Annotated in this window: 50 protein-coding genes (2 of these 50 running past the window's edge); 23 read left to right on the top strand and 27 right to left on the bottom strand. The window is 65.8% G+C overall.

Translation table 11 applies throughout. From position 1 onward, the window contains the following. Nucleotides 1-864, top strand: the 3' portion of a protein-coding gene (gene sucD, locus HOP59_RS13375; protein ID WP_010627759.1) for a succinate--CoA ligase subunit alpha. The gene continues 9 nt to the left of window position 1, outside the view; 864 of the gene's 873 nt are visible here — the last part of the coding sequence; the start codon falls outside the window, past its left edge; the stop codon is at nt 862-864. Nucleotides 865-948: 84 nt separating this feature from the next. On the opposite strand, the gene HOP59_RS13370 is transcribed toward sucD, so the two are convergent. After that, on the bottom strand, nt 949-2,793 hold the full coding sequence (locus tag HOP59_RS13370) for a calcium-binding protein (RefSeq protein WP_234254257.1): 1,845 nt from the start codon (nt 2,791-2,793) through the stop codon (nt 949-951). Nucleotides 2,794-3,190: 397 nt separating this feature from the next. Here HOP59_RS13370 and HOP59_RS13365 point away from each other — a divergent pair, with 397 nt between their 5' ends. The 3 genes from HOP59_RS13365 to HOP59_RS13355 all read left to right on the top strand — a co-directional run bounded on the left by HOP59_RS13365 (nt 3,191) and on the right by HOP59_RS13355 (nt 7,232). Further along, nucleotides 3,191-4,957: a type I secretion system permease/ATPase gene (locus HOP59_RS13365; RefSeq protein ID WP_234254256.1), complete on the top strand. Its 1,767-nt coding sequence runs from the start codon at nt 3,191-3,193 to the stop codon at nt 4,955-4,957. Continuing rightward, on the top strand, nt 4,954-6,276 hold the full coding sequence (locus HOP59_RS13360) for an HlyD family type I secretion periplasmic adaptor subunit (protein WP_234254255.1): 1,323 nt from the start codon (nt 4,954-4,956) through the stop codon (nt 6,274-6,276). The genes HOP59_RS13365 and HOP59_RS13360 overlap by 4 nt, the downstream gene beginning before the upstream one ends. Nucleotides 6,277-6,347: 71 nt before the next feature. Next, nucleotides 6,348-7,232: an urea carboxylase-associated family protein gene (locus tag HOP59_RS13355; protein WP_234254254.1), complete on the top strand. Its 885-nt coding sequence runs from the start codon at nt 6,348-6,350 to the stop codon at nt 7,230-7,232. Between the two features lie 47 nt (nt 7,233-7,279). Here the strand turns inward: HOP59_RS13355 and siaD are convergent, their stop codons facing one another. The 6 genes from siaD to HOP59_RS13325 form a co-directional block, all read right to left on the bottom strand. After that, a complete protein-coding gene (gene siaD, locus HOP59_RS13350) occupies nt 7,280-8,056 on the bottom strand; it encodes a biofilm regulation diguanylate cyclase SiaD (RefSeq protein ID WP_010627764.1) in 777 nt (258 codons plus the stop codon). Beyond that, nucleotides 8,053-8,442, bottom strand: a complete 390-nt coding sequence (gene siaC / locus HOP59_RS13345) for a biofilm regulation phosphoprotein SiaC (RefSeq protein WP_010627765.1) — start codon at nt 8,440-8,442, stop codon at nt 8,053-8,055. The genes siaD and siaC overlap by 4 nt, the downstream gene beginning before the upstream one ends. A gap of 17 nt (nt 8,443-8,459) precedes the next feature. Next, nucleotides 8,460-8,990, bottom strand: coding sequence for a biofilm regulation protein kinase SiaB (gene siaB, locus HOP59_RS13340; RefSeq protein ID WP_234254253.1), 531 nt, complete (start codon nt 8,988-8,990; stop codon nt 8,460-8,462). Beyond that, nucleotides 8,990-10,906 (bottom strand): biofilm regulation protein phosphatase SiaA, encoded by a 1,917-nt coding sequence (gene siaA / locus HOP59_RS13335; RefSeq protein ID WP_234254252.1) that lies wholly within the window; start codon nt 10,904-10,906, stop codon nt 8,990-8,992. Before siaA ends, siaB begins: the two co-directional genes overlap by 1 nt. Nucleotides 10,907-10,917: 11 nt before the next feature. After that, the gene (locus HOP59_RS13330) at nt 10,918-11,064 is read right to left on the bottom strand and encodes a hypothetical protein (RefSeq protein WP_234254251.1); all 147 of its coding nucleotides are present in this window, start codon (nt 11,062-11,064) and stop codon (nt 10,918-10,920) included. Nucleotides 11,065-11,233: 169 nt separating this feature from the next. After that, nucleotides 11,234-13,174: an exoribonuclease II gene (locus HOP59_RS13325; RefSeq protein WP_234254299.1), complete on the bottom strand. Its 1,941-nt coding sequence runs from the start codon at nt 13,172-13,174 to the stop codon at nt 11,234-11,236. A 182-nt stretch (nt 13,175-13,356) separates the two neighbouring features. Here HOP59_RS13325 and HOP59_RS13320 point away from each other — a divergent pair, with 182 nt between their 5' ends. From HOP59_RS13320 to HOP59_RS13290, 7 genes are all read left to right on the top strand, one after another. After that, on the top strand, nt 13,357-14,154 hold the full coding sequence (locus tag HOP59_RS13320) for a Cof-type HAD-IIB family hydrolase (protein ID WP_234254250.1): 798 nt from the start codon (nt 13,357-13,359) through the stop codon (nt 14,152-14,154). Nucleotides 14,155-14,292: 138 nt separating this feature from the next. Further along, on the top strand, nt 14,293-15,015 hold the full coding sequence (locus HOP59_RS13315; protein ID WP_234254249.1) for a response regulator: 723 nt from the start codon (nt 14,293-14,295) through the stop codon (nt 15,013-15,015). Beyond that, nucleotides 15,012-16,499, top strand: a complete 1,488-nt coding sequence (locus HOP59_RS13310) for an ATP-binding protein (protein ID WP_422676479.1) — start codon at nt 15,012-15,014, stop codon at nt 16,497-16,499. Before HOP59_RS13315 ends, HOP59_RS13310 begins: the two co-directional genes overlap by 4 nt. Nucleotides 16,500-16,634: 135 nt before the next feature. After that, nucleotides 16,635-17,903 (top strand): ABC transporter substrate-binding protein, encoded by a 1,269-nt coding sequence (locus HOP59_RS13305; RefSeq protein ID WP_234254248.1) that lies wholly within the window; start codon nt 16,635-16,637, stop codon nt 17,901-17,903. Between the two features lie 78 nt (nt 17,904-17,981). Then, a complete protein-coding gene (locus HOP59_RS13300) occupies nt 17,982-18,914 on the top strand; it encodes a carbohydrate ABC transporter permease (RefSeq protein ID WP_086510782.1) in 933 nt (310 codons plus the stop codon). Next, nucleotides 18,907-19,785 carry a carbohydrate ABC transporter permease gene (locus HOP59_RS13295; RefSeq protein WP_234254247.1) on the top strand — a complete coding sequence of 293 codons (879 nt, stop codon included), beginning with the start codon at nt 18,907-18,909 and terminating at the stop codon, nt 19,783-19,785. Before HOP59_RS13300 ends, HOP59_RS13295 begins: the two co-directional genes overlap by 8 nt. Before the next feature lie 37 nt (nt 19,786-19,822). Then, nucleotides 19,823-20,944, top strand: a complete 1,122-nt coding sequence (locus tag HOP59_RS13290; RefSeq protein ID WP_234254246.1) for an ABC transporter ATP-binding protein — start codon at nt 19,823-19,825, stop codon at nt 20,942-20,944. Nucleotides 20,945-21,007: 63 nt separating this feature from the next. Here HOP59_RS13290 and HOP59_RS13285 read toward each other — a convergent pair whose 3' ends face one another. The 6 genes from HOP59_RS13285 to HOP59_RS13260 form a co-directional block, all read right to left on the bottom strand. Beyond that, complete coding sequence (locus HOP59_RS13285) at nt 21,008-21,448, bottom strand: universal stress protein (protein WP_234254245.1); 441 nt, start codon at nt 21,446-21,448, stop codon at nt 21,008-21,010. A gap of 98 nt (nt 21,449-21,546) precedes the next feature. Continuing rightward, entirely contained in the window at nt 21,547-22,593 is a 1,047-nt protein-coding gene (locus tag HOP59_RS13280; RefSeq protein ID WP_234254244.1) for a YcjF family protein, read from the bottom strand. Continuing rightward, complete coding sequence (locus HOP59_RS13275; RefSeq protein WP_234254243.1) at nt 22,590-23,981, bottom strand: YcjX family GTP-binding protein; 1,392 nt, start codon at nt 23,979-23,981, stop codon at nt 22,590-22,592. The genes HOP59_RS13280 and HOP59_RS13275 overlap by 4 nt, the downstream gene beginning before the upstream one ends. A gap of 26 nt (nt 23,982-24,007) precedes the next feature. After that, nucleotides 24,008-25,186, bottom strand: coding sequence for an MFS transporter (locus HOP59_RS13270; RefSeq protein WP_234254242.1), 1,179 nt, complete (start codon nt 25,184-25,186; stop codon nt 24,008-24,010). An 18-nt stretch (nt 25,187-25,204) separates the two neighbouring features. Further along, nucleotides 25,205-26,242: a GlxA family transcriptional regulator gene (locus tag HOP59_RS13265; RefSeq protein ID WP_234254241.1), complete on the bottom strand. Its 1,038-nt coding sequence runs from the start codon at nt 26,240-26,242 to the stop codon at nt 25,205-25,207. Nucleotides 26,243-26,339: 97 nt separating this feature from the next. Beyond that, the gene (locus HOP59_RS13260) at nt 26,340-26,531 is read right to left on the bottom strand and encodes a hypothetical protein (RefSeq protein ID WP_010627781.1); all 192 of its coding nucleotides are present in this window, start codon (nt 26,529-26,531) and stop codon (nt 26,340-26,342) included. 82 nt (nt 26,532-26,613) lie between these two features. On the opposite strand from HOP59_RS13260, the gene HOP59_RS13255 reads away from it, so the two are divergent. Both HOP59_RS13255 and HOP59_RS13250 read left to right on the top strand, forming a co-directional pair. After that, entirely contained in the window at nt 26,614-27,168 is a 555-nt protein-coding gene (locus HOP59_RS13255; RefSeq protein WP_010627782.1) for a DUF924 family protein, read from the top strand. A gap of 85 nt (nt 27,169-27,253) precedes the next feature. Beyond that, a complete protein-coding gene (locus HOP59_RS13250; RefSeq protein WP_010627783.1) occupies nt 27,254-27,496 on the top strand; it encodes a GlsB/YeaQ/YmgE family stress response membrane protein in 243 nt (80 codons plus the stop codon). A gap of 85 nt (nt 27,497-27,581) precedes the next feature. Here the strand turns inward: HOP59_RS13250 and HOP59_RS13245 are convergent, their stop codons facing one another. After that, on the bottom strand, nt 27,582-28,256 hold the full coding sequence (locus tag HOP59_RS13245; protein ID WP_234254240.1) for a hypothetical protein: 675 nt from the start codon (nt 28,254-28,256) through the stop codon (nt 27,582-27,584). Between the two features lie 253 nt (nt 28,257-28,509). On the opposite strand from HOP59_RS13245, the gene katE reads away from it, so the two are divergent. Further along, the gene (gene katE, locus HOP59_RS13240) at nt 28,510-30,660 is read left to right on the top strand and encodes a catalase HPII (RefSeq protein ID WP_234254239.1); all 2,151 of its coding nucleotides are present in this window, start codon (nt 28,510-28,512) and stop codon (nt 30,658-30,660) included. A gap of 82 nt (nt 30,661-30,742) precedes the next feature. Here katE and gabT read toward each other — a convergent pair whose 3' ends face one another. Both gabT and HOP59_RS13230 read right to left on the bottom strand, forming a co-directional pair. After that, on the bottom strand, nt 30,743-32,035 hold the full coding sequence (gabT, locus tag HOP59_RS13235) for a 4-aminobutyrate--2-oxoglutarate transaminase (protein WP_234254238.1): 1,293 nt from the start codon (nt 32,033-32,035) through the stop codon (nt 30,743-30,745). A gap of 34 nt (nt 32,036-32,069) precedes the next feature. Next, on the bottom strand, nt 32,070-33,515 hold the full coding sequence (locus HOP59_RS13230; RefSeq protein ID WP_234254237.1) for an NAD-dependent succinate-semialdehyde dehydrogenase: 1,446 nt from the start codon (nt 33,513-33,515) through the stop codon (nt 32,070-32,072). 200 nt (nt 33,516-33,715) lie between these two features. Between HOP59_RS13230 and HOP59_RS13225 the strand changes: the two genes are divergently transcribed. Further along, complete coding sequence (locus HOP59_RS13225; RefSeq protein ID WP_234254236.1) at nt 33,716-36,181, top strand: DUF1266 domain-containing protein; 2,466 nt, start codon at nt 33,716-33,718, stop codon at nt 36,179-36,181. 320 nt (nt 36,182-36,501) lie between these two features. After that, nucleotides 36,502-37,038, top strand: coding sequence for a C40 family peptidase (locus HOP59_RS13220; RefSeq protein ID WP_010627790.1), 537 nt, complete (start codon nt 36,502-36,504; stop codon nt 37,036-37,038). A 52-nt stretch (nt 37,039-37,090) separates the two neighbouring features. Here the strand turns inward: HOP59_RS13220 and HOP59_RS13215 are convergent, their stop codons facing one another. Then, entirely contained in the window at nt 37,091-37,978 is an 888-nt protein-coding gene (locus tag HOP59_RS13215; RefSeq protein ID WP_010627791.1) for a LysR family transcriptional regulator, read from the bottom strand. A 133-nt stretch (nt 37,979-38,111) separates the two neighbouring features. Here HOP59_RS13215 and HOP59_RS13210 point away from each other — a divergent pair, with 133 nt between their 5' ends. Then, a complete protein-coding gene (locus tag HOP59_RS13210; RefSeq protein ID WP_234254235.1) occupies nt 38,112-39,314 on the top strand; it encodes an MFS transporter in 1,203 nt (400 codons plus the stop codon). On the opposite strand, the gene msrA is transcribed toward HOP59_RS13210, so the two are convergent. Continuing rightward, nucleotides 39,300-39,917 (bottom strand): peptide-methionine (S)-S-oxide reductase MsrA, encoded by a 618-nt coding sequence (gene msrA / locus HOP59_RS13205; RefSeq protein WP_234254234.1) that lies wholly within the window; start codon nt 39,915-39,917, stop codon nt 39,300-39,302. The two genes, HOP59_RS13210 and msrA, sit on opposite strands and share 15 nt — an antisense overlap. 106 nt (nt 39,918-40,023) lie before the next feature. Here msrA and HOP59_RS13200 point away from each other — a divergent pair, with 106 nt between their 5' ends. Then, complete coding sequence (locus tag HOP59_RS13200) at nt 40,024-42,261, top strand: FAD-dependent oxidoreductase (protein WP_234254233.1); 2,238 nt, start codon at nt 40,024-40,026, stop codon at nt 42,259-42,261. Then, on the top strand, nt 42,254-42,880 hold the full coding sequence (locus tag HOP59_RS13195) for a CDP-alcohol phosphatidyltransferase family protein (RefSeq protein WP_234254232.1): 627 nt from the start codon (nt 42,254-42,256) through the stop codon (nt 42,878-42,880). Before HOP59_RS13200 ends, HOP59_RS13195 begins: the two co-directional genes overlap by 8 nt. An 81-nt stretch (nt 42,881-42,961) precedes the next feature. Here HOP59_RS13195 and HOP59_RS13190 read toward each other — a convergent pair whose 3' ends face one another. Next, nucleotides 42,962-43,444, bottom strand: coding sequence for an FKBP-type peptidyl-prolyl cis-trans isomerase (locus tag HOP59_RS13190; protein ID WP_010627796.1), 483 nt, complete (start codon nt 43,442-43,444; stop codon nt 42,962-42,964). Nucleotides 43,445-43,655: 211 nt separating this feature from the next. Between HOP59_RS13190 and HOP59_RS13185 the strand changes: the two genes are divergently transcribed. After that, on the top strand, nt 43,656-43,940 hold the full coding sequence (locus tag HOP59_RS13185; protein WP_234254231.1) for a hypothetical protein: 285 nt from the start codon (nt 43,656-43,658) through the stop codon (nt 43,938-43,940). Nucleotides 43,941-44,044: 104 nt separating this feature from the next. Here the strand turns inward: HOP59_RS13185 and HOP59_RS13180 are convergent, their stop codons facing one another. The 8 genes from HOP59_RS13180 to mnmA all read right to left on the bottom strand — a co-directional run bounded on the left by HOP59_RS13180 (nt 44,045) and on the right by mnmA (nt 52,226). Continuing rightward, the gene (locus tag HOP59_RS13180) at nt 44,045-44,512 is read right to left on the bottom strand and encodes an outer membrane lipoprotein (RefSeq protein ID WP_010627798.1); all 468 of its coding nucleotides are present in this window, start codon (nt 44,510-44,512) and stop codon (nt 44,045-44,047) included. 256 nt (nt 44,513-44,768) lie between these two features. After that, complete coding sequence (locus tag HOP59_RS13175) at nt 44,769-46,364, bottom strand: isocitrate lyase (protein WP_010627799.1); 1,596 nt, start codon at nt 46,362-46,364, stop codon at nt 44,769-44,771. 388 nt (nt 46,365-46,752) lie between these two features. Then, nucleotides 46,753-47,184: a GNAT family N-acetyltransferase gene (locus HOP59_RS13170; RefSeq protein ID WP_234254230.1), complete on the bottom strand. Its 432-nt coding sequence runs from the start codon at nt 47,182-47,184 to the stop codon at nt 46,753-46,755. 25 nt (nt 47,185-47,209) lie between these two features. Continuing rightward, nucleotides 47,210-48,379 (bottom strand): cupin domain-containing protein, encoded by a 1,170-nt coding sequence (locus tag HOP59_RS13165; RefSeq protein ID WP_234254229.1) that lies wholly within the window; start codon nt 48,377-48,379, stop codon nt 47,210-47,212. Nucleotides 48,380-48,475: 96 nt separating this feature from the next. After that, nucleotides 48,476-49,039, bottom strand: coding sequence for a cob(I)yrinic acid a,c-diamide adenosyltransferase (locus HOP59_RS13160; protein ID WP_234254228.1), 564 nt, complete (start codon nt 49,037-49,039; stop codon nt 48,476-48,478). A gap of 28 nt (nt 49,040-49,067) precedes the next feature. Continuing rightward, entirely contained in the window at nt 49,068-50,432 is a 1,365-nt protein-coding gene (gene purB, locus HOP59_RS13155; RefSeq protein WP_026038045.1) for an adenylosuccinate lyase, read from the bottom strand. A 46-nt stretch (nt 50,433-50,478) separates the two neighbouring features. After that, nucleotides 50,479-51,117, bottom strand: coding sequence for a high frequency lysogenization protein HflD (gene hflD, locus HOP59_RS13150; RefSeq protein WP_010627805.1), 639 nt, complete (start codon nt 51,115-51,117; stop codon nt 50,479-50,481). Then, nucleotides 51,114-52,226: a tRNA 2-thiouridine(34) synthase MnmA gene (mnmA, locus tag HOP59_RS13145; protein WP_234254227.1), complete on the bottom strand. Its 1,113-nt coding sequence runs from the start codon at nt 52,224-52,226 to the stop codon at nt 51,114-51,116. The genes hflD and mnmA overlap by 4 nt, the downstream gene beginning before the upstream one ends. 150 nt (nt 52,227-52,376) lie before the next feature. Here mnmA and HOP59_RS13140 point away from each other — a divergent pair, with 150 nt between their 5' ends. The 3 genes from HOP59_RS13140 to HOP59_RS13130 all read left to right on the top strand — a co-directional run. Continuing rightward, nucleotides 52,377-52,982, top strand: a complete 606-nt coding sequence (locus HOP59_RS13140) for a TetR/AcrR family transcriptional regulator (RefSeq protein WP_234254226.1) — start codon at nt 52,377-52,379, stop codon at nt 52,980-52,982. Nucleotides 52,983-53,106: 124 nt separating this feature from the next. Then, a complete protein-coding gene (locus tag HOP59_RS13135) occupies nt 53,107-54,171 on the top strand; it encodes an efflux RND transporter periplasmic adaptor subunit (protein WP_234254225.1) in 1,065 nt (354 codons plus the stop codon). Beyond that, on the top strand, nt 54,168-56,336 hold the 5' portion of the coding sequence (locus HOP59_RS13130) for an efflux RND transporter permease subunit (RefSeq protein WP_234254224.1). The gene runs 834 nt beyond the window's last position; 2,169 of the gene's 3,003 nt are visible here — the first part of the coding sequence; its start codon is at nt 54,168-54,170; its stop codon lies off the right edge, out of view. The genes HOP59_RS13135 and HOP59_RS13130 overlap by 4 nt, the downstream gene beginning before the upstream one ends.

Raw genomic sequence — 56,336 nt, 5'->3', positions numbered from 1 at the left:
CTGATCGACAAGAACACCAAGGTCATCTGCCAGGGCTTCACCGGCGGGCAGGGGACCTTCCATTCCGAGCAGGCGATTGCCTACGGTACCAAGATGGTCGGCGGCGTCACCCCGGGCAAGGGCGGCCAGGAGCACCTGGGCCTGCCGGTGTTCAACACCGTCAAGGAAGCGGTCGAGAAGACCGGCGCCGAGGCCAGCGTGATCTACGTACCGGCCGCCTTCTGCAAGGACTCGATCCTCGAAGCCGCCAATGCCGGCATCAAGCTGATCGTGTGCATCACCGAAGGCATCCCCACACTCGACATGCTCGACGTCAAGGTCAAGTGCGACGAGCTGGGCGTGCGCCTGATCGGCCCGAACTGCCCGGGTGTGATCACTCCCGGCGAGAGCAAGATCGGCATCATGCCGGGCCACATCCACAAGCCGGGCAAGGTCGGCATCGTGTCGCGTTCCGGCACCCTGACCTACGAAGCGGTCAAGCAGACCACCGACCACGGCTTCGGTCAGTCCACCTGTGTGGGCATCGGCGGCGACCCGATCCCGGGCTCCAACTTCATCGACATCCTGGCGATGTTCGAGAAGGACCCGAAGACCGAGGCCATCGTCATGATCGGCGAGATCGGCGGTACCGCCGAGGAAGAGGCCGCTGCCTACATCAAGGCCAACGTGACCAAGCCGGTGGTGTCCTACATCGCCGGTGTCACCGCGCCTCCGGGCAAGCGTATGGGCCACGCCGGTGCGATCATCTCCGGTGGCAAGGGTACCGCTGACGAGAAGTTCGCCGCGCTGGAAGATGCCGGCGTGCGTACCGTTCGCTCCCTGGCCCAGATCGGTGACGCGCTGAAGGACGTCACTGGCTGGTAAGCCTGGCTTCATCGCAGCTGACCAAACGGGGCGCCTCATCGAGGCGCCCCGTTTCATTTCATCGTCTACTGTCCGGTGTTCGCTTCAGGCCAGTGCCTCGTCGAAGCGCGGGGCGTCCATGCCCAGCAGCTGAAGTTCGAGATCGTCGGCTTCAATGGCCTGCGGCAGCTGCTTGTCGTCGCCCTGGGCCCGGTAGGCGAAGCGCCAGGCCTCGCCCGGCGCCAGCTCGCGCGAGTCGCCGACCCGGTAGGTCTCGCCCTCACGGCTGAACTCGCCATTCCATAGCGTATCCAGCTCGTCGTCCAGGTCGAAGCGGAGATCGGGCAGCGCCAGCGTCTCCTGGGTCACGTTCTCGACGAAGATTTCGGCGCTATGGCCGTCACTCCACTCGTCGAGCGTATTGCCGGTCACGACCAGCTCGGCCGTATCGTCGATCAGCGGCGGCAGCAAGCCACCATCACTCGCCAGCACTTCCCGTTCGCCGGGGACGGGCATCGGCTCGGCTTCGAACAGGCTGCGTGAGACCACGTGCAGCGTGGTGCCGTCACCGAACACGGCGTACTGCATGTCGAGGAGGGTGTCGTCGGTGCCCTTGTCGTCGCGGATGCGTACCTCGTCGTCGACAAAGTCGATGCGGTAAGCGTCGAAGTCGCTCGTATAGCGGGCGGTGTTGGTACCGCCACCACCAATCAGAACGTCCTCACCGTCGTTCCAGTCGTCGCCGGGGCCGCTTTGCAGGATGTCGTTGCCGGCGCCGCCGATCAGGGTATCGTCACCCAGGCCGCCGTTGAGGTAGACGCCATCGTCGCTGCCGCGAATCACGTCGTCGCGGCGGGAGCCGACGACATAGTCGAAACGGACCTGATTGGCGTCCGGGTCGGTGGGGGCGCCGAACGCTTCTCCCCCCTCGTTCACCCAAAGGGTCGGTGACAGGCCGTCGTTCTCCGGGTCGCGCAGCGAGCGCTCGACCCGCACCTGATTGCCGTGGTCGCGTCCACCGTGGAAGTTGACGTCGCGATCGGTCCGAGCGACCTCGACGTCGTTATCGACGGAGGAGCGCCAGGAGGCGAATACCAGGCCATGTCGCATGCCGCTGTCCTCCAGGCCGGTGAAGCTGCCGTCGTAGCTTTCGCGCAGCTCGAAAGCATAGCCGTTGCCACCGCCGCCTTTATTGAAAGCGCCTTCGGCAGAGACATCGGCAACGTCGGCATCCACTGAGCGCGAAACATGAAAGGCGGTGGAGGGGCCATTCGTGACGTCGATATCGTGGAGCTGCGAACCGTTGGTGCCGTCGAGATACACGCCTTTGAAGCCCGTCAGCTCGCTCTCGGTATTCTGGAAGCTTGCAGCGTCGGGAGTGCCGAGCTCGAAATCGATGCCGAAACCCGACAGGGTAACGTCATCGACGCTGGCCACTCTTTCCACCTGGGTCTTGCCCGCTTCGAAATCGAAATGTATCCCACGATCCAGGCTGACCTGCCCATCTTCCACTGCCGTGACCTTAGCCATGCTGGTGCGCAGCTCCGCATGCTCCTGCTTGCGCCACGCGCTGTCGCCTATTTCATCGAGAAAGGCGCTGTCGTTGTCCTGCCACAGGCGCAGGGTATCGCCCACTTCCAGTTCGGCATCGATGGCGATACCCGTGTCACCCCGCCGTACGGCGGCATCGAGGGTGCCGAGGTCGAGACTGTCGGCGGTGCCGTCCAGCTTGATGGCATGCCCCTGATCCAGGGCGTTGCGGGTGAAGGTCAGGCGGGTAGCGTCGGAGCCGGCTCCGGTGAGGGTGAGGTCGGAACGGTCGATGGTCAGGGGGGCGTCGAGCGTATATTCACCCGCCGAGAGTTCGATGGTGGCACCACTCGGTGCGTCATCGATCAGGGTCTGAAGGGCCGCTGCCGTCGTCGATGGGCCAGCCTTTAACACGGACATGTCGTCTCTCCTCGTGCACCTTGTTGGACTCGTTTTCAAGACTCATTTGCGAGGTTTGCGATGTGACGGGCGGCGAGATGCTAAACGCTTGGCGGCGAGAAAAACAGGCGGTCTAGGCGCCAAAAGGGTGGCAATCGGACAGGCTTTCCGGCTTTGTAACACTTAATTCAACCTAGAAAAATTGTCCGGGGAGTGATGCTAAGCGGCGAAGCTCATGGCAAATGAAGAGAGAGGTAGTCTGGGGAAGAAACATAACAAGACCCGTCGTTACGAAAACCATCATTCCGTAGTCATGGCTTCGCTGCGGCTCTGTTAGGCTGCCCCGCTTCAAGCCTTCATACCGCCGCTCTCGTGCCACGAGTGCGAGCAGAGTATCTCTGCGGGAGGGATACAAGCCATGGCCGCCGAGACCGTCGACGATCTCGCAAGAGCGCTGCGTCAGTGCCGGCCGACCCTGATGTGGGTGCTCGGCTTCAGTCTTTTCGTCAATGCCCTGATGCTGGTGCCGGCGCTCTACATGCTCCAGGTGTACGATCGTGTCATTACCACCGGCAGCCGTGAGACGCTGCTGCTGCTTACCCTGGTCGTCCTGTTCCTGATGGCGGTCATGGGCTTTCTCGATGTGGTGCGCTCACGCCTGCTGGTGCGTATCGGCAACCGCCTCGATGCTCGGCTGGGGGCGCGCTTGCACCAAGCCGTATTCGCCCGGCAACTTGCCGGCGAGGGGCGTACCTCGGTGCAGCCGCTTGATGACTTGCGCACGCTGCGCCAGTTCGTTTCCGGCAATGCGCTCTTCGCCTTCTTCGATGCCCCCTGGGTTCCGCTCTATCTGACCCTGCTGTTTCTCTTCGACCCCTGGCTCGGCGTTTTCGCCAGCCTGGCAGGGCTGGTGCTGCTCGGCCTGACGCTGACCAATGAAAAGCTGACCCGGGGGCTCATGCAGGATGCGGGAGAGCGCTATCGCGAGGCGCGCGAGCAGGTCGCGGAGAGCCTGAACGGCGCCGAAGTCGCCCGCTCGCTGGGCATGCTGCCGACGCTGCGGCAGCGCTGGCTGGCCAGACATCGGGCCGCCCTCGTCCTGCAGTCTCGCGCGAGCGACCGGGCCAGCGGCCTGATCCAGCTCGCCAGGACCCTGCGCCTGACATTCCAGTCGTTGATCCTCGGTCTGGGGGCGCTGCTGGTGCTCGAGGGGCGTATCACGCCGGGCGTCATGATCGCCGCTTCCATCGTTCTGGCCCGCGCCCTGGCGCCCATCGACGGCATGATCGGCGGCATGATCGGCGGCTGGCGGGGGTTGGTGAGCGCCCGCGACGCTTATCGGCGGTTGGCGACGCTGCTCAGGGAAATGCCCGCCGAACGGCAGCGCCTGGCACTGCCCGCCCCCCGCGGAGAGGTGACGGTAGAGTCGGCCACGCTGCTGGTGCCGGGGTCCGACCGGGCCGTACTCGACGACATCGCCTTTCGCGTCGAACCCGGCGAACACGTCGGCATCGTCGGGCCGAGCGCGGCCGGCAAGAGCAGCCTGGCCCGTCTGCTGGCCGGCGCCCAGGCGCCGGCGAGGGGGGCGATACGCCTCGATGGGGCCAGCTTCGAGCAGTGGGACCGCGCCGCCTTGGGGCCTTTCCTGGGCTATCTACCCCAGGAGATCGAGCTTTTCGACGGCACGGTGAGTGACAACATCGCCCGCTTCGATGAGCCATGCCCCGAGCGGGTGGTCGAGGCAGCGCGCAAGGCCGGCGTGCACGACATGATCCTGCGTCTGCCGGCGGGCTATGAGACCCGACTCGGCCGTTCCGGCGTGGTGCTGTCGCGCGGTCAGCGTCAACGGGTGGCCCTGGCCCGGGCCCTGTATGGCGACCCGGTGCTGGTGGTGCTCGACGAGCCCAACGCCAATCTCGACGATACCGGTGAGCGCGCGCTGATGGCGGCGCTGGAACGCCTCAAGCGGGATGGCGTCACCCTGTTCGTGATCACCCATCGGCGCAGCGTACTGGCAAGCGTCGATACGCTGCTGGTGCTCGACGAGGGGCATCTGCGTCTGCAGGGAGCCCGTGAAGAGGTGCTGGCCCGGCTGGAGGCCTCCGCGAGCAGGCGCGAAGCCTCGGCACGACCGTCGAGCCGGCCCGCGCCGCCCCGGCGTACAACGCACGAGGCGGGCACATGATCTATCCGCAGCAACCGGCGCCACCTGCCGCGGCCACGCCGGCCCCGCCCGTCGATCCGCGCCCCTGGCAGCGCATCGGCCTGCTGGTGTTGATGATTGCCTTCGGCGGCTTCGGTGGCTGGGCGGTGGCAGCCAATCTGGCGGTGGGGGTCGTGGCGTCGGGCAAGGTAACGGCGGCTTCATTCACGCGCTCGGTGCAGCACTACGAAGGCGGTATCGTCAGCGAGATCCGGGTAGCCGATGGCGACCGAGTCGAGGCGGGCGAGGTTCTGGTGGTGCTCGACGATACCCGGGCGCGTTCGCAGCTTCAGCTGGCACGCAACCAGTATCTGCTCAACCGGGCCAGTGAAGTGCGGCTGTCGGCCGAGCTGGCCGAGCGCGAGACGCTGACGTTTCCTGCCGAGCTGCGCAACAGTCAGTCGCGTCGTGTCCGCGAAGCGCTGGCGGTGCAGCAGGGGCTGTTCTTCGCCCGCCGGCAGACGCTCGACGGCACCCTGGCCACCCTCGAGCAGCAGGCCCATCAGTATCGCGAGCAGCGCGATGGTCTGGAAGCGCTGATCAAGGTCAGCCGGCAGCGAAGCGCCTCGTTGGACGAGGAGGCGGAGGACCTGCGCAGCCTGTTCGAGCGTGGCCACGGCGATCGGCAGCGTCTGCGTGAGCTGGAGCGTGATCTTCTCGAGCTGCAAGGGGAGACGGCTCAGCAGGAGTCGAATGCCGCGAGCATCGACGCGCAGATCAGCGAGAACCGTCTGCAGCGGCAGATACTGCGCCAGGAGTTCCTGCAGGAGACCGGCGAGCAACTGCGGGACGTGCAGGCGCAGATTGCCGACGCCGAGGAGCGCATCACCGCGCTCGAGGACGAAGTGCGGCGCACTGCCGTGCGAGCGCCGGTAGCGGGCAGCGTCGTCGACCTGCGCCTACGCAGCAGCGGCGCGGTGATCGATCCGGGCGATGCGGTACTGGACATCGTGCCGGTGGACGAAGGGTTCGTGGTCGAGGCGCGCGTGCCGGTCCACGAGATCGACAGCCTGCATCCCGGGCAGGCGGCGCGCATCCGCTTCACTGCCTTCGACCAGCGCTCGAGCCGTGCCGTCGAAGGCGAGCTCGTCCATCTCTCCGCCGACAGCCTGGTGGACGAGACCACGGGCAGCGACTATTACCTGGCGCGCATCGCCGTGGACGAGACGCGGCTGCACGAGGAGATGCGGCTGGTGGCGGGCATGCCGGCCGAGGTGATGATCCATACCGGCGAGCGTACCTTCGCCAGCTACCTGCTAGAGCCGTTCAGCGACGTCCTGGCCCGGGCCATGCGCGGCTAGCCGTTCGGCTGCGTTGACGTGAGGTGGCGCGCTATCGGCTAGGCTGAGGCAAACGAGCTTGGAGAACCACGATGAACAAGGTACCCGCCGCCTATCAGGCGACCCGAGGCTCCGTCCTCGACGTCGACAGAACGTTCTATTCGCGGCTGACCGACCCAACGGCCCGGGAGCGCGTCGACTCGCTGGTGGTGCCGATTCGCGAGGGGCGGGCGTGGCAGGTGCCTGCAGGGCACGTGATGCGGCTCACGACCCTGGAGGGGCCGCAGGTCGGTGACCTCAACCTGTGGAACCGGCACAACCCGCGAGAACGTTTCTGGGCCTCGCGCACCCGTCAGCTACAGCGTGCCCACGTTTCCACCTTCGATCGGCTATGGTCGACGCTGCCCTATCTGCGCCCCATGGCCACGATCATCGATGACAGCCTGGCGGGCTATGGCGTCGACGGTAGCGGCATGGACGAACAGGGCGGACGTATTCACGATCTGCTGGGAACTCGCTGTGACCCCTACGTCAATCGCCTGCTCACCGGCGATGACTTCGATCATCACTGCCACTCCAACCTGGTACGCGCCGTGCTGCCGCATGGCCTCACCGAGTTCGACGTGCACGACGTGCTCAACGTGTTCCAGTGCACCGGCCTCAACGAAGACGACCAGTATTTCATGAAGGCCTGTCCGGCGCGGCAGGGCGATTACCTGGAGCTGTTTGCCGAGATCGACCTGCTGTGCGCGCTGTCCTGCTGCCCGGGTGGCGATCTCTCGGTGGAACTGTGGGGGCCGAATGCCGGCGATCCGCTGCTGACCTGTCACCCCATCGGGGTCGAGGTGTTCTCTCTCGCGCCTGAACTGCTGACCGGTTGGCAGCCACCGGTGCCCTCGCCCTATGCCGGTGGGCATGGCCTCACGGGCCCCGCCGTCGACTGGGGAGAGGAGAAACGGCGGCGTGCCGATCGCTGAGGCTCGTGCGCAAGGCGCTGAGGGCTTTTTTACCGCGAGCTAAGGGCTCACTCGGCGACGCAGCTGCGATCCCGTCCGCTGCGCTTGGCCTGGAGCAGGGCCTGGTCGGCGCGTAGCAGGGTATGGTTGAGCAGATCCTCGCCGTCGCGGTATTCGCTCAGCCCCGCGCTGGCGGTGATCGAGAGCCGGCTGTCACCCACCTGGACCGCCTGCTCGGCCAAGCGCTGGCGCAAGCGATCGACGATGGTACTGGCCTCGGAGAGGCCGGTATCGGCCAGCAGCAGCAGGAACTCCTCACCGCCCCAGCGTACACACAGGTCGTAATCGCGCAGCTCCTGACGGATGGTCTGGGCGATGGACACCAGTACCAGGTCGCCGGCTTCGTGTCCGTGCCGGTCGTTGATCTGCTTGAAGTGGTCGATATCGAGCATCACCAGGGTGTAACGCTTGCGCTCGTCCAGCTTGGGTAGCCGCTCGTCGATCAAGCGCCGATTGGGTAGACCGGTCAGAAGATCGTGAGTCGAGGCCTCACGCAGGGCGCTGTTGCGTTCGTGCATGAGCCGCTGGTAGCCGTCGGAAATGCGCGATAGCTTTTCCTGTCGGTGCAGCGACTTCTGGTAGCGGCGCTGGGCCTTGCGTTCGTCCTCGCGCACGTAACGCTGGTATCCATCGGCGATCGTCACCAGTCGTTCCAACCGCTGTTTCTCGGCGCGGTGAAATGCATGCAGGCGCGCCAGGGCCGGGCGCAGCGGGCTATCGGCATGCGCGGGGTCGTTCAGTAGCGCCTCGACCTGCGCCATCAGCTCGGTTTCCTCGCGGGTCATTCCGGGGCCTGCGCAGGAGTGATGGCGAATGCGAAGGTGCAGTCCTCGCGGAACTCCTCGGCGAGTTCGGCAATGCGCTCGTTGCGTGGATCGTAGAGCCAGGTGACCTGGATGCCGCGTCCTTCCTGGTGTGCTTCTTCCAGCAGATCGAAGATATCCATCATGGCCTTGACCGAACTGGTGTTGAGATAGACCAACGCCAGCTCCAGCGTCAGTGGGCGTGACTCCTCCTCGAGGAAGCGCTTGACCCAGTCGATCACCTGATCGAACAGTTCGAAGGAGTTCTCCGGGTAGGAGTCGCCTTGCATGGTGAGTAGGCCGGCCTGCCAGTCGCTGATGATGGTAGGCGTGGACTGGCTGCCGGGGATGTTGAGGTCGTTGGTCATTACTAGCACTCGGCTGATCAGATCACGGCGGTGAGGCTGAAGAAGCCTCTTCCGTCGGGCAGTGGCTCGAGAGAGGCCCGCATTGGCTCGCTCGACTTGCGTGCGATGTCCAGGAGTCCCAGGCCAGCGCCGGAGCTTACGTTGCCACGCGGCATGCGCAGCTGCTTCTTGTAGGCCTGTTTCAGCTCCAGCTTGTCGAGCTTGGCAAGCGACTCGATGGTGCGGAGCAGTGCTTCGCCGTCGATGTATTCCACCAGATTGCCGGCGGAAACCAGGTAATGGCCCTGGGCATCCTTGGCTACCGCCACCGTGGCCGAAGCGGCCTCCTCATCGTAGCCAAGGCGCATGGCATAGTGCCGGATGTTCTGGGTCATTTCGATGTAAGCGGCGAAGACGTCCATGGCATCCGTCGGAGTGGCCTGCTGGGAGTTCAGGTAGTTGCGCAAAGCGTTACCGATCTCCTCGATCAGGCTACGTGAGATCGGGCCATTGAAGCACAGCATGATGCGCTGCTCGAGATAGCTTTCGCGCATGCTCAACAGGTTCATCACACATTCTCCTGTGATGTGGCGCCTGCCATGGCAGGGAGCGGAGTGGTTGGGTCGCTGCCGGGCGGACGGTCCTGCTCGGTGAAGCGGAAGCTCAACAAGGTGATGTCGTCGCGCTGTGGCAGATTACCCTGGTAGTCGCGCAGCGCCTGTTCGAAGGCCTTCATCTGTTCCGGCAGGGAGCGCTGGGCGTGCTGCCTGAGCAGTGCCTCGAAGCGCGAGTTGCCGAAGCCGAAGCCTTCGCTGCCGCCGGCCTGGTCGAAGAAGCCATCGGTGCACAGCGAATAGGTCCAGCCAGGGCGAAGGTCGACGGTCTGGTTGCGATATTCGATCCGGCGCTTGTGGCCCAGCGGTCGCCGGTCGCCCTGAAGGTGCGTCAGTGCCGTGCCGTCGCTAGTGTAAAGGCCGATCTTGGCCCCGGCGAAGGTGACCTTGCGTGAATCCAGATCCACCCAGGCCAGGCCGATATCCATGTTGGTGGCAACGGAGGCGGGGAGCTCCTCGGCACGCAGCACTTCGCGGCTCTGACGATCGGTTTCGTTGAGGATCGCCGCTGGATCCTCGTGCCCGAGCTTGAGGATGGCATGGTCGAGAATGGCTCTGGCCAGCATGGTCATGAGCGAGCCGGGAACGCCATGGCCGGCGCAGTCCACGACACCGAACAGGTAGCCGCCCTGGCCGGGGCGGAACAGGTAGAAGTCACCGCCCACCGTGTCTCGTGGCTTCCACAACACGCCATGATGATGCTCGAGATGCAGCTCGAGCTGTTGGTCGGGCAGGATGGCGCGCTGAATGAAGCTGGCGTAGTCGATGGAGTCGTTGAGCTTCTTCTGGGTGGCGGCCATCTCGGCGTTGGCCAGTTCGAGCTCCCGGGTACGCTCCTGAACCTTCTCTTCCAGCTCGCGGGTATGACGCTGCACCTGGTTGGCCATGTGCGAGAAGGCCTGTGACAGCTCACCGATTTCGTCGCGACGCGAGGTCGGCAGCGGTGAGTCGTAGTGACCGGCGGCGATCGCCTGGGCCGACTGCTTGAAACGACTCAGAGGCGCCAGTATCAGTCGCTCGGTGGCCAGGGCGATGACCGTGAGCAGAACCCCCAGGATCAGCGCGGCGGCAATCAACAGCGGCCAAAGCCAGCGCTGATCGAGAATGTTGGCCACGCTCATGTCCAGCGCGGTGATCAGGTACCAGTCCAGTTCGGGAATGTAGCCCACCGAGAGCAGGCGCTCGCGTCCTTCGAGGGTGGCCCATAGGGTCTGGATCACCTCAGGGGAGCCGTTGGCCGCCAACATGGCTGCGGTCAGCGTGGCCCGCTGCTCGTCGCTGCCGAGCAGGACATGGATGGTACGCTCACCGTCGACGTCTCCCGCTCCCGAGCCGAGGGCGATTCGCTCAAGTGACGGGTGGGCCTGCAGCGCGCCCTGGCGGTCGACGATCATTGGCGTCACCCCTTCCGCCTCATCGCGAATGAAGGCATTGAGGAAGTCGCCGAGTTCGAAACCGGTACCGGCCAGGCCCAGCAAGGCACCGTCCTCGCGAACCTGAACGTTGAGCCAGACTTTGGTCACGTCGAGCTCATGGTCGACGTTGACGTTGAGGTTATAAGGCTCTTGGCTCCGAGTGATCTGGAAGTACCAGGCATCGTTGGCTTGGGCGCCATCCAGACGGTAACGCGGGGTCGGCATGGCGTTTCCGGCATCGGTGGCGTCGATGTAGTAGTAGTCACCGCTGGCGTCGACGATCACGAAGTAGGAGCGGTCGGCAAAGTCCTGGCGAAACCCCTCGGCCTCTTCGAAGAAACGCGCCTGAAGCCGCGGATCTCTTTCATCGTTCAGCCACTGCCGCAGCGCCAGGTTGTCGGCGAAGCGCTGGGCCAGGGCCAGCTCTCGCGATATCGGCGCATGAATCTTCTGCATATGCAGCAGGGTTAATTCTCGGCATAAGCGTTGGCGAAATGACGGCGTACGTCGTCGACCGCCTTCCAGCCCAGCAGAACGGCGGGAATCAAGGCAAGAAGACAGGCAAGAAGCAGGGTCGCGATCGACTTGCCACGTAGCCCCCATCGTGCGGCCATGGTATTGGGAATCCCTGCGCTGGCGAGACTGATGGGCGTCAGCCTCGAGGTGTGATGTTTTTCAGCTAAAAATGCCACAAGCCCGGGCGCAAAGCGAGAGGATGACAAAGATAAAAAATGCCCGGCTCTGCGGGCCGGGCATTGCAGTCACTCAGCGACGCATAGTTGTCTAGGAGGCCGGACGTGCCACCAGCGAACGGGTCTCCTCGCGTGCTTCGATCAGCGCCACGCGGATCACGTCGCCGAGCTTGTAGCGCTCTTCGCCCTCGACCTGGATGCGACCTTCCTTGTCGTCGATGACCACCTTGTCGCGATCGCTGTGCAGCATCGGAGCGGGTACGAAGGCGGTGGCACCGTTGGCAGTGAGACGCACGCGCATCCCGCCGCGGGTGATGCCGAAGATCTCCGCTTCGAAGTCTTGCTGCTCCTTGGCCGCAGGCGTCAGATAGCGCACGTAGAGCCAGTCCTTGACGTCGCGCTCGGCCATGCGGTTGAGCTTGCGGCGTTCGGTGAGCTGCTCGGTCAGCGCCTGGGTCGCCTCGGCCGGGGCCTGCTCGCCCTTGAGCACGCGCTTGATCAACCGGTGATTGACCATGTCGCCGTACTTGCGAATCGGCGAGGTCCAGGTGGCGTAGGCGTTCAGCCCCAGGCCGAAATGCGGGCCGGGGCGGGCCGACATGCTGGTGAAGCCCTGGAAGCGGCGCAGGCGGGCGTCGAGCCAGGCGTCGTCGCGGCTCTCCAGTGCGCGCTTGAGCTCCTTGTAGCGCGGCAGCTCGGAGAGCGCCTCGAGCTCGACCTCGATCTGCTGCGCGGTGAGGAACTCATGGGCGGCCTGGGCCTTCTCGGGGTCGAAAGCGCGATGCACGTTGAAGATACCGTGACCGATGTGCTCGGCGAGAAAGTGGGCGCAGCAGGCGTTGGCCGCGATCATCGACTCCTCGATCATGCGGTTGGCGATGCGCCGTTGCTCGATGCGCACGTCGAGCACGTTGCCGGCCGGATCCAGGTCGAACACGTAGTCGGGGCGATCCTTGAACACCAGCGCATGTTCGGTGCGCCAGGCACTGCGCGCCTCGGTCAGCTCGCGCAGCGCTTGCAGCTGGCCGGCGATCTCCTCGGCCGGCGTCCATTCGCCCTGGCCTTCGAGCCAGTCGGAGATGCGGTCGTAGACCAACTTGGCCCGGGAGCGTACGCGGGCAGCAAAGAAGCGGTAGTCGCCGAGGCTGCCGTCGGCTTCCACATTCAGCGTGCACGCCAGCACCGGCCGCTCTTCGCCTTCGCGCAGCGAGAAGAGGTCGTCGGCCAACTGCTCGGGCAGCATGGTGACGTTCTGGCCCGGCAGGTAGACGGTGAAGGCGCGCGTGCGGGCCTCCAGGTCGGCGGCATGCCCCTCCTCCACGTAGGCGGTGGGGTCGGCGATAGCCACCGTCAGACGCCAGCCGCCTTCATCCCGCGGTTCGATGCGCAGGGCATCGTCCATGTCGCGGGTCTTCTCGCTATCAATGGTGAAGAAAGGCTCGGCGGTAAGATCCTCGCGCTCGAGTCCCTCGTCACGCAGCGGCCAGTCGTTGCCGGCTTCGGGGCACTCCTGCTCCAGCGCGTGACGCGCCAGGGTCACCCGCCACGGCACGGCAGGGTCGTCGGCCTTGGCCACCAGCTCGTCGATTTGCGTAAAGAACACGCGATCGTCGGGCTTGAGCGGATGGCGCACCAGCCGCGCCACGACCCAGTCGGCATCGCCGATGCTGGCCTCGTCGAGGCTGTTCTTGATGCGCGCCTTGAGCACGTTGTTGATCGAAGGGTGGTCGGGCACCACGGCCAGGCGGCCCTCACGCTTCTGCACGCGAGCGATGAAGCGGCTCAGGCCCGCTTCGAGGAGCGTGTCGGGCTCGACGGAGGTCTTGTCGCCATTCTCGTGAATCACGGCCTGGACGCGGTCGCCATGCAGCACCTGCTTCATGGCAGGCGGCGGCACGAAGTAGGACTGGCCGTCGTCGGTTTCGAGAAAGCCGAAGCCCTTGTCGGTGGCCTTGATGACCCCCTCGGCGCGCGGCGTGGTCTCACGAATCTGTTGCTTGAGCTGGGCGAGCAGCGGGTTGTTCTGCAGCATGATCACGAACGTGTGGCGGGATAGGAGGGCCACTATACGGATTCCCGCAGCCGGCGCCAAACGTTGCTGGGCCGGTCACGACAAAACAATCGCTTGGCGCGGCAGGGCAGAAATGCCTCGTATGCTGGGCAAGCCTCGTCGGCTGCGTTAGCCTCTAGCGGGTATTCGAAGGAATGGACGCCATGACACCTCACCTGATCGTCTCCGACCTCGATGGCACCCTGCTCGACGCCAACCACGACCTGCATCCCGAAACCGTCGAGACCCTGCGCCTGCTGTCCGGGCAGGGGCATCATCTGGCCTTCGCCTCAGGGCGCCATTTCCGCGACATGCTGGCCTTCCGCGAACGGTTGGGCGTGCCGCTCCACGTGATCAGCACCAATGGGGCCTACCTGCATGGGCCGGAAGGCGACCTGCTGGCTTCGCGCCATCTCGAGGCGGAGCTGGCCCGTGAGCTGATCGCCTTGGAGCGCCACGACAGCGTGCGCCTCAACCTCTATCTGGAACACGAATGGCTGATCGACGCCCCTGAGCCGCGCCTGCTGGCCTACCACGCTCATACCGGCTTCGGTTACCGGGTAGTGGAGCCATCGAGCCTGGATGGTGAAGGGGTGGGCAAGGTGCTCTACATCGGCGATCCCGAGCGGCTGGCCGGGCTCGAGGCCCAGGTTCGCTCGAGTCACGGGGAGCGCTTGCACGTCACCTATTCCACGGTCAATTCGCTGGAGATCATGGCCGGTGGCGTCAACAAGGGCACGGCGCTCAAGGCGTTGCTGGCTACCCTCGACATCGATAGCGAGCGCTGTCTGGCCTTCGGCGACAACCTCAACGATACCGAGATGCTCCGTCTTGCCGGCGAAGCCCACGTGATGGCCAACGCGCATCCCACGCTGTTCGAACGGGTGCCCGTGGCTCGCCGGATCGGCCATCACGCCGAAAGCGCCGTGGCCCGGCATCTGCGGGAGCGCTTTTCGCTCTAGGATCAAGCGGGAGCGAGCGTTGCGACGTTGGTCTAGGCCCCCTTGCCGTGCCACGAGTGCATGCCCATCATCGATGCCATAACGACAACGATTCACGGCTTTGCCTACCCCAGGCATCGCCCCTGCCATCGGAAGACGATGACCACAACGCCCGCCACTCTGATCGTGGTCGACGACGACCCCGAAATACGCGAACTGCTGGTCGACTATCTCGGACGTCACGGCTATCGCGCCCTGGCTGCCGAGGATGCCAAGGCGCTGCACGGCCTGTTGACGAGCGAAACCCCCGATCTGCTGATCGTCGACATCATGCTGCCCGGCGACGACGGTTTCACCATCTGCCGCGACATTCGCCGCGACAGCGACGTGCCGATCATCATGCTCACTGCCAGCGCCGACGAGACCGACCGCATTCTCGGCCTGGAGCTGGGCGCCGACGACTATCTGGGCAAGCCGTTCAACCCGCGCGAACTGCTGGCGCGTATCAAGGCGGTGCTGCGGCGTGCCCGCGGCGGTTCGCCAGCCGATCCGGCCCGTGCCCGGCTGGTAGCCTTCGGGGCCTGGCGGCTCGACCGCATGACTCGCGAACTGATCGACGAGCGCGACGAGCGCACGCCGCTCTCGGGGGCCGATTTCCAGCTGCTGCAGGTGTTTCTCGAGCGTCCCGAGCAGGTCCTCTCGCGGGAGGCGCTGTATGAGCTGACCCGCGGGCGTCCGGCACCGCCGCTGGATCGCTCCATCGACGTGCACGTCTGCCGGCTGCGTCAGCGCCTCGGCGAGGATGCCCACTATCATCAGATGATTCGTACCGTGCGCGGTGCGGGCTACGTCTTCACCGCCCGGGTCGAAGCGCTGACGTGAACGAGGAACTGCGCCGCCATTGGCAGCGTCGCCTGGCGCGCCTGCTGCCGCGAACCCTGCGCGGACGCTTCGTGCTGATCATGCTGGTCGGCGTGCTCAGCGCTCAGTTGGCCAGCTACGCCGTGTGGACCTCTCAGGTGCGCTCCAGCCAGCTCGAGCAGCTCGACGAGCTGTCGCGCAACGTCGCCTTCAGCGTGGCCTCGACCATGCGCTTCTTCCGTTCGCTGCCCTTCGAGTATCGTCATATCGTGCTCGATCAGCTGCGCAACATGGGCGGCACGCGCTTCTTCGTCAGCGTCAACGAGCGGCGCATCCCGGTCGAGGACATCGGCTCAGGGCCGGAAAAACGCCTGGTCGTGGACAACTTTCGTGAGATCCTCACCGCCGAGCTGAACATCGACGATGTACTGGTGGAGTTCTCCCGGGCCGAGACCCTGCGCGTCTACAACAACGAGGTGCTACTGCACGACCTGCCGCCGCGCTGGGGCCAGCACAGTCTGCTGATGGAACCGCTGTCGCCGCCAATCCTGGTGGTGCAGATGGAGCTCGGCCCCGACACCTGGCTCTACGTGGCCACGCTGCTGCCAGTGCCCGACCTGTTCAATGAACACGGCTGGCTGTCGGGCGAACGACTGCTGGCGAGCCTGATGGTCCTACTCACGGTGATCGGCCTGGCCCTGCTCGGGATTCGCAGCGTGACCCGACCGCTGGCACGGCTGTCGCGAGCGGCGCGCCAGCTTGGCGACGACCTCGATGCGCCGCCGCTGCGCGAGAGCGGGCCGCGTGAGGTGGCGGCCACAGCGGCGGCGTTCAATCGCATGCAGGAGCGCATTCGCGATCAGGTCGACGAGCGCGAGCGGCTGTTCTCGGCCATCTCCCATGATCTCAAGACACCCATCACCCGGCTGCGCCTGCGGGCCGAGATGCTCGACGATCCGGTACAGCGCGAGCGTTTCTGCGCCTCGCTCGACGAGCTCGATCTGCTGGTGAAGGGGGCGCTGGCCTCGGTGAAGGGCTTCGACCTGCACGAGGAGGTGACCGAGGTGGAGCCCGGTGAACTGCTGGCCGAGCTGGCCGACGAGCTGACGCTGCAGGGTGGGGTGGTGACGCTGCACGGTCATGCCGCTCCGCTGCCGGTGAAGCCGCTGGCCTTCAAGCGCTGCCTGGCGAATCTGCTGGAGAATGCGGTGTTCTACGGTCGGCGTGCCGAGGTGACGCTGGTCGACTCGCCGCAGCGTCTGACCATCGTCATCCGCGACCACGGTCCGGGCATTCCCGAGGCGCAGCACGAGCGGGTATTCGCTCCCTTCGTGCGTCTCGAACCCTCACGCAGCCGCAACACCGGCGGTAGCGGTCTGGGGCTGGGTATCGCCCGGCACATCGCCCGCGCCACGGGCGGTGACATTGCGCTGTCCAACCATCCCGAAGGCGGGCTGGTGGTTACGCTCTCGCTACCGCGTCCGCAGGATGTTACGCCGCTGTAATAGGGCTGCAATGCTTTGCAGGACTAGGTAACCCCAGTCACACCCGCTCTCGGTTAACGTTACTGGCATGCCGGCCATCACCGGTCTCGATAACAGTTTCAATAACTGTTCAATAACAACAGCAGGAGCATGCCGATGACCCTTCTCGAGAATCCCTTGCGCAAGACGGCCCTGGCCCTGGCCACCGCGGCAGCAACGTCACTGACGTTCAGCGTTCAGGCCGCCGAGGTGGAGGTCCTTCACTGGTGGACCTCGGGCGGCGAGGCCCGTGCGGCCAACGTACTCAAGGAGCTGATGGAAGCCGAAGGCTACGGCTGGGAAGACTTTGCCGTGGCCGGTGGCGGCGGCGAAACGGCCATGACCGTACTCAAGTCGCGGGCCATGTCCGGCAATCCGCCGTCGGCTGCCCAGATCAAGGGGCCGGAGATTCAGGAGTGGGGTGAGTTGGGCCTGCTCGGCGAGCTCGACGAGGTGGCCGAGGCCGAAGGTTGGGACGAGCTGCTGCCGCCCACGGTGGCCGACGTCATGCGTCACAACGGCAGCTATGTGGCGGTGCCGGTCAACGTGCACCGGGTCAACTGGCTGTGGGCCAACCCCCAAGTGCTCGAAGCCGCCGGCGTGGAGATGCCCACCACCCTCGACGAACTGTTCGAGGCCGGTGAGGCGATCCGTGAGGCGGGCTTCATCCCGCTGGCCCACGGCGGCCAGGCATGGCAGGACGCCACCGTGTTCGAGAGCGTGCTGCTGGCAAGCGGCGGTACCGAGTTCTACCAGCAGGCGCTGGTCGAGCTCGACCCCGAAGCGCTGGGCAGCGAGCGGATGATCGAGGCGCTGGAGACCTTCAAGCGTCTGCGTGAGCTGATGGACGCCGACATGTCTGGCCGCGACTGGAACATCGCCACCTCCATGGTGATCGAGGGCAGCGCCGGCATGCAGCTGATGGGTGACTGGGCCAAGGGCGAGTTCACCGCCGCCGGGCTCACCGCCGGCGAGGAGTATCTCTGCGCCGCGGCGCCGGGTACCCAGGATGCCTTCACCTTCAACATCGACAGCCTGGCCATGTTCCGTGTCGAAGGAGCGGAGCGCGAAGCGCAGCAGGCCCTGGCGCGTCTGGTGCTGGAACCGACCTTCCAGGAGGCCTTCAATCTGGCCAAGGGCTCGATCCCCGCCCGGCCCGATCTCGACATGAGCGAGTTCGATCAGTGTGCCCAGCAGTCAATGGACGACTTCCAGCGCACCGCCGAGGAGGGCGGCCTGGTTCCCAGCATGGCCCACGGCATGGCGGTACGTGCCGACGTCCAGGGCGCCATCTTCGACGTGGTGACCAACTACTTCAACTCGCGTGACATGGCCGCCGAAGAAGCCGCTCGTCGGATGGTCAACGCCGCCCAGGCCGCGCTCTGACCGTAGCCAACCGATAGGGCGAACCTGCAATCCAGGTTCGCCCTGGTGGTACGCCGCTCAAGCCCGAGGTCTCCCGTTATGTCCCTGTCAAGTTCGGCGGCACGCCCGACCGCCGGTTCCACTGCCCGACGCAGCCACTCAGGCCTGCTCCAGGCCTGGCTGCCCAAGCTGGTGTTGGCACCCTCTGCCGCCATCTCGCTGTTCTTCGTCTATGGCTTCATGCTGTGGACCTTCGTTCTCTCGCTGACCAACTCGCGCATGCTGCCCAGCTACGAGTTCGTCGGTTTCGCCCAGTACGCGCGGCTGATGGCCAACGACCGCTGGTGGGTGGCTTCCACCAACCTGGTGGTGTTCGGCGGTCTGTTCGTGGCCATCTGCCTGGCACTGGGGCTGGTGCTCGCCATCCTGCTCGACCAGCGCATTCGCCAGGAGGGCGCGCTGCGTACGATCTATCTCTATCCCATGGCGCTATCGTTCATCGTCACCGGCGTGGTGTGGAAGTGGCTGCTCAACCCCGGTCTCGGCATCCAGGCCATGGTGCGCAGTTGGGGCTTCGAGAATTTCCGCTTCGACTGGCTGGTCGACCCGGACATGGCCGTCTACACCCTGGTGATCGCCGCGGTGTGGCAGGCTTCCGGCTTCGTCATGGCGCTGTTTCTCGCCGGGCTGCGCGGCATCGACGACAGCATCCTCAAGGCCGCCCAGCTCGATGGCGCCAGCCTGCCGCGCATCTACTGGCGGGTGGTGATTCCCTGTCTGCGTCCGGTGGTGTTCAGCGCGGTGATGATCCTTTCGCACATCGCCATCAAGAGCTTCGACCTGGTGGTGGCGCTCACCGGCGGCGGGCCCGGCTACGCCTCCGATCTGCCGGCCACCTTCATGTACGCCCATGCCTTCACCCGGGCACAGATCGGTCTGGGCTCGGCCAGCGCCATGCTGATGCTGGGCGGCGTGCTGGCGATCCTGATTCCCTATCTCTACTCGGAATTGAGGAGCCGCCGTCATGGATAATGTCATTCGTCGCCGCACTCCGGGCGCGCGGCTCGGTCGGGCCATGCTCTACGCCGTGCTGCTGCTGGCCGCGCTGTTCTATCTGCTGCCGCTGGCGGTGATGCTGATCACCTCGGTCAAGCCGCTGGCCGAGATCACCCCCGGCACGCTGCTCTCGCTGCCCCGGGAGCCGACCCTGGCACCCTGGGCCAAGGCCTGGGGTGAGGCCTGTACCGGCATGCGCTGCGAAGGCATCGGGGTCTACTTCTTCAACTCGATTGCCATCGTGGTGCCCGCGGTATTGATCTCCACCGCCATCGGCGCGCTCAATGGCTACGCCCTGACCAAGTGGCGCTTCAAGGGCTCGGAGCTGCTCTTCGCGCTGATGCTGTTCGGCTGCTTCATCCCGTTTCAGGTGGTGCTGCTGCCCATGGCGCAGACGCTGGGCTGGCTGGGGCTGTCGAGTTCGCGGGCGGGGCTGATCCTGGTCCACGTGATCTTCGGTATCGCCTTCACCACGCTGTTCTTCCGCAATTTCTACGTGGCAGTACCCACCGAGCTGGTCTCGGCGGCAAAGCTCGACGGCGCCGGCTTCTTTCGCATCTTCTGGCGCATCCTGCTGCCCGTATCGGCGCCGATCATCGTGGTCTCGGTGATCTGGCAGTTCACTCAGATCTGGAACGATTTCCTGTTCGGCGTGGCCTTCTCGGCCCACAACACCCAGCCGGTCACGGTGGCGCTCAACAATCTGGTCAACACCTCCACCGGGGCGCGCGAGTACAACGTCGACATGGCGGCGGCAATGATCGCCGCGCTGCCCACGCTGATCGTCTACGTACTGGCGGGAAAGTATTTCGTCCGTGGGCTGACGGCAGGCTCGGTCAAGGGCTGAGGCCCTCTGTACCACCGAACAACGAGAGGTTTTCGACATGGCAGCGCTTGAAATCAACAACGTGTGCAAGGACTTCGGCAGCGAGCAGGTACTCAAGGACGTCAGCCTGGCGATCGACTCGGGAGAGTTTCTGATCCTGGTGGGGCCTTCGGGCTGCGGCAAGTCGACCCTGATGAACGCCATTGCCGGGCTCGAGCCGGTCACCACCGGAGAGATCCGTATCGCCGGCGAGAACGTCACCTGGCAGACCCCGGCGGAGCGCGACATCGCTATGGTGTTCCAGTCCTATGCGCTCTATCCGAGCATGACCGTGCGGCAGAACATCAGCTTCGGCCTGGAGATGCGCAAGGTGCCCAAGGCCGAGCGCGAGGCGGCGGTGGAGCGGGTCGCCGAGCTGTTGCAGATCGCGCATCTGCTCGAGCGCAAGCCTTCGCAGCTCTCCGGCGGCCAGCGCCAGCGGGTCGCCATGGGCCGCGCGCTGGCCCGGGAGCCCAAGGTCTATCTGTTCGACGAGCCGCTCTCCAACCTGGATGCCAAGCTGCGCGTGGACATGCGCACCGAGATCAAGAAGCTGCACCAGCGCCTGGGCACCACCATCGTTTACGTCACCCACGACCAGATCGAGGCGATGACGCTGGCCGACTGCATCGCGGTGATGCGCGACGGCCGCATTCTCCAGCTCGGCTCGCCCGACGAGGTCTACAACGATCCGGTGGACCTGTTCGTCGCCGGTTTCATGGGCTCGCCGTCGATGAACTTCATCAGCGCCACGCTGATGGGGGGAAGCGGGGCATACCGGCTGCGCGTGGAGACCCCGGAAGAAGAGACGCTGGAGCTGCCCTGGCCGCGGGAGCGTGAAACGCCGGCATTGGCTGGGAAGGTCGGCGAGCGCGTGATCCTCGGGCTGCGCCCCGAGCACTTCACCGAAGACGATGCACGACTCAGCGAGTATGACGAGGGGGTGGCACTCACGCCGCACATCACGGTGGTGGAACCCACCGGGGCGGACATCCTGCTGCAGCTGAAGCTGGGGGATGGTGAGGCCACCGCCCGGGTCGGGCCCAAGTGCCGGGTGAAGGCGGGCGAGCGGCTGACCCTGCGCATCGATATGGGCCGTGCAGTCATGTTCGACCGCGAGACGGAAAAGCGCCTGGCCTGAGCCGCCTGTGCCATTAAAGAGACAGGCCGCCTGCCTGACAGGCGGCCTGTGTGCGTTACGGCTTCAGCGTACGGTGATCACCGTGCACTCGGCCACATGGCTGACCTTGTGCGACACGCTGCCCACCACCAGCCCGCGCAGGTCGCTCAGGCCACGACTGCCCATGACGATGGCTTCGACACCGCGACGGCGCGCCTCGCTGACGATGGTGCGTGCCGGGTCGCCCTGACCGACGACGGTCTCCACCTGAGACACGCCATTGGCGCGCGCGGCTTCGGCCGCCTTCTCGACGACCTGCCGGCCGATGTCTTCCCGCTCCGGGCGGGAGGCCTCGATGGCGATGGCACCGATGCCCCAGACCAGCGTCGTCTCGTGGGAGAGCTCCTCGGGGATATGCAGGAGGTGCAGGGCGGCGTTGGCCTGATTGGCCAATAGACAGGCGACGTCGAGCGCTTTCTTGGCGCCTTCGGAGCCATCGACGGGAACCAGGATCGATTTGAACATGGCGGTTTCCTTATGTTGTTGGTCTGTCCATATTCAGAGCCTAGACCCTTGGGCAGCGAGTGTCATGACCCGGATCAAGGGAGAGTCGGATCCCGTCATCATTCCTGCTTTTCCAGCCGCCTCAACTGCTGCCAGAGTTCGCTGCGTAGATCGGCCATGCGCGGCGCCTCACCTTGGCCGAATACCAGCGGCCGGGTCAGGCGCTGGGTGCGCAGGCCGAGGCGGGCAGTGAGCAACCCCACCCCCATGCCCTGGCCGGCCCGCGCCGAGAGGCGCCCGGCCAGATTGAGCGAGAGCAGCTCCACCCCCGCATCGCTGGCCATCTCGGTGGCCCCGGCAAAGGCCATGTTGTAGAGCACGTTGCGCAGTAGGCGCAGGCGGCTGGCATAGCCCAACTCCAGCCCGTAGAGGCGGCAGATCCGGTCGATCATCGCCAGGTTGCGCCACGCCACCAGAAACATGTCGACTAGCGTCAGTGGGCTGACCGCCACCATCACCGCTGTTTCGCCGGACATGCGCGAGATCATACGCCGGGCCTGGCGGTCGCGGGGGGCGAGCAGATAGTGGGCCAGCAACTGCTGAATTTCCGCGCCGCCGTGGTGCGGCTCTCGGGCGGCAAGATAGGCCTGCCAGTGGGGATGGTCGTCATCCAGCCCGAGCTGCTGCTTGAGTGTCTTGGCCAGGCTCGACGCCTCGGTAGCGTCGGCTTCGGGCAGCCGGGCCAGACGGCTACGCAGGGCGTCGTGGCGTTTCAGCCGACGCAGCCGCCACGCTTCGCGCAGCAGCGCCCCGGCCCCCAGGGCGATGGCAGCGAGCCCCAGCAGATGCCAACCGCCGCTGAGCCAGTCGCCGCCTAGCAGGGCCTGCGGCAGGCGCAAGGCCAGTTCGACGCTGCCCAGTACGATGCCGCCGCCGAGCAGCGTCAGCAGGCCCCAGCGGCGCTTGCGCGGGCGGCCGAGGCTGGCCTCCAGGTCGCGCTCGGCGCGGCTGACGGGGGCTTCTTCTAACGGCTGCGTGGGCAGTTGGCTGTCGAAGTCGAGCCGCGCCCGTGGCGTCTCCGGGCTAGGCGTCGCCGGCTCGTCAAGGGTGAAACGGCGAGCCGGACGCGGGTCGTTCTCCGTAGGCTCGTGACGACGATCGCTCATTGCAGCTTGTCTCCGATCAACCAGTCCAGGGCGGCATCGAGCCGGATGTGTGGCAGGGCACCGCCCTCCCGCGGGGCGGGGCGAAAGGCGCGGAAGTCGAACCCCTGGCGGGCCCAGAACCCGGCCTCGGGCAGCTTCGCCGGCACCTCGCCGGGAAACACCAGCACCTCTTCTCCCGCCAGGGTGGTACCGCGCAGCGCCGGGCTGCGCTCGTTCTTGTGACTCACCTCATGCGCTTCGGTGGCGCGTATTGCCGCCAGCGACAGCGCCTTGACCGGCACGTTGGCGTAGCGCAGGTCCTGCAGCGGCTCGGCCAACAGGGCCTCGAGCAATGTGGTCAGGTTGGCGTGCTGCTCCGGGGTGACGTGGTCGGCCTTGGTGGCGGCAATGGCCAGCTTGTCGATACGCGGCGAGAACAGCCGCGAGAGCAGGCTGCGCTTGCCGTAATCGAAGCTCTGCATCAGCGTGGCCAGCGCCTGGGAGAGATCCTCGAAGCGCTCCGGACCGGCATTCAGCGCACCGAGCACGTCCACCAGCACGATCTGGCGGTCGAAGCGACGGAAATGGTCGCGATAGAAGGGCCTCACGATGTGCTGCTGGTAGTGGTGAAAACGCGCGGCGAGGGTGGCGTAGACGCTTTCCGGCGGCAGTTTGGCAAGCGCTGCATCGTCGGCATCCGCCAGCGCCGGCAGGGGGAAGAACTGCAGCACCGGGGCGCCTTCCAGGTCGCCCGGCAGCAGAAAGCGGCCCGGCTGCAGGTTGGCGAAGCCCGCCTCGCGGGCGGCCTGCAGGCTCTGGGCGTAGAGCGTGGCGACTTCAGCCAGTTCGGCCTCGTTGGCCTCGGCGGTGGGGTCGAGCTCGGCGGCGACGCGCTCCCACTCGGCCAGCAGGGTGCGGCGCTGTTCGCCGGCGCCGGCCAGCATGGCGCGGCTCCAGCTCAGATAGTCGTGACCCAGCAGCGGCAGGTCGAGCAGCCACTCGCCGGGGTAGTCGAACAGATCGAGATTGAGCTCGGCGGTCTCGGCGCGCAGCAGGCCCCGGCGTGCCGGGCGATAGCGGATCGAAAGGCGCAGCTCGCTGATACCGCGGGTGGGCTCGGGCCAGCGTGGCGGCTCGGCATCCAGCGCCGCCATGGCCTGGTCGTAGGGAAAGCGCGGCACGCCGAGGTCGGGCTGGCTGACCCGGCGCGCCCCCAGCAGCCGCCCTTCGCGGGCGGCCGGCATCAGGTCGAGCCGCGCCTCGAGGCCGGCATGACGCAGCTGGTTGACCAGCGAGGTGAGAAAGGCGGTCTTGCCCGAGCGCGAAAGCCCGGTGACCGCCAGCCGCAGCTGGCGGTCGCGGCCGCGCTCGATCAGATTGGTCAGCTCCCGGGTGAGCGACTGGCGCATTGGCGAGGAATCCCTTCACAGCAGTGTCAGCCGCTAATGTGAGGGTCTTGGCGGCGTCTGGCAAGGCGTTGCCAGCCGAGCAGCACGATGGGAATCAGCGACAGTGGCACCAGCAGGGCGTTGAGCAGCGCCCAGCCGAGCTGGTTGACCAGCGGCCCGGCCAGCAGCGCGGTGACGGCCACGGTTGAGAAGACCAGGAACTCGTTGGCAGCCTGGGTACGGGCCTTCTCCACCGGCCGGTATGTCTCGGTGAGCAGCCCGGTGGCGGGCAGGAAGGTGAAGTTCCAGCCCAGCCCGAGCAGGATCAAGGCGAAATGGAAGCCCGCCACGCCGGCCTCGACCTGGGCGGCCAGGCCGCTTGCCGCCAGCAGCACGCAGCCGGCGGCGATCATGCGCGGTGCGCCGAAGCGAGCGGTCAGGTGCCCGGTGAAGAACGAGGGCAGAAACATCGCCACCACGTGCCACTGGATCGTGGTGGCGACGTGGTCGAAGTGGTGGCCGGCGCCGGCCATGGCCAGCGGCGTGGCGGTCATCGCCAGGTTCATCACGCCGTAGCCGATCAGCGCCGAGAGCACCGCCACCACGAACACCGGCTGGCGCAGGATCTCGCCGAGCGGCCGCGGCTGACCGTCGCCGTGGGTCTTCTCGGCCGGCGGCAGCCGGGTCGCCAGCAATACCAGCAGGGCCACCAGATAGAGCACACCCAGGCCGATGAAGCTGCCAAGGAACGGCGTGACGGCCGCTTCGCGACTGATGCGGGCCAGCCACGGGCCGAAGAAGGCGGCCAGCACGCCGCCGCCCATGACCAGGCCGATGGCGCGGTCGCGCAGGGCCAACGGCGCCGCCTCTACTGCGGCGAAGCGGTAGAGCTGACCGAAGCCGATACCGATGCCGAGCAACCAGGTGCCCAGCATGAACGGCAAGAAGGCCTCGGCCACCAGCGCCTGGGCGGCGACGACCACACCGGCCAGCCCCATCAGGTTACCCAGCAGGAAGCCGCGTTTGCGCCCCAGGCGCGCCATGATCAGCGAGGCGGGGATGGTGGCACACATCAGCCCTAGCCACTGGGTGGCGACCGGCGCCGTGGACCAGGCCGGATCGGGAGCGAGTCGTGCGCCGATCAGCGGCGAGACCGCGATCAGCAGAATGTTACCGCTTACCAGCAGGGCCTGGCACAGCGACAGCAGCATGACGTTGAAGGGCATGTTGGCCTCCTGAGGCGTTCATCCATCGTTCGAGAGGGAAGGTGTGGCGGCTGTCGTTGTAGCGTCTGTCGATGTAACAGTTGGGCCCTTGGGGCCGAAGCGCTGGTAGTAGAGGCTGGGCGAAATGCCGTAATGGCGCTGGAACAGGCGTCTCAGCTGCTCTGCGCCGCCCAGTCGCCACTGCCGTGCCAGTGGTTCCAGCGGCGGCGACCGCTCGCTGGCCACCAGCGCCAGGCGGGCCTGCTCCAGGCGCAAACGGGTCAGGTAGGCACCGGGCGTGGTGGCGAGCTGCTGACGGAACAGGCGCGACAGGTGGCGCGGCGTGACCCCGATCGACTCGGCCAGCCCATCCAGGCGGTGGGGCGCGCCGGGGTCGGCGTGGAGGCGGTCGAGCAGCTTTCGCAGCGCCCCCTGGGCGCGGTTCTGGCTGCGCAACACTTCACTGAACTGCGACTGCCCGCCGGGGCGGCGCAAAAACAGTACCAGCTCGCGGGCGACCTGGCCGGCCAGGGCACTGCCGTGGTCCGCTTCGAGCAGCGACAGGGCCAGGTCGATGCCGGCGGTGACCCCGGCGCTGGTGAAGCGCCCGGCCGACTCGACGTAGAGGGCATCGGGTACCACTTGAACCGTGGGATGCTCGTGGGCCAACTGGGCGCAGTGCCGCCAGTGAGTGGTGGCCTGGTGGCCGTCCAGCAGGCCGGCGTCGGCCAGCAGAAAGGCGCCGGTACAGATCGAGCCCAGCCGGCGAACCTGGCGTGCCTGATCGCGCAGTGTGGCGAGCAGCACCGGGCGCTGACGCTGGCTGACGATACCGCGACCGCCGGCCACGAGTAGCGTGTCCAGCGGGCCGAGTGAGGCAAGATCGCTCCAGGCCGTGTCGGCCAGCAGTGGCAAGCCGCCGTTGGTCGACACGCTGCCCGGAGCATCGGCGGCCAGATGCAAACGATAGAGCTCACGGCCGCTCAGATCGTTGGCCGAGGCGAAGACCTGCCAGGGGCCGCTGACATCGAGCAACTGGCAATCGGGGTAGGCGAGGATAACGAGGGTACGCGGCATGGCAAACTCTCATGACGAGACGTGTTGCCAGTTTCCGTTGATGGCTGGATGTCTGCAACGACCGATATCCCACCGATTGGGACATCGGTCAGTCGCTTCACTGGACCAGTAGCCCCTGAATCCAGATCGGCGTAGTGGCGACCACGAAGCCTAGCCCAGCCAGGGTGTAACCGGGCCAGCGCGTCTGCCGATACTTCCCCCGGCGCTGGGCCAGGGTCAGCCCGGCGATACAGATCACCAGGCCGATGAGGTTGAAGACGAAGGTGAACATGCCGAGCATGGGCGTCATGGTATCTCCCGAAGCGAACGGAGGGTGAAATAAACGCGACCGAGGCTCATGATATCAAGAGTATGAAACCTGAGGACACGACATGAGCGAGAGCCTGCCCGGCCGCGACGCGGTAATTGCCTTCTGGTTCGAGGAGCTCGAACCTGCCCATTGGTTTCGTAAGGACGAAGCGCTCGACGGTACGATACGTGAGCGCTTCAGCGCGCTGCACGGCGCCGCCGCGGCCGGTGAGCTGTGGCACTGGCGCGATACGCCGCAAGGACGGCTGGCCGAGATCCTGGTACTCGATCAGTTCTCACGTAACCTCTATCGCGACGATCCTCGAGCTTTCGCCCAGGATGCCATGGCGCTGGTGCTGGCCCAGGAGGCCGTGGCCCACGGGCTGGACGGTGGGCTCGACGTGACGTGGCGCAGCTTTCTCTACATGCCCTACATGCACAGCGAGTCGCTCAAGGTGCACGACGAGGCAGTGCGCCTGTTCGACCAGCCGGGGCTGGAAGACAACCTGCGTTTCGAACATCTGCACCGGGATATCCTGCTGCGCTTCGGCCGCTACCCGCACCGCAACGCCATCCTCGGCCGTGAGTCGAGCGCCGATGAGCTGGCGTTTCTCGAGCAGCCCGGCTCGTCATTCTAAGCTACGCTTTGCAGGGAAGCTGCGCTCAGGCACCATTATTAGCCCCTCTGGGGACAGGACCGACCAAAAGGAGAGGAGAGACGACATGGGACTTATTGCCTGGCTGGTCATCGGCGGGCTGGCGGGTTGGATCGCCGGTAACATCATGCGCGGTGGCGGATTCGGCATCCTGCCCAACATCGGCGTGGGCATCGTGGGAGCCGTGATCGGTGGCTTCCTGTTTCGTCTGCTGGGGCTTCAGGCCGGCGGCTTCATTGGCTCGCTGGTCACGGCGACGGTGGGGGCCGTAGTGCTGCTGTGGATCATCTCCAAGGTACGGCAGGCATAGCCACCTAGGGTCGTGCCAAATGAGACAGGGATCGACTCGGCCCGGGCAACTGCCCGGGCCGAGTCGTATGGAGCCGGGCGCTCTGCTAGAAGGTGTAGCTTACGCCGATGACGGCCACCGGGTAGACCGGCCATTTCTCTGCATCGTTCTCAAGCCGTTGCTCCTCCTGGCGAATCGCTTGGCGCAGTTGGGGTGCTCCTGGCTCGTCCGTGTCCTCATACCTGGTCGAAGTCCTCAGCGAGACGTCCGGATCGGTGGGAATCACACCGACTTCGGCAAACACGCCAAAGCCACTGCGGTGCGCCTGGCGCCAGCCTACGCCCGCGTAGGGCTGTATACCATCGGCGAGGGTTACCGTGCCATGCAGGTTGCCGAGGAGATCGGTCGGGAATTCTTGGTAGACCTCATTGCGCGGCCGCCCCACGACGTCGGCCTCGATATCCGGCAGCATGAGGCCGGCGCTGAGGAAGAATCCTCCAGCAAAGGGGTAGTAGTCCAGCGTCAGCTTGCCGGCCGCCAGATTGACGTCGCCGTCGTAGTCGACGTCGCTGGTGCTGTAGTCGGTGCTCCAGTCCAGGCCGCCGGTGTAGCGCGCAGAGATCCCCAGACGGTCGCTGAATCGCCACGCCACGTCGGCGCCCACACCGGTGCTGCCGGCAACCGCCCCCAGCGTTATCCGGTTGTTCTCCTGGGCCTGGGCGTGAGTCGTACCGAGCAGGCACAGAGTGGCTATCACGCTGGTGGCCGTCATCCTTTTCATCGATTCAATCCTCATTCCTGCCATCGTTTGCGGTCCTGCGCCGCCTCGTTCAGTTACCCAGTATCGGCCGGAGTGGGTGACGGCTTGAAGCGATTAATGTTTTCTTTTGTTGCCATAGTCTATGGCGATTGGCGGCCAGCAGGGGTGGAACTACCTTGTCAGTCGGAGCTTTAGAATCATAACTGCCGGGGCAAGGCGGAGCGCAGTGTGCGCCAGGGAGGATGGATCCCACTGTCACTACAGGAGTTCGAGCATGGCGAACAACCCCCACACCACGTCCAACAGCGGCCAACCCAACGACACCGACTTCAAGACCGACGAGCACAGCAAGTCCGAGAATCTGGAGAAGTACCGCAGCGATGCCACCGGGCACGACCTGCGCACCAACCATGGCACGCGCATCGCCGACAACCACAACTCGTTGAAGGCGGGCGAGCGCGGGCCGACGCTGCTCGAGGACTTCATCTTCCGCGAGAAGCTCAATCACTTCGACAACGAGCGTATTCCCGAACGTATCGTGCATGCCCGTGGCGCCGCGGCGCATGGCTACTTCCAGCCCTACGACAGTGCCGCTCAGTACTCCAAGGCAGGGCTGTTCCAGGACCCCGGCAAGAAGACGCCGGTATTCGTACGCTTCTCCACCGTACAGGGGGCGCGCGGCTCCAACGACACGGTGCGCGACGTGCGCGGTTTTGCCACCAAGTTCTACACCGACGAGGGCAACTGGGATCTGGTGGCCAACAACATGCCCGTGTTCTTCATTCAGGATGCGATCAAGTTTCCCGACTTCGTGCACGCGGTGAAGCCTGAGCCGCACAACGAGATCCCTCAAGGACAGTCGGCACACGACACCTTCTGGGACTTCGTCTCGCTGATGCCCGAGTCGACCCACATGGTGCTGTGGACCATGTCCGACCGCGCCTTCCCGCGGCATTACCGCAACATGGAAGGCTTTGGCGTGCACACCTTCCGCCTGATCGACAAGCAGGGCAAGGCGCGCTTCGTCAAGTTCCACTGGAAACCGCTGGCCGGCACCTGCTCGCTGATCTGGGACGAAGCGCAGAAGCTCTGGGGACGTGATCCCGACTTCAATCGCCGCATGATGTGGGAAGACATCGAGAACGGCGACTTCCTCGAGTACGAGTTCTGCATCCAAGTGGTCGAGGAGGAGGACGAGCACAACTTCGACTTCGATCTGCTCGATCCCACCAAACTGATTCCCGAGGAGCAGGTGCCGGTCATCCCAATCGGCAAGATGGTGCTCAACCGCAATCCGGACAACTTTTTCGCCGAGACCGAGCAGGTCGCCTTCAATCCCGCGCACATCGTGCCGGGCATCGACTTCAGCAATGATCCGCTGCTGCAGGGGCGGCTGTTCTCCTATCTCGACACCCAGATGCTGCGCCTGGGCGGGCCCAATTTCCACGAGATCCCGATCAACCAGCCGGTGTGCCCGTTCCACAACAACCAGCGCGACTCGATGCATCGCCAGACCATCAACAAGGGGCAGGCCTCCTACGAGCCCAACTCCATCGACGGCGGCTGGCCCAGCGAGACCCCGGCAGGGCCGGAGCACGGCGGCTTCGAGTCCCACTACGAGCGCATCGACGCACACAAGATTCGTGCTCGCAGCCCCTCGTTCGGCGATCACTACTCCCAGGCCACGCTGTTCTGGAACAGCCAGACCGAGGTCGAAAAGGAGCACATCATCGCCGCCTACACCTTCGAGCTCTCCAAGGTGCAACGGCCCTGGATCCGCGAGCGGGTGATCAAGGAGATCCTGCCCAACATCGATCTCGAGCTGGCGCGCCGGGTCGGCGAGAACCACGGCATCGAGGCACCGAGCGAAAAGCCCGCGCCTGCCGAGGAGCTGGGAACGAGCTCCCAGCTGGAATCGCCCGCCCTGAGCCTGATGGCGCGCCTTCCCGGCAACATCAAGTATCGTAAGGTGGCGATCCTGGCCGCCGATGGGGTCGACGCCGGCCAGGTCGAGGCGATCAAGCAGAAGCTCGAGGCCGAAGGCGCCGAGGGCAAGGTGATCGCCCCCAGCATGGCACCGCTGAAAGCGGCCGACGGCAAGCAGGTGCCCCCCGATGCCATGCTCAACGGCATGCCTTCGGTAGCGGTGGACGCGGTGATCGTGCCCGGCGGCACCGACAGCGTGGATGCGCTGGCCCGCTCGGGGCTCGGTCGTTACTACGTGCAGGAAGCCTACAAGCACCTCAAGGCAGTCGCCGCGGTGGGTGAGGGCAAGATGCTGCTGGATGCCGCGGACATCCCCACCAACGAGGAGGGTGTGCTGACTGGCGCTTCGCTGGATGACGTCTTCACCGCGCTACGTGACGCCATGGCGCAGCACAGGGTGTGGGCTCGTGACCCGAAAGCCAACGACATGCCCGCCTGATAGCCTATTGCGCTCGACGATACGGCATGAACGAAAACGCCCGCCGGCATGAGCCGGCGGGCGTTTCGCTACGTGGTCACGATCAGGCGGTGGCCTTGCTGCCGACCAGTTCCGTGAGCGCGGCTTCGACGATGCCCAGGCCCTCTTCGAGAATCTCGTCCTCGATGGTCACCGGCATCAGGAAGCGGATGGTGTTGCCGTAGAGGCCGCAGGAGAGCAGGATCAGCCCCTTCTCGCGGGCCTTCTTGCACAGCGCGGCGGCCAGGTCGGCGTCCGGGGTGTGCTTGGCCTTGTCCGACACCAGGTCGAGGGCGGCCATGGCACCCATGTTGCGGGCGTTGTCGACGCAGTCGAAGTCGCTCTGCCACTGGGCGAAGCGCTTGGCCAGCTTGTCGCCCAGGGCCTGGCTCTTCTCGAGGATCTTTTCCTCTTCGAAGACCTCGAGCACCGCCAGGGTGGCTGCGCAGGAGAGCGGGTTGCCGGCATATGTGCCGCCCAGAGAGTTGGAGCCGGAGGCATCCATGACCTTGTCGGTACCCACCACGGCGGAAATCGGCATGCCGTCGGCCATGCTCTTGGCCATGGTGATGATGTCCGGCTCGACGCCGCTGTACTCGATGGCGAACAGCTTACCGGTACGGCCGAAGCCCGACTGCACCTCGTCGACGATCATCAGCATGCCGTGCTCATCGCAGATCTCGCGGATCGCCTTGAGGAAGCTGGCCGGGGCCGGGTAGAAACCGCCTTCGCCGAGCACCGGCTCGAGCACGATGGCGGCAGTATCGCGGGGGTTGGCGTCGGTCTTGATCGCCATCTTCAGGCCGCGGATCGCCTCGTCCTCGCTGACGCCGTGATAGGGCACCGGGAAGGGGGCACGGAAAACGTTGCCCGGCATGGTGCCGAAGTCGGCGGCGTAGGGTGCGACCTTGCCGTTCATGGCCATGGTCATGAAGGTACGGCCGTGATAGCCGCCGTCGAAGCAGATCACGTTGTTCTTGCCGGTGGCGGCGCGGGCGATCTTCACTGCGTTCTCTAGCGCCTCGGCGCCGGAGTTGACCAGCATCACCTTGGCATGGCCGCGCACGGGCGTGACCTGGCTGAGCTTTTCCGCCACCTTGACGTAGCCCTCATAGGGCATGACGGTCTGGCAGGTATGCATGACGCGATCGAGCTGGGCCTTGACCGCCTCGACCACCTTGGGATGGCGGTGGCCGATGTTGAGCACGCCGATGCCGCCGGCGAAGTCGATGATGCGGTTGCCGTCGGCGTCCCAGATCAGCGCATTCTCGGCGCGGTCGGCGAACTGGGTGGCGGGGCTGGCGGCGCCGTTGGCCACGTAGCGCTGCTTGAGTTCGTTGAGCTGTGCGTTGTTCATCTTGCCTCCCTTCGTGCGTGGACGTTGCAGGCGATCAAAGGCCGCCGACACAGACGTATTTTAGTTCAGTGAATTCATCCAGGCCGTGATGCGAGCCTTCGCGGCCCAGGCCTGACTCCTTGACGCCGCCGAAGGGCGCCAGCTCGGTGGAGAGAATCCCCTCGTTGACGGCCACCATGCCATATTCGAGACCCTCCATCACATGCCAGATCCGGCGGTAATCGCGAGCGTAGAAATAGGCTGCCAGGCCGAACTCGGTGGCATTGGCCATGGCGATGGCCTGCTCGTCGCTGTCGAAGCGGAACACCGGTGCCAGCGGGCCGAAGGTCTCCTCGCGGGCCACACGCATCTCATCGGTGACGTCGGCGACCACGGTGGGCTGGAAGAAGGTGCCGCCGAGCGCATGAGGCTCGCCGCCGCAGACCAACCGGGCGCCCTTGGCCAGGGCGTCGGCAATGTGGGACTGCACCTTGTCCACCGCGGCCTGGTTGATCAGCGGGCCCTGCACCACGCCCTCGTCGAGGCCGTTGCCTACCTGCAGCTGGGCGACCCGGGCGGCGAGCTTCTCGACGAAGGCATCGTACACACCGCTCTGCACCAGCAGACGGTTGGTGCACACGCAGGTCTGGCCGGAGTTGCGGTACTTGGACGCCACCGCACCCTCGACCGCGGCGTCCAGATCGGCGTCGTCGAAGACGATGAAGGGGGCGTTGCCGCCCAGCTCCATGGACGCCTTCTTCACCGTGCCGGCGCACTGGGCGAGCAGTCGCTTGCCGACGGCGGTGGAGCCGGTGAAGGAGACCTTGCGTACCCGCGGGTCGGTGGTCAGCACTTCGCCGATCTCGGCGGGGCGGCTTGCCGTGACCACGTTGAGCACGCCGGCGGGGAAACCGACCTGCTCGGCCAGCCTGGCCAGGGCCAGGGCGGTCAGCGGCGTGGCCTCGGCGGGCTTGATCACCACCGGGCAGCCGGCGGCCAGGGCCGGTGCGCACTTGCGGGTGATCATCGCCAGCGGGAAGTTCCACGGTGTGATCGCCGCCACCACGCCGATTGGCTCGCGAAACACCAGGATGCGCTTGTCGGCTCCGTGGCTCGGCAGGGTCTCGCCGGCCATGCGCTTGGCCTCTTCGGCGTAGAACTCCACGAAGGAAGCGCCATAGGCCACCTCACCGCGGGACTCGGCCAGCGGTTTGCCCTGTTCCAGGGTCATCATGCGGGCCAGCGACTCCTGGTGAGTCATGATGGCGTCGAACCAGGCTCGCAGCAGGGCGGCGCGCTGCTTGGCGGTCTGACGGCGCCAGGCCGGCCACGCGGCCTCGGCCGCCGCCACGGCGTCGCGCGCGTCGTCTGCGCTCAGGTCGGGCACACTGGCAAGCGTTTCGCTGTTGGCGGGGTTGGTCACGTCGAATCGCCGCTCGGCGTCGCGCCACTGGCCGCCGATGAAGGCCTTGTCGCTGAAGATGTCGGCAGGGAGGGACATGGGAGCTCCAGTGTTGATTATCTTATCTGCTGAGTGTGCATTATTTAAAACGCATCGCCAAGACCTGGAAGCTTGCGTCATGAGCTTTTTTCCGCGCCAAGGTCATCGGCGCGCGCGGCGCTTTCCGCTACACTAGGCGCCGGTTTCCCGGGAGAGGCGATGCCGCTCCTTCTTATGCTGGTTGAACGTCGAGGTGAGACTTGGTCGATCCCCTTTTCGCCTGGTGGGCTCAGCAGTTGGTCCTGTGCGACTGGGCCTTCGAGCCCGAACCCAACATGATCGATGCCCAAGCGGCCAGCGCCAGGCTGCAGGCGCTGGGCGTGGCCGATCGCGGCGAGCTGGGCTGGCGGCTCATCGAAGCCTTCGGCACCGATACGGCCGACCCGGCCCGGCTGCTGGCTGCACTGGAGCTGCTCGCCCTGGCGGGGTCGGCCAAGTGGCTGACCGAGCCACGCCTGCGCGGCTGGTTGATGCGGGTGACCGAGGAGATCGCCAGCCGCTACGACAGCCTCGCGGAATGGCTCGAGGCGCTGCGCCACGCCAAGAGCGCCGAGGGCTGGGTGCGCGGTGACGACGATTTCTGGGAAGCCTGTGAAGCGCTGGCGGCACTCGAGCGCGACGGCGATGGCATCACCTGGGACGCCTTGACCGCGTGGGTGGCCAAACGGCGCAAGGAGCCGCGCCCTTCACTCTGGGCCGACGAGGAACATGCCGGCATCTGGCGTCTGCGGGCGGCCTTCTCTCCGGTGCTGGAGGCTCCACCCACCGCCATCGACTGGCCCGGCGTGGCGGAGTGGATGGAGCGTTACTGGCAGCTCGAGGGTCGCGAAGGGACGATCCAGACCCTGCTGTGGCTGGCGGGATACGGGCACCGGCAGGGCTGGGATCTCGATGCCGCTCGCCTGCTGACGGCCTCGAGTGCCGAACGCCAGGAGTGGCTTGCCGGTCTTGCACCTGGCGAGCGTGACTATGGCAAGGTGTTGCTGGGTTTCATCGAGCACGGTGAGCCGCTCGAGTGGGCCGCCTGGGACTGGCTGCGCATGGTCGATCTGGCCTGGGCCGGCGCCTGTGCCGGCTGGCTGAGCGTCGCCGAGGCCCAAGAGCTGGCCGCGCATGCCGCCGATCTGGTGCTGCGCCGCTACAGCGACTGGTCGGCGCTGGCGCGGGCCTACCAGCGCGGCTGCAGTCTGTTCGAAGGGCGCGACCGGTTGGGTGACATGCAGCGCGATTGGGGGTTGCTGTTCAACTCGCCGGTCAGCCCCTGGCGTATGCCGTTGCAACAGTTGATGAGCGAAGCGGAGCGAGAGACATCGCGTGCAGCGATAATGGCCTGGCGGCGCTCACCCAGGCATTGGGTGCTGGCACTGGCCGCGGTACGCGAGCCCGAGTTCGGCATGCGCCAAGGCGTCGCCGCGGCGGTAGCCGCCGAGCGGCGCGGCGATGCGCTGCGCTATCTCGAAGAGACCCTCGGCCTGCACCCCGACGAGGGTGTGCAAGCGCTCACTCGTTACTGGCTGCCGGCACAGGCACATCACCTCAATCAACTGGCCGCCGATGCCGCCCACGGTATTTTGCCCGACACCGAGACGCCGTTCGGTCGGCCCAATTCCGCCGACAGGGCCATGCTCGAAGCGATGAGGCAGGGCAGTCGCCATGCGGCGACCATTCACATGGCCGAGAAGTATGCCTTCTATCTGCAGATGGCCATGGACAGCGAGGCATTCGATTCCCAGGCGCTGGAGACGCTGGCCGAGGCGCTGCGCGGTACTCTGTGCCGCTTCTATCCCGATGCCCGGCGCTTGCTGGAGGCCTGGGCTCAGTGGGAGGCGCTGCTGCCTGAAGGAGAGCATCCGCCGCTGGTGCATGAGATCCGCTGGCACCTGGAGGATCCGGGCAGCCCCTTCCACTGGCTCGACTGGCACTCATCCCAGTGGCAGGAGCCGGGGCCTCGCCCCACGCTGTCGCGCTTCACGTCCATGGCACTGGTAGGGCCGCTCAACAATGCCGCCTGGAGTGAACCGCATGTGGAAAGCGAACGCGAGGCGGTGTCGATTCGGGAGTGGATCGATAGCCATTACGGCCTGCATGGGCGCCGCGAGCTTGCCGAATTTCTGGATTTCCTGCTCGAGGCGGGCGATCGGCAGGAGTATCAGATCAACTACGCCCCTTATACCCTGAATACCCAGCGGTTGGCGTCGGAGATCGCCATGCTGGAGAGCGGCGACTGCAGCGAAGAGGATCGCAACCACCTGTTGCGTCTGCAGCGGGTACGCGACAATACCGATGGCTGCAATGAGCTGGACATGACCGCCTGGGATGTGGCCCAGGCGGTGGATCTGGCCATTGCCGGAAGACAGCTGGGCTGGCTCGACGACGACGCCTTCAGCCAGGTGCTGGATCGGGCCCATGGGCTGGCCGCGGTACACTACGGTAGCTGGACGGCCTATGCCAGCGGGCTCTACGCCGGTTTCTCGTTCTTCATGGGGGAGACCCCCGAGCGGGATGCCTTTCTGGGCAGCTTCCGCCAGGCCCTGGTGGCATGGCTTTCGGGGGCGCCGCCGCTGACCGGTCCCTGGGCGAGCCTGGACTTTCCCGGGGCGAGACCGCGCCATTGGGCGCCTATGCATATCGACACGTTACCGGGCGATGTCAAAACGCTACATTAGGGCTCGCTCTGGTCAGGAAGTGTGGTTTATAGTCAGCAAGTTTATTGAACCGGCTCCCCGCTGAGGGAGCTTGGAAACGGCCAAATCGCGAGCCAGCGCAAGGCCGCTTTGGCAGTGGTACGGGCGACACGTCGCCAAGCACCACTACCACAGCGATCCTCTCGGGCAGTCAGGTAGAGCTTCTTGCTCGACCCGGGCATGCGTGCGGCTCAGGGAAACGAGGACCTCGCAAGATGGTAGCCACGGGATCGAGTCGTATCGCTCTACTCGGTGTATTGTTGGCGTTGTTGTCCGGATGTGCTGGCCCATCGAAAACGTCGTTGGAGGCGCCCGACGACTACTTTGCACGACAGTTGCCCGGCATGTCGTCCTCCTTCAATCCGATGATGTCTCCGGTGGACAATCCCATCCTCCGGGTCAGCAGCCTGCACAACCCGCCGCCCGAGCTGATCCGCGAAGCGCTGCTGGCGCAGCACGAGCGCTGGGCCGGGACCCCTTACCGGATCGGCGGTACCGGTCGCAACGGGATCGACTGCTCGGCGTTGGTGCAGACGATCTTCAGCGAAACCTTCCGCCTGCAGTTGCCGCGCTCTACCGGCGAGCAGGTGCGGCAGGGCACCGAGATCTCCCGCGATGAGCTGCAGGTCGGCGACCTGGTCTTCTTCCGTCCTCCGGGCCGCTACGACCACGTGGGCATCTACGTCGGCGACGGCTACTTCCTGCACGCCTCCACGTCCCGGGGCGTGAAGCTCTCGCAGCTCGGCAACAGCTACTGGCAGCGCTATTACTGGCAGGCGCGCCGGACCCTGGAACCGACCACGCTGGCACAGCGCGTCACCGAACCGGGCGAAGGCTGAGAAGCATCTCTGCATACCTCTCAAGAAGCGTCAGCGCGATGGCGCTTTACTCTTACAAGGCGTCGCGGTGAGCGATGACGTACTGTACGAAGGCGCTCTCCGCCCGCGACAGATAGGCGTCCTGCGCCCAGGCCAGTGACAGGTCGAGCCAGGCCGGGTTGGCGAAGGAGACCGCCGCGAGTCCGGGCTCATCCACCACCCGGCGCAGGAAGGTGGTGATGCCGAAGCCCTGACGCACGATGGCCTTGGTCAGAGGTATCAGGTTCGACTGGAAGGCCACGTTAGCCGTGAGCCCTGTCTGGCGCGACAGGGCCTCGACGAACTCGCGATGAAAGTAGCCGTCCTGGAACAGCACCAGCGGCTCCTGAAAGAACTCTTCCGCCGTCACGCTGCGGCGCCTGGCAAAGGCGTGGGTGCGCGGCACGCAAACCACCATCTCTTCACGCGTCAGATGCCGCCGCTCCATGGGCCGGCTCTGCTCGTCGTCGACCACGACGCCCAAGTCCAGCTCGCCCGCGGCAATCATGCGCTGCAGCCGGCGTGCGCCGGCTTCCACCACGGTGAGCCGAATACCGGGATGCTGCGCCTTGAAACCCATCAGCAGCGGCGGGAAGTAGTAGGAGCCGAGCATCGAAGGGATGCCGATACGTACCTCGCCCTTGACCAGACCGTGCAGCTCGCGCATGGCCAAGTGGGTGCTCTCGGCGCGCTCGAGCAGCTCGCGGGCATGGGCGTACAGCTCCTCTCCTTCCGGTGTCAGGGCGATACGACGCTCGTGACGGTGGAACAGGATCAGCTCCAACTGGCGTTCGAGATTGGCGATCGTCTGGCTGATGGCGGACTGTGCCACGTGAAGCTCGCGGGCGGCAGCGCTGAAACCGGCGCGGTCGGCGACGGTGACGAAGACCCGCAGGGCGCGTAGATCGAAGGGCAGGGCCATGGCACTTCCTGATAAGAGCGAGCGTGAGAACGGTGATAAGAATAATAGATGGCTACGATCTTTTTATTCTGTTTGGCTTATCATAAGCCATGGCGGATCATAAGCGCCAAGCTTTCCCACTCAGGAAACCGGCATGATATCCGCGCGTTCCCCCGCTTGGTGGCGTGCCACACTGGCGCTCTGTCTCGGCTCCATTCTGGTGTTCTTCAATCTCTATGCGCCGCAGCCGTTGCTGCCGGATCTGCGCCAGACCTACGGCGTCTCGACCCTGGCCGTGAGCCTGATCATGTCGGTTGCCACGCTGGCCCTGGCGGGGGCGCTGCTGGTGTTCGGCCCTCTGTCCGATGCCATTGGCCGCGGTGGCATCATGCGGGTGACGCTGCTGCTGACCGGGCTCTGTTCGCTGGGCCTGGCCTTCGCGCCCAACTTCGAAACCCTGCTGGCGCTGCGCCTGGTTCAGGGCTTCGTGCTCGGTGGGCTGCCGGCGGTGGCCATTGCCTGGATGGGCGATGAATTCGATCGGCCGGCGCTGATGGCGGCCGTGGGGCTCTACATCGGTGCCAACACCCTGGGGGGCATCGGTGGGCGGCTGATCGGCGGTGGCATCGGCGAGTTCGGCGGTGCCAGTGCCGGTTTTCTGGCGGTGGGGCTGGTGACCCTGGTGGGGGTGGCCCTGTTCTGGAAGCTGCTGCCGGCGCCGGGCCAGTTCAAGCCGCGGCGCTTCGAGCTGCGTGGCGCCCTGGCCGATCTGGGTGGGCATTTGCGTCATCCGCTGCTGCTGGCGGCCTATCTGCTGGGTGGCATCAACTTTCTCATCTTCATCAACCAGTACAGCTACATCACCTTCCGCCTGGCCGATGAGCCGTTCGGGCTCAGCGCCCGCTGGCTGGGGATGATCTTCCTGACCTACCTGGGCGGAACCTTCAGCTCGGCGCTCTCCGGCCGCCTGACACGCCACTTCAGCCAGCCGGCCTGCATGGCGCTGGGCATTCTCATCCTGATGGCCGGGACCCTCATTACCCTGGCCGATTCGCTGCCCTGGATCATCGCCGGCCTGACCGTCAACGCGGTGGGTTTCTTTCTCGCTCACTCCATGGCGTCGAGCTGGGTCAGTCGTCAGGCGGAGCGGGCAAGGGGCAGCGCCTCGGCGCTCTATCTGGTGTTCTACTATCTAGGAGCGAGCCTCGGCAGCCTGTGGCTGGAGCCGTTCTGGCAGCGTGGCGGCTGGTTCGGCGTGGCGATCGGCTCCTGGCTGCTGCTCAGCCTGACGTTCGCCATCGCGCTGTGGCTGTGGCGCGGCGAGCGAGGCTTCGAGCGCCTGTCAGCGCTGCGCTAGGCCGCCGGCCTCGTCGCCCCATACCTGCTCCAGGCGGCGTTCGCGCCCGCAGGCCGCCTTGTAGTAGTTGTAGCGCACCGGATTCTTGCGATAGTAGTCCTGGTGATACTCCTCGGCAGGGTAGAAGACCTCGAAGGGGGAGATCTCGGTGGCGATGTCACGCTCGAAGCGCACGGCGAGTTCGTCGCGGGTGGCCTCGGCCAGCTCGCGCTCCGACTCGTTGGCGTAGAAGATCGCGCTGCGATAGGCCTCGCCCACGTCGCAGAACTGACGGTCGACGGCAAATGGATCGATGTTGCGCCAGAACACGTGCAGCAGCGTGGCGTAGTCGACCGCCTCGGGGTCGTACTCCACCAGGACCACCTCGGCATGGCCAGTGTTGCCGGCCACCACCTGCTGGTAGCTGGGGTTCTCGACGTGCCCGCCGCTGAAGCCGGAAGTCGTGGCGGTCACGCCCTCTACCTTGTCGAAGGCCTCCTCGACGCACCAGAAGCAGCCGCCGCCGAACACGGCGGTGGCGGTTTCACCGCTGGCCATGCCCTTCGTCCAGGGCAGCGCCAATAGCACCACGCCAGCCAGGGCCAGGCTTCGTATCCCGATCATGACGGTTCGCCTCTTGTGGTTCGTATCGCTGTGTAAGGTTGGAAGCTGTCAAGCGACTGAGGTTCCGGATAACCTTGTTTAAAGTCACTGCCTCGGGAGCCACCCTGTGACGCGTCGCCGTCTAGCACTCTTGTTCGTACTTCTCTCCCTCGTGGCGCTCTTCTTCCTCAGCGGCGCCAACGAGCTGCTGACCCTGGCCAACCTGCAGGCCGAGCAGGCCCGTTTTCAGGCCTGGCTGGCCGATGATCCGGTCCTGGTCGTGGGTGGCTTCTTCGTACTCTACGTGCTCATGGCCGCGCTGTCGCTGCCCGGGGCAACGCTGCTGACGGTATTGGGCGGGGCGCTGTTCGGGTTCGGTTGGGGGCTGCTGATCATCTCCTTCGCCAGCACCCTGGGCGCCACGCTGGCGGCGCTGATCGCCCGTACCCTGGCCCGGGCGCCGCTGGAGAGGCGCTTTGCTCCGCAGCTCGAGCGCATCAATGCGGGCATTCGGCGTGAGGGCGCCTTCTACCTCTTCACCCTGCGCCTGATTCCGCTGTTTCCCTTCTTCGTCATCAACCTGGTGGTGGGGCTCACCCGCATGCGACTGTGGACCTTCTACTGGGTCAGCCAACTGGGCATGCTGCCGGGTACGGCCGTGTTCGTGAATGCCGGGCGCGAGCTTGGCAATCTGCAGTCGCTCTCCGACATCCTCTCGCCCGGCCTGATCGGCTCGTTCGTGCTGATCGGCCTGTTCCCCTGGCTGGCGCGGGGCCTGGTGGCCGTGCTCAAGCGCCGGCAGCTGGCGCTGCGTCATTCACGTCCGGCTCGCTTCGACTACGACATCGTGGTGATCGGCGGGGGCTCCGCGGGCCTGGTGGCCAGCTATATCGCGGCGGCGGTCAAGGCCAGGGTGGCGCTGGTGGAGCGCGACCGCCTGGGCGGCGACTGCCTGAATACCGGCTGCGTGCCGTCCAAGGCGCTGATTCGTGCGGCGCGGGTTGCGGCGGAGGTGCGCGAGGCCGGCCGCTACGGCATCCAGGCAGGCGAACCTCGGGTCGACTTCGGCGCCGTGATGGCGCATGTGCGGCGTGCCATACGCGACGTGGAGCCTCACGACAGTCGGGAGCGCTACGAGGGCCTCGGGGTCGAGGTGCTGGCGGGGGAGGCGCGGCTCGACGACCCCTGGCGCGTACGGGTCAGCGGGGCCGACGGCGAGCGCGTGCTGACCACCCGGCACGTGATCGTGGCCAGCGGGGCGAGTCCCAAGGTACCGCCGCTGCCCGGCCTCGAGGCCATCGAGGTGCTGACTTCGGACAATCTGTGGCAGCTCGAGACCCTTCCCGGGCGTTTGGTGGTGCTGGGCGGCGGCCCCATCGGCTGTGAGCTGGGGCAGAGCTTCGCCCGCCTGGGCAGCCGGGTGAGCCTGGTCGAGATGGGGTCCCAACTGCTGCCGCGGGAGGACATCGATGCCGCCGACCTGCTGCGCCAACGTCTCGTGAGCGAGGGCGTTGAGCTATGGCTCGACACCCGGGCGCTGCGCGTCGTGCCGGGCACGGAAGCCGATAGCGCTCATGTACTGGAGGTGGAGCGTCGCCTCGCTTCGGGTGAGGTCGAAGTGTACCGGCTGCCGTTCGATCGCCTGCTGGTGGCGGTGGGGCGCCAGGCCAACGTGAGCGGCCTCGGGCTCGAGGCGCTGGGGGTGGAGACCCGCGCCGATGGCACCCTGGCGGTGGACGAAAGCCTGCAGTCGGTGCTACCCAACGTATGGGCCTGCGGCGACGTGGCCGGGCCGTTCCAGTTGACCCATGCCAGCGCCCACCAGGCCTGGCACGCGACGGTGAATGCGCTGTTCGGGGAGCTCAAGCGCTTTCGGGTCAGCTATCGGGCGCTGCCGGCGGTGACCTACACCGAGCCCGAGGTGGCCCGGGTCGGCCTCAGTGAGCGCGAGGCGCGCCGCCAGGGCGTCGAGTTCGAAGTCACGCGCTATTCGCTGGCCGAGCTGGACCGGGCCATTACCGAGGGGCGTACCGAAGGATTCGTCAAGGTGCTGACGGTGCCGGGCCGGGATCGCATTCTCGGTGCCAGCGTGGTGGGGCAGGGGGCCGGCGAACTGCTGGCCGAGTTCACCCTGGCGATGACCCATGGCATCGGGCTGAACAAGCTGCTGGGCACGGTTCATCCGTATCCCACCTGGTCCGAGGCGGCCAAGGCAACGGCCGGCATATGGAAGAATGCGCACAAGCCCGAGCGGCTGCTGCACTGGCTGGCGCGCTACTTCGCCTGGCGGCGAGGGGAAGGCCGGAGTGCGGTGGCCGAGTCGTCATCGCCAACGTCGTCCGAGAGGAGGAGCAAGGATGCTTGACCGCTGGACCATGCCGCTGGCGCAGGCCCCGTTGCAGGTCGTGGCAAGAGGGCTGCAGCGCATGAGCGTCCGCCCCGATCAGGTGACGCTGGTGTCGTTCGGCATCGGCATGCTCAGCCTGCCGATGCTGGCGTGGGAGCTCTATCTGGCCGCCCTGGCCGCGATCTTGGTCAATCGAATCGGAGACGGCGTGGATGGCGCCCTGGCACGGCTCACGGGCAAGACGAGCGATGCCGGGGGCTTTCTCGACATCGGCCTCGACTTCGTCTTCTATGCCGCCGTGGTGCTGGGGTTCGCCCTGGCCGATCCAGCGGCCAATGCGCTGGCGGCCGCCTTCCTGCTGTTTGCCTTCATCGGTACCGGAACGTCGTTTCTGGCCTTTGCCATCATGGCTACCCGGTACGGGCTCGAGCGGCCGCACTTTCAGCGCAAGGCGTTCTACTATCTGCATGGCTTGACCGAGGGAACGGAAACCATTCTGGCTTTCGTGCTCTTCTGCCTATGGCCCCAGCATTTCGCTCTGCTGGCCACGCTGTTTGCCGTGGCGTGCCTGATCACCACCGCCACACGGCTGTGGGGCGGCTACCGGACCCTGCGGCGACTCGAAGAGACGCTGTGACCCACAGGCCGGCAGCAAAGAAAAGAGGGCAGCCCGGGGCTGCCCTCTTTGGGGATGTTCGTGCGAACGCGAAGCGCTGCTTCAGTGCTCGACGCCACCTTCGCCATGCACATGACCGTGCTCGATCTCTTCCTGGCTGGCTTCACGCACGTTGGCGATCTCGACGTCGAAGTTGAGCTTCTGGCCGGCCAGCGGGTGATTGCCGTCGACAGTGACGGTATCGCCTTCCACCTTGGTGACGGTGACCATCAGCGGGCCGCCTTGAGTCTGGGCCTGGAACTGCATACCCGGCTCGACGGCCTCGACGCCCTGGAAGGCGTCACGCGGCACTTCCTGCACCAGCTGCGGCTGCACCTCGCCGTAACCCTCCTCGGGGGAGACGGTCACATTGAGTTTTTCGCCAGCTTCACGCCCTTCCAGCTGCTTCTCCAGGCCGGGAATGATGTTGCCGGCGCCGTGGAGATAAGTCAGCGGCTGACGACCTTCCGAGCTGTCCAGCACTTCACCTGCATCGTTGGTCAGGGTGTAGTGAAACGCGACGACTGAATTCTGCGCAATCTGCATTGATGAACCTTTCGGTGAGTGCATGTAGGAACCATGGTAACGCGCGAGGCCGGAGCTGTCAGGGGGGATGCGGTTTTTTCAGCTTTGGCCGGCTCGACCTGAGTTCCGTTCACGCTCTTATGTCGAGTTGCGCGGCATGAGCCTCGCGGCTACCCTAGCGTGACCCAAAATTTCCGTCCCATTTCTATCAACCTTGATTGGAGCCGTGCCCATGACCGAAATCGTGATCTGGCTGATTGCCTTTGCCCTCATTCTGTTCTTCAGCATCAAGCTGTGGGAGGCGACCGTCAGCGCTGCTTTGAACAAGGTGGTGCCACGTGTCATCAAGAGCGATGACGGCAACCGTTGGGTGTGGAGCGTGGCACTTGCCGTACTGGGGGCCACCACGCTGGTGCGTCCCATCGACATGCTGCTGACCCTGATCGTGATCGCCCTGCTGGGCTTCGTTGCCTGGAAGCTGGTGTGTTGGGCTATGGGCCGGGCCAACTTCCACTAATTTCTCATCGAACGCAACGAGCCCGCGGCGATGCCGCGGGCTCGTTGCGTTTTACGTTGAGAAAGGGCGTTGAGAAAGAACCTTGGACTGACTGTCTCGAGCTGTCAGTAGGGGGCCACGGTGACGTTGGCGCCGCTGCCGATCATGCGCACCCGCTGGCCGACCTGGAACGGGCGGTCGGCTTTCTGCACGATCACCACGTTCTGACCGTCGTCGCGGCGGATCTCCATTTCCCAGGCGCGAACACGGTTGGTCGACTCTTCGATGGCGCTACCCGCCACGGCGCCACCGATCACGCCGGCTGCGGTAGCCAGCTGCCGACCGGAACCACCGCCCACCTGACGACCGAGCAGGCCACCGACCACGGCACCACCGCCGGTGCCGATGATCCCGCCCGCGCGGCTGTCGGCCTGAATCTGCACTTGGCGCAGTGCGGTGATGTTGCCGAACGTCACGGTCTGGGAAGTCCCGGCCTGGGTGCCGCGGTAGACATCGCCGCCCATGGTCGAGGTGTTGGCACAGCCGGCCAGGGTCAGCATGCCGAGAGCCAGCACGGGAAGAAGACGCTTCATGTACACCTCCTGAGGGCAAGCCGATGTCACTTTGGGGATCGTCGTTGCCATTGTTTAGAGAAACACTGTTTGCTAACTGGCTAGCTTAGCCATTCATGTTGCATTTGACCATAGCCCAATGCTGCAAGTGCCGCTCACAGCAGCAGAAAAAGGGGCAAATATTGTGCAAGTGCAGGCGGCTCGCCGGATGGCGCAACGAAAAAAGGGAGGCGCGAGGCCTCCCAAGGGTTCCAGTCGTTCTACCGTAGCACCATGCTCAGCCAAACTGGTTCATGGTGTTGTCCTTGCCGCCGGCCTTGAGTGCCGCCTCGCCGTGGAAGAACTCCTTGTGGTCGTCGCCGATGTTGGAACCGGCCATGTCCTGATGCTTGACCGTGGCGATGCCCTCGCGGATTTCGCGGCGCTGTACGCCCGCCACGTAGGCCAGCATGCCTTCGGCGCCGAAGTAGCCCTTGGCCAGGTTGTCGGTGGACAGGGCGGCGGTGTGGTAGGTCGGCAGCGTGATCAGGTGGTGGAAGATGCCGGCTTCGCGGGCAGCGTCGCGCTGGAAGTTTCGGGTCCACTCGTCGGCCAGCTTGCCAAGCTCGGTGTCGTCGTACTCGGCGCTCATCAGGTTGGCGCGGTCGTAGGCCGAGACATCCTTGCCTTCCTTCTCCCAGGCATCGAATACCTGCTGACGGAAGTTGAGCGTCCAGTTGAAGGAGGGCGAATTGTTGTAGACCAGCTTGGCGTCCGGCACCACTTGGCGGATGCGGTTGACCATGTTGGCAATCTGACCGACGTGGGGCTTCTCGGTCTCGATCCACAGCAGGTCGGCGCCGTTCTGCAGGCTGGTGATACAGTCGAGCACCACGCGGTCTTCACCGGTACCGGGCTTGAACTGATAGAGGCCGGAAGCCAGACGCTTGACCTTGACCAGCTTGCCGTTCTGCTTGATCACCACGTCGCCGTTGTCGATGTCGGAAGCTGAGGTGATTTCGTCGCCATCGAGGAAGCTGTTGTACTGGTCGCCCAGGTCGCCCGGCTCCTTGGTCACGGCGATCTTCTGGGTCAGGCCGGCGCCCAGAGAGTCGGTACGCGCGACGATCACGCCGTCGTCCACGCCCAGCTCGAGGAAGGCGTAGCGCACGGCATTGATCTTGGCCAGGAAGTCTTCGTGGGGCACGGTGACCTTGCCGTCCTGGTGGCCGCACTGCTTCTCGTCGGAGACCTGGTTCTCGAGCTGAATACAGCAGGCGCCCGCTTCGATCATCTGCTTGGCCAGCAGGTAAGTGGCCTCGGCGTTACCAAAACCGGCATCGATGTCGGCAATGATCGGCACCACGTGGGTCTCGTGATTGTCGATCTTGGCGATCAATTCTTCGGCTTTCGCCTTGTCGCCTGCCTTCTGGGCTTCTTCCAGGTCGCGGAACAGGTGGTTCAGTTCCCAGGCATCGGCTTGACGCAGGAAGGTATAGAGTTCTTCGATCAGGCTCGAAACGGAGGTCTTCTCGTGCATGGACTGGTCGGGCAGCGGGCCGAACTCGGAGCGCAGGGCGGCGACCATCCAGCCGGAGAGGTAGAGGTAGCGACGCTTGGTGGTGCCGAAGTGCTTCTTGATCGAAATCAGCTTCTGCTGGCCGATGAAACCGTGCCAGCAGCCCAGCGACTGGGTGTACTGGGAGCTGTCGGCATCGTAGGCGGCCATGTCTTCGCGCATGATCTTGGCAGTGTACTTGGCAATGTCCAGACCGGTCTTGAAGCGGTTCTGGGCACGCATGCGGGCGGCATTCTCGGGGCTGATGCTGGCCCACTTGCCTTGCTGGGCTTCACGCAGTTGAGCCAGTGCCTTGATGTCGTCTTTGTATGACATGTTGCCATCCTTCCGATCTGAGGTGGGGTCTTCGGCGTCGATTGCCATGCGGCGGCGCTCGCTGCCTCGTCAGTTGGCGGCATTCGACCGGGCTGTCCGGCCTATGCTGCACCTGCGAAGTCATGTCAGAGTCAACCAGAACGTCCTGCTTGTCTCTACGGCGTTGGTCGAACTCAGCTGAACGTTAAGACGCTTACTGTTTTCGACACATTGCAAACGTTATCGAACGATCGTTTTAACTTCGCCCTGGTATCACTATGCCGCATGAAGACTGAGCTTCACAATCATCACTTGGGGGCAGGGAGGGTTGTAGTTCGACTACAAGAGCATGGCTTTACGCCTGAATCCTGTAGTCGAATTTCGCCTTTTCCAATGTGGAGGAGGGGGTTTAGTCGATCAGGGAAAGGCGCATGTTGCGGTGCGGTATACCGGCGTCGAGGAAAACTTCGCCATAGGCTGTGAAGCCGAGGTTTTCATAGAAGGCGAGGGCGTGAGTCTGGGCGGCCAGTTCGACCTGGGCGTGGCCCAGGCGGCGGGCCGAGGCGATGGCGGCCTGCATCAGCGCCGCGCCGATACCCAGGCCGCGCGCCTCGCGTAGCACGGCGACCCGGCCGATGTGGCCGTCGGGCAGCAGCCGGGCGGTGCCCAACGGCGAGGCGTCGTGCAGCGCTAGGAAGTGGCGGCACTCGTCGTCGCGCCCGTCCCACTCCTCTTCGCGGGGCACCTGCTGCTCCTCGATGAATACGATACGACGGATTTCGCCGGCGACATCGCCAAGCTCGACCCAACTGCCTTCGCGAATCTCGATCCGCTCCTTCACGTTAGCACTCCTCTTCCGTTTGCTTTCACTCTTCCTCGGCCCAGGTCAGGCTGCCGGCGTCGTACAGGGTGGCGAGCAGCTCGGCGGCGCCCTCATGGGCCAGCAGTTCCGCATTCAGGGGCTCGTCGCTGGCCACGGCGCGTGCCAGCGGCAGCGCACAGGCGATGCCGTCGCCGTCGGCGAACAGGGTGGCGGTGTCGTCATCCAGGGCGCGCCAGGCGAAGCGTGAGCCGGGACTTCGTAGCAGCTCCTCGCCTTCCTGTAGTAGAGCGACAAGCTCATCGACGTCCGTCGGGGTGTCGCTGGGTACCAGTTGGTCGACGTACTTGGGCTGGGTCATTACCCGGCCGAACCATTGGGCGAGCTGGCGCGGATCGTCCAGGGTGGTGAGGATCAGCCGGCGCATGCGCTCAAGGGCGGCATCGTCGAGCTCCGCCGGGTCGGAGGGTGGGGTCATGCCGGCATCGGCGTAGCGCAGCGAGGGCGGCAGCCGTTCACCGATGAAGTCGGCGAAGGAGGTGACCGCCTCGTCCGCCGAGGGCGCGCGAAAGCCTAGCGAGTAGGTCATGCAGTCGTCGGACTGGCTGACGCCGTGGTGCGCCCAGCCCGGCGGCAGATAGAGCATGTCGCCGGGCTCCAGCACCCAGTCGTCGCCCGGTTCCACCGTGAAGCGCTCGAGAATGCGCAGGTCGATGCCGGAGATGATCGGCGCGTCGTCGGGCACCCTGCCGCCCAGCTGCCAGCGTCGCCGACCCAGGCCCTGGAGCAGAAATACGTCGTACTGATCGACGTGGGGACCGACGCTGCCGCCCGGCGGGGCATAGCTGATCATGATGTCATCGAGTCGCCAGCGCGGCAGGAAGTCGAAGTGCTCGAGCAGTTCGGCCACTTCAGGCACGTAGTGATCCACCGCTTGCACCAGAAGGGTCCAGTTGCGCTCGGGAAGCTCGCCGAACACGGCCTCCTCGAAGGGACCGTGGCTGACCTGCCATGGGCCGTCGGGACCATCCTCTTCCACCAGCCGAGCTTCGACGCCCTCCTCGCAGGCGAGCCCGGCCAGTTCGTCGGGGTCCAGGGGGCCTTCGAAGTCGACAAAGGCACCGCGGATCAGCAGCGGCTTGCGCTGCCAGTAGTCGCGCAGGAACTCGGCGGCGGTGAGGCCGCCCAGCAGGCTGAGAGGGGCGTCGCTTGGCATGGTGTCTCGCTATCCGGCAGATGGCACGAAGAGCCGCAGGGCGTGGGGGCCCTGCGGTATAAAAACGTCATGGTAGCGTATTGCGTTGTGTGAGGCTCAGCGGTTGGCGCCGGGCACCCACAGCACATCGCGCTCGCCGTTGCCGTTGGCCCGCCGCGCGAGGACGAACAGCAGATCGGAGAGGCGGTTGAGGTAGCGCAGCACCTCGGGATTGACCGGCTGCTCCGTCATCAGCGCCGTGACCGCACGCTCGGCGCGGCGGGTCACGGTGCGGGCCAGGTGCAGGTGGGCGGCAAGCGGCGTACCGCCCGGCAGGATGAACGAGCGCAGGGTGGCGAGCTCGGCGTTGTAGGCGTCGATGCGCGCTTCCAGATACTCGACCTGGCCAGCCGTGACCCGCAACGGCGGGTACGGCGGATTCTCCTGCTCCGGCGTGCACAGATCGGCGCCGACGTCGAACAGGTCGTTCTGCACCCGGCTCAGCACCTCGGCGAGCTCGCCTTCGGCGTGGAGCTGGGCCAGGCCGAGGGTGGCGTTGGTCTCATCCACCGTGCCGAAGGCTTCCACGCGCAGGTCGTGCTTGGCCACGCGGGTGCCGTCGCCGAGGCCGGTGTCGCCCTTGTCGCCGGTACGGGTGTAGATCCTGGTCAGCTTGACCATGGCGCCTCCTGGTGCGTTGCCGGCCGGCTCACAGCCGGCGGGCCTGGGCCTCGGCGTTGCCGATGTAGCTGGCTGGCGTCAGCGCCTTGAGCTCGGTCTTGACCTCGGCCGGCAGTTCCAGCGTGTCGATGAAGGCGGCAAAGCCGGCCTGGTCGATGCGCTTGCCACGGGTCAGCTCCTTGAGCTTTTCGTAGGGCTTCTCGATGCCGTAGCGACGCATCACCGTCTGGATCGGCTCGGCGAGCACCTCCCAACTGGCGTCGAGATCCTCGGCCAGGCGCGCCGGGTTGGCCTCGAGCTTGCCGATGCCCTTGAGCGCCGCTTCATAGGCGATCAGGCCGTAAGCCAGGCCGACGCCCAGGTTACGCAGCACGGTGGAGTCGGTGAGGTCGCGCTGCCAGCGGGAGATGGGCAGCTTCTGCGCCAGATGGCCGAGCACCGCATTGGCCAGGCCCAGGTTGCCCTCGGAGTTCTCGAAGTCGATGGGGTTGACCTTGTGCGGCATGGTCGAGGAGCCGATCTCGCCCTCGACGGTCTTCTGCTTGAAGTAGCCCAATGAAATGTAGCCCCACACGTCGCGGTCGAAGTCGATCAGCACGGTGTTGAAGCGGCACACGGCGTCGAACAGCTCGGCGATGTAGTCGTGGGGTTCGATCTGGGTGGTGTAGGGGTTGAAGGTCAGCCCCAGGCCCTCGACGAAAGTGCGCGCGTTGGCCTCCCAGTCCACGTCCGGATAGGTGGCCAGGTGAGCGTTGTAGTTGCCCACCGCACCGTTGATCTTGCCGAGGATCTCGACGTTCTCGATCTGGGCGAGCTGGCGACGCAGGCGATAGGCGACGTTGGCCATCTCCTTGCCCAGGGTGGTGGGGCTGGCCGTCTGGCCATGGGTGCGCGAGAGCATCGGCAGGGCGGCGTGCGCATGGGCCAGCTTGGCGATCTCGTCGGCGACCCGTTGCATCACCGGCAGCAGTGTCTTCAGGCCGTCGGCAAGCATCACGCCGTAGGAGAGATTGTTGATGTCCTCGCTGGTGCAGGCGAAGTGCACGAACTCGGTGATGGCGTGCAGCTCCGGCTGCTCGACGATCTTCTCCTTGATGAAGTACTCCACCGCCTTGACGTCGTGGTTGGTGGTGCGCTCGATCTCCTTGATGCGCTCGGCGTCGGCCAGGGAGAAGTCGCGAATCATGGCTTCGAGAAAGGCGGTGGCCTCGGCTGAGAGCGGCGGTACCTCGACGATACCGCCCTGCTCGGCGAGGCGCTGCAGCCAACGAATCTCGACGATCACGCGGGCGCGGATCAGGCCGAACTCGCTGAAGTGTTCACGCAGGCTCTCGGCCTTGTTGCCGTAGCGGCCGTCGACGGGAGAGAGGGCGGTAAGAGCGGTGAGGGGCAGGGAAGCGGCTTGCATGGTCATGGTCCGGTACGTGTAGGAAAAGGGGTCAGCTCAGCTGGTCCAGGGCGTTCTTGAGGGCGCCGCGCTGGAGTACGAGCCTCCAGCGGCGGCCGCCCTGCTGGTGCCAGAGCAGGGCGAAGCGGATGCCGGCGAGCAAAATGGCGCGTACCCGTTCGGGCATCATGCGGCTTTGCAGCATCGAGGGGTCGCCCTGTACCACGATGCGGGTCTTCAGGGTCGAGAGCGTCTCCTGATAGGCCTCACCGAGGCTGGCGACGACGTTCTCGTGGGTGGCGCCGAAGTGCTCGGCCTGGCCCTGGATACGGCTGAGGTGCTGGCCGAGGGTGCTCATCATGGCGTTGTCGCTGCGCAGCTTGCTCATCAGCAGCAGTAGCGAGAAGCCGTAGCGCAGCACCACCGGATTGGCCTGACGGCGCCCGACCACGGCTTCGAGCACCTCGAGCCCGCGGCGCAGGTTGTTGGGGTGACCGCCGTAGATCGCCTCGAAGCTTTCCGGGTCGGTGTCCAGCGTAGCGCGAATCAGGGTTTCCCAGGGGCGCGGCTCGACCTGTCCGGTGCGGGCCAGCTCGTCGACCAGACTGGCGGCCTGGAACACGCCGGCCAGTGCCAGCGCCTGGCGCGCGGCGGGGGTGTCGGGAGCGCGATGAATGGGAGTGGTGTTCATGCGCCGGTCTCCTCGGCATTCCAGATGTCGCGAATCACGCCGCCGCCCAGACAGATCTCGCCGTCGTAGAGCACCAGCGACTGACCGGGCGTGACGGCACGCTGGGGATCGATGAAGCGCACCTCGACGCCGCCATCCGGGAGCGTGCGCATGTGGCACGGCACGTCGCTCTGGCGGTAGCGGGTCTTGGCGGTAAGGCGGCCCTCGGCGGCGGGGGGCTCGCCGGCTACCCAGTCCATCGCCTCGGTGGCCAGCGAATCGGTATACAGCAGCGGATGGTGCTTGCCCTGCACCGCGACCAGCACGTTGCGTTCGAGATCCTTGCCTGCCACGTACCAGGGCGCCTCGGGGTGGTTGGCCAGCCCGCCGATGCCGAGCCCCTGGCGCTGGCCCAGGGTGTAGTACATCAGCCCCATGTGCTCGCCGATGACTTCGCCCTCGGGCGTCTCGATCACGCCCGGCTGGGCCGGCAGGTACTGCTGCAGGAAGTCGCGGAAACGCCGCTCGCCGATGAAGCAGATACCGGTGGAATCCTTCTTGCGTGCGGTGGCCAGGCCGTGGCGCTCGGCAATGGCGCGTACCTCGGGCTTCTCCAGTTCGCCCACCGGGAACAGCGTGCGGGCGATGGCGGCCTCCGGCACGGCGTGCAGGAAGTAGCTTTGGTCCTTGTTGGGGTCGATGCCCTTGAGCAGCCGCGGCCGACCGCGGCGCACACCGCCACGAACATAGTGGCCGGTGGCGATCTTCTCGGCGCCGAGCATCTCGGCGTACTCGAGGAACACCTTGAACTTGATCTCGCGGTTGCACAGGATGTCCGGGTTCGGCGTGCGTCCGGCCTTGTATTCGGCCAGGAAGTGCTCGAAGACGTTGTCCCAGTACTCGGCGGCAAAGTTGGCCGTATGCAGCTTGATGCCGAGCTTTTCGCACACGGCCTGGGCGTCCGCCAGGTCGGCCTTGGCGGTACAGTACTCGGTGCCGTCGTCCTCGTCCCAGTTCTTCATAAACAGGCCTTCGACCTGATAACCCTGCTCCAGCAGCAGCAGGGCGGAAACGGAGGAGTCGACGCCGCCGGACATGCCGACGATCACCTTGCCTGAGGTGGCGGTCATGGGCGCTCTCGGGTTGAGTGGGTCGCAAATGGGCGGGGATTATACCCTACATATTGTAGTGTCTTCATCCTGGCGCACGGATGACGCTTTTACGTGTCGGTGCATTTCCAGCTAATTGACCGGCCGGCCAGTTAGCGCTATCTTCGGCACATGAATCGAAAAACCCAGACCCGCGATCCCGAACTGACCCGCGCCCGCATCCTCGAGGCGGCGGAAGCGCTGTTCGTCGAGAAGGGCTTTTCCGCCGTCAAGCTCAGTGAGCTGGCACGTGCGGCCGAGGTGACCAAGAGCTTGATCCACCACCACTTCGGCAGCAAGGAGCAGCTGTGGGAGGCGGTCAAGAACCGCGCCTTCGAGCGCTACTTCACCGCCCAGATGGCCATGCTGGAGGAAGCCGGCGAGCCGGATGCCGCGCTGCTGCGCCGCTCGGTGGAAGCCTATTTCCATTTTCTGCGCGACAACCCCGGCGTGGTGAGGCTATTCGCCTGGACCCACCTGGAGGGGGATAGCCATTGCGGTGAGCTGGACAACCAACTCGTCGGGGCAGGGGCCGAGTGGGTGCGGCAGACCCAACTGCGCGGCCTGCTGCGGGCCGACATCAACCCCACGCATGTCATCGCCGTCTTCGTGATGACCTGTACCCAGTGGTTCGAGGCCAAGTGCCATCATCAGCACTGGCCGGGCATGGGCTCCGACGAGGCGTTCCTGGAAGATTTCCTGAAGATATTCATGGAAGGCGTAACGCCGCGAGAGTGAGTGTTTTTTTACGCAAATAACTGACCGGTCGGCCAGTTCATGGGTGGGCCAATCAACACGGTTCGATGGCAACCCGGTTTGAAGGCAATACCGTTCGATGGAGGGAAGAGCGATGGGGAGGGTGATGCGTGCAAGCCTTGCGGCTTCGCTGATGCTAACGGCAGCTCTGCTGGCGGGCTGCGACGCGGCACCGGCGCAGGTCGAGCGTGTCGAGGCGCCGCTGCCCAGCGTGCGCAGTGAAGCGGTGCAGTTGGTGCCGGACGAGGTGAGGTATCGCTTTCCCGGCGTGGTGCGAGCCAGCGAACGTGCGGCCCCGGCCTTTCTGCATGGCGGTGTGCTGCGCGAGCGCCACGTGGTACGGGGGCAGCGGGTCGAGCAGGGGGAGCCGCTGGCCACGCTGCACAACCCGGCCATGGCACCGGCGTTCGCCGCGGCCGAGGCGCGGGTGCGTGAGCTGGACGCCAGCCTGAACCGGCTGGGGCGTGACGTGGAGCGTGCCCGCACCCTGCGTGAGCGCAACCTCAGCGCCGAGGAGGAGCTGGACCGGCTGCGCTCGGAGCACGAGGCCCTGGCCCAGGCCCGCGAGCAGGCGCTGGCACAGCGCGACGAGGCCCAGGCGCAGCTCGAGGAGCTGACGCTGCGCGCACCTTTCGCCGCCGAGGTGACCGACCTTGACGCCGAGCCCGGTGACTTCGTTACGGCTGGCCAGCCGATCATGCGTCTGGCCGGGATAGCCGAGCGTGAGGTTGAGATCCGCGTGCCGGCGAACCTTGCCACTCGTCTCGAACCCGGACAGATGGCAAGCGTCGTACCGACGTTCGGCGCCCAGCGTATCGCCGGGGAGGTCGTCCATGTCGGGAGGGCGGGAGAGAGCATGGCGCCGGTCATCGTTGCGATTCCCGTCCAGAATGCCCCGGCGCTGGGCGAGCCGGTGCGGGTCCAGCTCGAGATCGCCGCCCGTGCGGCTACGCGGGTGCCGCTGGCGGCGGTGGTCGATCCCGCCGGCAGCGCGCCTTACGTGCTGGCGTTGAACGACGACGACACGATTCGACGCGCTTCCGTAACGCCGGGGCGTCTGGCCGGCGGTTGGGTGTCGGTAAACGGCGAGGGGTTGGCGCCGGGAGACCGGGTGGTGACGGCGGGGCAAGGGCGCCTGGAAGAGGGCATGCGGGTGAGGGTGTTGCCATGAGCTGGATGCTCGCCTCGCTGCGCTACAAACGCTTGATCCTGACCGTCACGCTGCTGTTAGCGCTACTGGGCCTGGCAGCCTGGGTGGCGATGGACCGTCAGGAGGACCCCTTCTTTCCCTATCGCTTCGGCCAGGTGCTGGTGCCCTATCCCGGCGCGGAGCCGGAACAGGTGGAGCGGCTGGTGCTCAACCCTCTCGAAGAGGAGCTGGCCCAGGTCGAGGAGGTCAACGACATCATCGGTACCGCGCGTCTCGGCGTGGCCCACGTCACCATCGAGATGCACGAGCACGTTTACGACACCGATGCCGCCTGGGAGCAGGTGCGTATCGCCGTGAACCGGGCCATGCGGCAGTTCCCCGACGGCGTGGGCGAGGCGGAGATCAGCGACCGCGATTCCGATACTCACGGCATCGTGCTGGCGGTGACCGGCTCGAACGATCTACTAGAGCTGCGCGAGGCGGCCAAGCGCCTGCGCCGCGACCTGTTCCGGCTCAAAGAGGTTTCTCGCATCGACCTGCTCGCCGACCCGGGCCAGCAGGTGGTGGTGGGCTGGGACGATACGCTGGCCGAGATGACCGGGCTCGACGCCCGGGCGCTCGGCGATCAGCTCGCCCTACGCAACCTGACCTCTCCCGGTGGCACGCTGGAGATGGCGGGGCGCTCCCTGGTGCTCGACCCGCTCACCGAGTTCGGTTCGTTGGAGGAACTTGCCGCCACTCCGATTCGTACCCGACAGGGCGACCTGATACCGCTCGGCGAACTCACCGACGTCAGCCTGGCACCCCAGGAGCCCGCCACCGCTCGCATGTGGCACGACGGACGCCCGGCGGTGGCGCTGGGGGTGGTGCTCGCCAACGACCGGGGCAACGCCGTTCGCTTCGGCAAACAGCTGCGTGCGCTGGTGGATGAGCTGCGTCCCGCCTACGCCCCGCTCGCCATCGAGGAGACCTTCTACCAGCCGCACTGGGTCGAGCGACGCCTGGCGGAGCTGGGCTTCTCGCTGCTGCTGGGGGTCGCCATTCTCGGCGTGCTGCTGTTCCTGGTCATGGGGCTGCGGCTGGGGCTCGCGGTGATGGTGATTGTGCCGCTGGTGACCTTCTCCGCCCTGGCCCTGTACGCCATGGGCGGCGGTGTGCTGCACCAGATCGCCGTGGCCGGCATGGTGATCGCGCTGGGCATGCTGGTGGACAACGCCATCGTGATGGTCGAGAACATCCAGTACCACCGCGATCAGGGGCGTTCGGCCATGCAGGCCGTGACCCGCTCGGTGCGGGAGCTGGCCACGCCCTTGCTGGCGGCGACCGGCACCACCCTGGCCGCTTTCGTGCCTCTGCTGCTTTCCGGCGGCAACACCGCCGACTTCACCCGTGCCATACCCATCATGGTGATGCTGACCCTGGCGGTGAGCTACGTCTATGCCGTGTTCGTCACCCCGGTGTTCGCCGCCGGTATCCTCAAGCCCCAGCTGGAGGCACGCCGTGAGCGGCTGCAGGCCATCGGCCAGCGTGTCGGTCGGGTCGCCGTGCGCTGGCCGCTGGCGGTGCTGGCAGGGGCGGGCGTTCTGCTGGTGGCTGCCATCGCCATGCTGCCGCTGCTCGACCACGACTTCTTCCCAGACACCGACCGCAACCAGCTCATCGTCGACCTCAATTTCCCCGAGGGCACCCACCTCGACTACACCGCCTATCAGGCCGAGGTGCTGGCCGCCGAGCTGGCCGCGCGTCCGGCGGTGCAGGCAGTGCACCGTTTCGCCGGCTTCAGCGGTCCGCGCTTCTACTACAACCTGGTCGAGCAGCCGCGCCAGTCGCACCTGGCGCGGCTGGTGGTGGAGGCCGACAGTGCCGACGACCTGCCCGCGTTGATGACCTGGGTGCGAGCCGTGGCGCCGGAGTGGCTGCCCGAGGCCGAGGTGGTGGCACGCCGGCTGGGGCAGGGACCGCCGCTGGAAGCGCCGGTGGAGATTCGTGTATTCGCTGAGGACCGCGCCGCCCTGGCCGACGCCGCCGGTGCGATTCTCAGTGTGGTGCGGGCGGCAGAGGGCGCCCGGGATGCGCGGCATCGCCTGGGTGAGGGGCTGGCCACTCTGCGGGTCGAGACCGACGATGCCCGCGCCGCCGAGTACGGCCTCTCGCGACACGACGTGGCCATGGCCCTGGCCGGTGCC

This window comes from Billgrantia aerodenitrificans (genome assembly GCF_021404405.1).
Lineage (GTDB): Bacteria > Pseudomonadota > Gammaproteobacteria > Pseudomonadales > Halomonadaceae > Halomonas > Halomonas aerodenitrificans.
This window is presented reverse-complemented; position numbering and strand designations above follow the sequence as displayed.

Excerpts from the sequence above, each read along its gene's own strand:
- HOP59_RS13370 (WP_234254257.1), bottom strand. The coding sequence starts at position 2,793 with ATGTCCGTGTTAAAGGCTGGCCCATCGACGACGGCAGCGGCCCTTCAG.
- HOP59_RS13365 (WP_234254256.1), top strand. The coding sequence starts at position 3,191 with ATGGCCGCCGAGACCGTCGACGATCTCGCAAGAGCGCTGCGTCAGTGC.
- HOP59_RS13360 (WP_234254255.1), top strand. The coding sequence starts at position 4,954 with ATGATCTATCCGCAGCAACCGGCGCCACCTGCCGCGGCCACGCCGGCC.
- HOP59_RS13355 (WP_234254254.1), top strand. The coding sequence starts at position 6,348 with ATGAACAAGGTACCCGCCGCCTATCAGGCGACCCGAGGCTCCGTCCTC.
- siaD (WP_010627764.1), bottom strand. The coding sequence starts at position 8,056 with ATGACCCGCGAGGAAACCGAGCTGATGGCGCAGGTCGAGGCGCTACTG.
- siaC (WP_010627765.1), bottom strand. The coding sequence starts at position 8,442 with ATGACCAACGACCTCAACATCCCCGGCAGCCAGTCCACGCCTACCATC.
- siaB (WP_234254253.1), bottom strand. The coding sequence starts at position 8,990 with ATGAACCTGTTGAGCATGCGCGAAAGCTATCTCGAGCAGCGCATCATG.
- siaA (WP_234254252.1), bottom strand. The coding sequence starts at position 10,906 with ATGCAGAAGATTCATGCGCCGATATCGCGAGAGCTGGCCCTGGCCCAG.
- HOP59_RS13330 (WP_234254251.1), bottom strand. The coding sequence starts at position 11,064 with ATGGCCGCACGATGGGGGCTACGTGGCAAGTCGATCGCGACCCTGCTT.
- HOP59_RS13325 (WP_234254299.1), bottom strand. The coding sequence starts at position 13,174 with ATGCTGCAGAACAACCCGCTGCTCGCCCAGCTCAAGCAACAGATTCGT.
- HOP59_RS13320 (WP_234254250.1), top strand. The coding sequence starts at position 13,357 with ATGACACCTCACCTGATCGTCTCCGACCTCGATGGCACCCTGCTCGAC.
- HOP59_RS13315 (WP_234254249.1), top strand. The coding sequence starts at position 14,293 with ATGACCACAACGCCCGCCACTCTGATCGTGGTCGACGACGACCCCGAA.
- HOP59_RS13305 (WP_234254248.1), top strand. The coding sequence starts at position 16,635 with ATGACCCTTCTCGAGAATCCCTTGCGCAAGACGGCCCTGGCCCTGGCC.
- HOP59_RS13300 (WP_086510782.1), top strand. The coding sequence starts at position 17,982 with ATGTCCCTGTCAAGTTCGGCGGCACGCCCGACCGCCGGTTCCACTGCC.
- HOP59_RS13295 (WP_234254247.1), top strand. The coding sequence starts at position 18,907 with ATGGATAATGTCATTCGTCGCCGCACTCCGGGCGCGCGGCTCGGTCGG.
- HOP59_RS13290 (WP_234254246.1), top strand. The coding sequence starts at position 19,823 with ATGGCAGCGCTTGAAATCAACAACGTGTGCAAGGACTTCGGCAGCGAG.
- HOP59_RS13285 (WP_234254245.1), bottom strand. The coding sequence starts at position 21,448 with ATGTTCAAATCGATCCTGGTTCCCGTCGATGGCTCCGAAGGCGCCAAG.
- HOP59_RS13280 (WP_234254244.1), bottom strand. The coding sequence starts at position 22,593 with ATGAGCGATCGTCGTCACGAGCCTACGGAGAACGACCCGCGTCCGGCT.
- HOP59_RS13275 (WP_234254243.1), bottom strand. The coding sequence starts at position 23,981 with ATGCGCCAGTCGCTCACCCGGGAGCTGACCAATCTGATCGAGCGCGGC.
- HOP59_RS13270 (WP_234254242.1), bottom strand. The coding sequence starts at position 25,186 with ATGCCCTTCAACGTCATGCTGCTGTCGCTGTGCCAGGCCCTGCTGGTA.
- HOP59_RS13265 (WP_234254241.1), bottom strand. The coding sequence starts at position 26,242 with ATGCCGCGTACCCTCGTTATCCTCGCCTACCCCGATTGCCAGTTGCTC.
- HOP59_RS13260 (WP_010627781.1), bottom strand. The coding sequence starts at position 26,531 with ATGACGCCCATGCTCGGCATGTTCACCTTCGTCTTCAACCTCATCGGC.
- HOP59_RS13255 (WP_010627782.1), top strand. The coding sequence starts at position 26,614 with ATGAGCGAGAGCCTGCCCGGCCGCGACGCGGTAATTGCCTTCTGGTTC.
- HOP59_RS13250 (WP_010627783.1), top strand. The coding sequence starts at position 27,254 with ATGGGACTTATTGCCTGGCTGGTCATCGGCGGGCTGGCGGGTTGGATC.
- HOP59_RS13245 (WP_234254240.1), bottom strand. The coding sequence starts at position 28,256 with ATGAAAAGGATGACGGCCACCAGCGTGATAGCCACTCTGTGCCTGCTC.
- katE (WP_234254239.1), top strand. The coding sequence starts at position 28,510 with ATGGCGAACAACCCCCACACCACGTCCAACAGCGGCCAACCCAACGAC.
- gabT (WP_234254238.1), bottom strand. The coding sequence starts at position 32,035 with ATGAACAACGCACAGCTCAACGAACTCAAGCAGCGCTACGTGGCCAAC.
- HOP59_RS13230 (WP_234254237.1), bottom strand. The coding sequence starts at position 33,515 with ATGTCCCTCCCTGCCGACATCTTCAGCGACAAGGCCTTCATCGGCGGC.
- HOP59_RS13215 (WP_010627791.1), bottom strand. The coding sequence starts at position 37,978 with ATGGCCCTGCCCTTCGATCTACGCGCCCTGCGGGTCTTCGTCACCGTC.
- HOP59_RS13210 (WP_234254235.1), top strand. The coding sequence starts at position 38,112 with ATGATATCCGCGCGTTCCCCCGCTTGGTGGCGTGCCACACTGGCGCTC.
- msrA (WP_234254234.1), bottom strand. The coding sequence starts at position 39,917 with ATGATCGGGATACGAAGCCTGGCCCTGGCTGGCGTGGTGCTATTGGCG.
- HOP59_RS13195 (WP_234254232.1), top strand. The coding sequence starts at position 42,254 with ATGCTTGACCGCTGGACCATGCCGCTGGCGCAGGCCCCGTTGCAGGTC.
- HOP59_RS13190 (WP_010627796.1), bottom strand. The coding sequence starts at position 43,444 with ATGCAGATTGCGCAGAATTCAGTCGTCGCGTTTCACTACACCCTGACC.
- HOP59_RS13185 (WP_234254231.1), top strand. The coding sequence starts at position 43,656 with ATGACCGAAATCGTGATCTGGCTGATTGCCTTTGCCCTCATTCTGTTC.
- HOP59_RS13180 (WP_010627798.1), bottom strand. The coding sequence starts at position 44,512 with ATGAAGCGTCTTCTTCCCGTGCTGGCTCTCGGCATGCTGACCCTGGCC.
- HOP59_RS13175 (WP_010627799.1), bottom strand. The coding sequence starts at position 46,364 with ATGTCATACAAAGACGACATCAAGGCACTGGCTCAACTGCGTGAAGCC.
- HOP59_RS13165 (WP_234254229.1), bottom strand. The coding sequence starts at position 48,379 with ATGCCAAGCGACGCCCCTCTCAGCCTGCTGGGCGGCCTCACCGCCGCC.
- HOP59_RS13160 (WP_234254228.1), bottom strand. The coding sequence starts at position 49,039 with ATGGTCAAGCTGACCAGGATCTACACCCGTACCGGCGACAAGGGCGAC.
- hflD (WP_010627805.1), bottom strand. The coding sequence starts at position 51,117 with ATGAACACCACTCCCATTCATCGCGCTCCCGACACCCCCGCCGCGCGC.
- mnmA (WP_234254227.1), bottom strand. The coding sequence starts at position 52,226 with ATGACCGCCACCTCAGGCAAGGTGATCGTCGGCATGTCCGGCGGCGTC.
- HOP59_RS13140 (WP_234254226.1), top strand. The coding sequence starts at position 52,377 with ATGAATCGAAAAACCCAGACCCGCGATCCCGAACTGACCCGCGCCCGC.
- HOP59_RS13135 (WP_234254225.1), top strand. The coding sequence starts at position 53,107 with ATGCGTGCAAGCCTTGCGGCTTCGCTGATGCTAACGGCAGCTCTGCTG.